At 58.9% G+C, this 57,671-nt stretch carries 53 protein-coding genes (2 of these 53 cut by a window edge); 23 read left to right on the top strand and 30 right to left on the bottom strand.

The features are described 5' to 3' along the window. The 6 genes from M2433_RS02190 to M2433_RS02215 form a co-directional block, all read right to left on the bottom strand. On the bottom strand, positions 1–742 hold the 5' portion of the coding sequence (locus tag M2433_RS02190) for a putative FMN-dependent luciferase-like monooxygenase (RefSeq protein ID WP_063956470.1). The gene continues 248 nt to the left of window position 1, outside the view; the window shows 742 of its 990 coding nt (coding positions 1–742); the start codon lies at positions 740–742; its stop codon lies off the left edge, out of view. After that, on the bottom strand, positions 739–2,346 hold the full coding sequence (locus M2433_RS02195) for a dipeptide ABC transporter ATP-binding protein (protein WP_429052544.1): 1,608 nt from the start codon (positions 2,344–2,346) through the stop codon (positions 739–741). Before M2433_RS02195 ends, M2433_RS02190 begins: the two co-directional genes overlap by 4 nt. Next, positions 2,343–3,194, bottom strand: coding sequence for an ABC transporter permease (locus M2433_RS02200; protein WP_047348423.1), 852 nt, complete (start codon positions 3,192–3,194; stop codon positions 2,343–2,345). Before M2433_RS02200 ends, M2433_RS02195 begins: the two co-directional genes overlap by 4 nt. Further along, positions 3,191–4,135 (bottom strand): ABC transporter permease, encoded by a 945-nt coding sequence (locus M2433_RS02205; protein ID WP_047348424.1) that lies wholly within the window; start codon positions 4,133–4,135, stop codon positions 3,191–3,193. The genes M2433_RS02200 and M2433_RS02205 overlap by 4 nt, the downstream gene beginning before the upstream one ends. A gap of 10 nt (positions 4,136–4,145) precedes the next feature. Beyond that, positions 4,146–5,765, bottom strand: coding sequence for a TIGR04028 family ABC transporter substrate-binding protein (locus M2433_RS02210; RefSeq protein WP_429052546.1), 1,620 nt, complete (start codon positions 5,763–5,765; stop codon positions 4,146–4,148). Between the two features lie 140 nt (positions 5,766–5,905). Beyond that, positions 5,906–7,108, bottom strand: coding sequence for an NAD(P)/FAD-dependent oxidoreductase (locus M2433_RS02215; protein WP_429052548.1), 1,203 nt, complete (start codon positions 7,106–7,108; stop codon positions 5,906–5,908). Between the two features lie 130 nt (positions 7,109–7,238). Between M2433_RS02215 and M2433_RS02220 the strand changes: the two genes are divergently transcribed. Then, positions 7,239–7,745, top strand: coding sequence for an RrF2 family transcriptional regulator (locus M2433_RS02220; RefSeq protein WP_047348427.1), 507 nt, complete (start codon positions 7,239–7,241; stop codon positions 7,743–7,745). A 43-nt stretch (positions 7,746–7,788) separates the two neighbouring features. Here M2433_RS02220 and adhP read toward each other — a convergent pair whose 3' ends face one another. From adhP to M2433_RS02260, 8 genes are all read right to left on the bottom strand, one after another. Then, on the bottom strand, positions 7,789–8,799 hold the full coding sequence (gene adhP, locus M2433_RS02225; protein ID WP_429052550.1) for an alcohol dehydrogenase AdhP: 1,011 nt from the start codon (positions 8,797–8,799) through the stop codon (positions 7,789–7,791). Positions 8,800–8,996: 197 nt separating this feature from the next. Next, positions 8,997–10,706, bottom strand: coding sequence for an ABC-F family ATP-binding cassette domain-containing protein (locus tag M2433_RS02230; protein WP_429052552.1), 1,710 nt, complete (start codon positions 10,704–10,706; stop codon positions 8,997–8,999). Between the two features lie 313 nt (positions 10,707–11,019). Next, a complete protein-coding gene (locus tag M2433_RS02235; RefSeq protein ID WP_028013237.1) occupies positions 11,020–11,499 on the bottom strand; it encodes an Hcp family type VI secretion system effector in 480 nt (159 codons plus the stop codon). A gap of 234 nt (positions 11,500–11,733) precedes the next feature. After that, entirely contained in the window at positions 11,734–12,426 is a 693-nt protein-coding gene (locus M2433_RS02240; protein WP_429052554.1) for a hypothetical protein, read from the bottom strand. A gap of 334 nt (positions 12,427–12,760) precedes the next feature. Then, entirely contained in the window at positions 12,761–14,458 is a 1,698-nt protein-coding gene (locus tag M2433_RS02245; protein ID WP_013096532.1) for an NAD-dependent malic enzyme, read from the bottom strand. 176 nt (positions 14,459–14,634) lie between these two features. After that, positions 14,635–14,772, bottom strand: a complete 138-nt coding sequence (gene sra, locus M2433_RS02250; RefSeq protein ID WP_008501714.1) for a stationary-phase-induced ribosome-associated protein — start codon at positions 14,770–14,772, stop codon at positions 14,635–14,637. A gap of 95 nt (positions 14,773–14,867) precedes the next feature. Next, positions 14,868–15,083: a biofilm-dependent modulation protein gene (gene bdm, locus M2433_RS02255; protein ID WP_429052557.1), complete on the bottom strand. Its 216-nt coding sequence runs from the start codon at positions 15,081–15,083 to the stop codon at positions 14,868–14,870. 232 nt (positions 15,084–15,315) lie between these two features. Beyond that, positions 15,316–16,167, bottom strand: coding sequence for a Vmh family MBL fold metallo-hydrolase (locus tag M2433_RS02260; RefSeq protein ID WP_429052559.1), 852 nt, complete (start codon positions 16,165–16,167; stop codon positions 15,316–15,318). 110 nt (positions 16,168–16,277) lie between these two features. On the opposite strand from M2433_RS02260, the gene M2433_RS02265 reads away from it, so the two are divergent. Further along, the gene (locus M2433_RS02265; protein ID WP_429052560.1) at positions 16,278–17,153 is read left to right on the top strand and encodes a LysR family transcriptional regulator; all 876 of its coding nucleotides are present in this window, start codon (positions 16,278–16,280) and stop codon (positions 17,151–17,153) included. Here the strand turns inward: M2433_RS02265 and M2433_RS02270 are convergent. Next, the gene (locus M2433_RS02270; RefSeq protein WP_429052561.1) at positions 17,141–18,121 is read right to left on the bottom strand and encodes a hypothetical protein; all 981 of its coding nucleotides are present in this window, start codon (positions 18,119–18,121) and stop codon (positions 17,141–17,143) included. The genes M2433_RS02265 and M2433_RS02270 overlap by 13 nt on opposite strands. 116 nt (positions 18,122–18,237) lie before the next feature. Here M2433_RS02270 and M2433_RS02275 point away from each other — a divergent pair, with 116 nt between their 5' ends. Beyond that, the gene (locus M2433_RS02275; RefSeq protein ID WP_429052562.1) at positions 18,238–18,666 is read left to right on the top strand and encodes an OsmC family protein; all 429 of its coding nucleotides are present in this window, start codon (positions 18,238–18,240) and stop codon (positions 18,664–18,666) included. Positions 18,667–18,689: 23 nt separating this feature from the next. Here M2433_RS02275 and M2433_RS02280 read toward each other — a convergent pair whose 3' ends face one another. Further along, positions 18,690–19,595, bottom strand: coding sequence for a LysR substrate-binding domain-containing protein (locus M2433_RS02280; RefSeq protein ID WP_429052565.1), 906 nt, complete (start codon positions 19,593–19,595; stop codon positions 18,690–18,692). A 133-nt stretch (positions 19,596–19,728) separates the two neighbouring features. On the opposite strand from M2433_RS02280, the gene M2433_RS02285 reads away from it, so the two are divergent. Then, positions 19,729–20,478, top strand: coding sequence for an SDR family NAD(P)-dependent oxidoreductase (locus M2433_RS02285; protein WP_429052567.1), 750 nt, complete (start codon positions 19,729–19,731; stop codon positions 20,476–20,478). On the opposite strand, the gene M2433_RS02290 is transcribed toward M2433_RS02285, so the two are convergent. From M2433_RS02290 to M2433_RS02320, 7 genes are read right to left on the bottom strand one after another with little or no spacing between them, the layout of a single operon-like run. Beyond that, positions 20,475–21,404, bottom strand: coding sequence for an oligopeptide/dipeptide ABC transporter ATP-binding protein (locus M2433_RS02290; RefSeq protein ID WP_429052569.1), 930 nt, complete (start codon positions 21,402–21,404; stop codon positions 20,475–20,477). The genes M2433_RS02285 and M2433_RS02290 overlap by 4 nt on opposite strands. After that, the gene (locus tag M2433_RS02295; protein WP_429052571.1) at positions 21,397–22,383 is read right to left on the bottom strand and encodes an ABC transporter ATP-binding protein; all 987 of its coding nucleotides are present in this window, start codon (positions 22,381–22,383) and stop codon (positions 21,397–21,399) included. The genes M2433_RS02290 and M2433_RS02295 overlap by 8 nt, the downstream gene beginning before the upstream one ends. After that, on the bottom strand, positions 22,383–23,276 hold the full coding sequence (ddpC, locus tag M2433_RS02300) for a D,D-dipeptide ABC transporter permease (protein WP_429052572.1): 894 nt from the start codon (positions 23,274–23,276) through the stop codon (positions 22,383–22,385). The genes M2433_RS02295 and ddpC overlap by 1 nt, the downstream gene beginning before the upstream one ends. After that, complete coding sequence (locus M2433_RS02305; protein WP_429052573.1) at positions 23,273–24,295, bottom strand: ABC transporter permease; 1,023 nt, start codon at positions 24,293–24,295, stop codon at positions 23,273–23,275. The genes ddpC and M2433_RS02305 overlap by 4 nt, the downstream gene beginning before the upstream one ends. Before the next feature lie 22 nt (positions 24,296–24,317). Then, a complete protein-coding gene (locus tag M2433_RS02310) occupies positions 24,318–25,850 on the bottom strand; it encodes an ABC transporter substrate-binding protein (protein ID WP_429052575.1) in 1,533 nt (510 codons plus the stop codon). Positions 25,851–25,865: 15 nt separating this feature from the next. Next, positions 25,866–26,441 (bottom strand): D-alanyl-D-alanine dipeptidase, encoded by a 576-nt coding sequence (ddpX, locus tag M2433_RS02315; RefSeq protein ID WP_063430058.1) that lies wholly within the window; start codon positions 26,439–26,441, stop codon positions 25,866–25,868. Between the two features lie 12 nt (positions 26,442–26,453). Continuing rightward, positions 26,454–27,308, bottom strand: a complete 855-nt coding sequence (locus M2433_RS02320; protein ID WP_429052578.1) for a MurR/RpiR family transcriptional regulator — start codon at positions 27,306–27,308, stop codon at positions 26,454–26,456. 267 nt (positions 27,309–27,575) lie between these two features. Between M2433_RS02320 and M2433_RS02325 the strand changes: the two genes are divergently transcribed. The 15 genes from M2433_RS02325 (at position 27,576) to dsbG (ending at position 44,289) form a co-directional block, all read left to right on the top strand. Next, positions 27,576–29,057 (top strand): alpha/beta hydrolase, encoded by a 1,482-nt coding sequence (locus tag M2433_RS02325; RefSeq protein ID WP_429052580.1) that lies wholly within the window; start codon positions 27,576–27,578, stop codon positions 29,055–29,057. Between the two features lie 95 nt (positions 29,058–29,152). Beyond that, on the top strand, positions 29,153–30,364 hold the full coding sequence (locus M2433_RS02330; protein ID WP_429052581.1) for a diguanylate phosphodiesterase: 1,212 nt from the start codon (positions 29,153–29,155) through the stop codon (positions 30,362–30,364). Positions 30,365–30,453: 89 nt separating this feature from the next. After that, positions 30,454–31,344: an aminoimidazole riboside kinase gene (locus M2433_RS02335; RefSeq protein ID WP_429052583.1), complete on the top strand. Its 891-nt coding sequence runs from the start codon at positions 30,454–30,456 to the stop codon at positions 31,342–31,344. Positions 31,345–31,517: 173 nt separating this feature from the next. Next, positions 31,518–33,035 carry a carbohydrate porin gene (locus M2433_RS02340; RefSeq protein WP_429052586.1) on the top strand — a complete coding sequence of 506 codons (1,518 nt, stop codon included), beginning with the start codon at positions 31,518–31,520 and terminating at the stop codon, positions 33,033–33,035. A 68-nt stretch (positions 33,036–33,103) separates the two neighbouring features. Next, complete coding sequence (locus M2433_RS02345; protein ID WP_429052587.1) at positions 33,104–34,474, top strand: sucrose-specific PTS transporter subunit IIBC; 1,371 nt, start codon at positions 33,104–33,106, stop codon at positions 34,472–34,474. After that, complete coding sequence (locus M2433_RS02350; RefSeq protein ID WP_429052588.1) at positions 34,474–35,880, top strand: sucrose-6-phosphate hydrolase; 1,407 nt, start codon at positions 34,474–34,476, stop codon at positions 35,878–35,880. The genes M2433_RS02345 and M2433_RS02350 overlap by 1 nt, the downstream gene beginning before the upstream one ends. Positions 35,881–35,908: 28 nt before the next feature. After that, the gene (locus M2433_RS02355) at positions 35,909–36,925 is read left to right on the top strand and encodes a LacI family DNA-binding transcriptional regulator (protein WP_047348449.1); all 1,017 of its coding nucleotides are present in this window, start codon (positions 35,909–35,911) and stop codon (positions 36,923–36,925) included. An 89-nt stretch (positions 36,926–37,014) separates the two neighbouring features. Then, the gene (locus tag M2433_RS02360) at positions 37,015–38,565 is read left to right on the top strand and encodes a methyl-accepting chemotaxis protein (RefSeq protein WP_429052589.1); all 1,551 of its coding nucleotides are present in this window, start codon (positions 37,015–37,017) and stop codon (positions 38,563–38,565) included. 120 nt (positions 38,566–38,685) lie between these two features. Further along, entirely contained in the window at positions 38,686–39,204 is a 519-nt protein-coding gene (locus M2433_RS02365) for an AAA family ATPase (RefSeq protein ID WP_429052590.1), read from the top strand. Positions 39,205–39,353: 149 nt separating this feature from the next. Continuing rightward, on the top strand, positions 39,354–39,773 hold the full coding sequence (locus M2433_RS02370; protein WP_429052593.1) for a hypothetical protein: 420 nt from the start codon (positions 39,354–39,356) through the stop codon (positions 39,771–39,773). Positions 39,774–39,778: 5 nt separating this feature from the next. Beyond that, a complete protein-coding gene (locus tag M2433_RS02375; protein ID WP_429053100.1) occupies positions 39,779–40,339 on the top strand; it encodes an RNA polymerase sigma factor in 561 nt (186 codons plus the stop codon). A gap of 87 nt (positions 40,340–40,426) precedes the next feature. Next, complete coding sequence (locus M2433_RS02380; RefSeq protein WP_429052595.1) at positions 40,427–40,798, top strand: hypothetical protein; 372 nt, start codon at positions 40,427–40,429, stop codon at positions 40,796–40,798. Between the two features lie 48 nt (positions 40,799–40,846). Further along, a complete protein-coding gene (locus M2433_RS02385) occupies positions 40,847–42,871 on the top strand; it encodes a protein-disulfide reductase DsbD domain-containing protein (protein WP_429052597.1) in 2,025 nt (674 codons plus the stop codon). A 7-nt stretch (positions 42,872–42,878) separates the two neighbouring features. Then, the gene (locus M2433_RS02390; RefSeq protein WP_429052600.1) at positions 42,879–43,490 is read left to right on the top strand and encodes a DsbA family protein; all 612 of its coding nucleotides are present in this window, start codon (positions 42,879–42,881) and stop codon (positions 43,488–43,490) included. A 40-nt stretch (positions 43,491–43,530) separates the two neighbouring features. Continuing rightward, a complete protein-coding gene (gene dsbG, locus M2433_RS02395) occupies positions 43,531–44,289 on the top strand; it encodes a thiol:disulfide interchange protein DsbG (protein WP_429052602.1) in 759 nt (252 codons plus the stop codon). A gap of 39 nt (positions 44,290–44,328) precedes the next feature. On the opposite strand, the gene M2433_RS02400 is transcribed toward dsbG, so the two are convergent. The 3 genes from M2433_RS02400 to M2433_RS02410 all read right to left on the bottom strand — a co-directional run bounded on the left by M2433_RS02400 (position 44,329) and on the right by M2433_RS02410 (position 47,535). Beyond that, the gene (locus tag M2433_RS02400; RefSeq protein ID WP_047348458.1) at positions 44,329–45,621 is read right to left on the bottom strand and encodes a glycoside hydrolase family 10 protein; all 1,293 of its coding nucleotides are present in this window, start codon (positions 45,619–45,621) and stop codon (positions 44,329–44,331) included. A 7-nt stretch (positions 45,622–45,628) separates the two neighbouring features. Continuing rightward, the gene (locus tag M2433_RS02405; RefSeq protein ID WP_429052604.1) at positions 45,629–45,916 is read right to left on the bottom strand and encodes a VF530 family DNA-binding protein; all 288 of its coding nucleotides are present in this window, start codon (positions 45,914–45,916) and stop codon (positions 45,629–45,631) included. A gap of 131 nt (positions 45,917–46,047) precedes the next feature. After that, positions 46,048–47,535 (bottom strand): UbiD family decarboxylase, encoded by a 1,488-nt coding sequence (locus tag M2433_RS02410; protein ID WP_429052606.1) that lies wholly within the window; start codon positions 47,533–47,535, stop codon positions 46,048–46,050. Between the two features lie 111 nt (positions 47,536–47,646). Between M2433_RS02410 and M2433_RS02415 the strand changes: the two genes are divergently transcribed. Further along, positions 47,647–48,531 carry a LysR substrate-binding domain-containing protein gene (locus tag M2433_RS02415; protein WP_429052608.1) on the top strand — a complete coding sequence of 295 codons (885 nt, stop codon included), beginning with the start codon at positions 47,647–47,649 and terminating at the stop codon, positions 48,529–48,531. Here M2433_RS02415 and M2433_RS02420 read toward each other — a convergent pair. The 4 genes from M2433_RS02420 to M2433_RS02435 form a co-directional block, all read right to left on the bottom strand. Further along, positions 48,522–49,433, bottom strand: a complete 912-nt coding sequence (locus tag M2433_RS02420) for a LysR family transcriptional regulator (RefSeq protein WP_429052609.1) — start codon at positions 49,431–49,433, stop codon at positions 48,522–48,524. The two genes, M2433_RS02415 and M2433_RS02420, sit on opposite strands and share 10 nt — an antisense overlap. A 1-nt stretch (position 49,434) precedes the next feature. Further along, a complete protein-coding gene (locus M2433_RS02425; RefSeq protein WP_429052611.1) occupies positions 49,435–50,421 on the bottom strand; it encodes an MBL fold metallo-hydrolase in 987 nt (328 codons plus the stop codon). A gap of 142 nt (positions 50,422–50,563) precedes the next feature. Continuing rightward, a complete protein-coding gene (locus M2433_RS02430) occupies positions 50,564–51,316 on the bottom strand; it encodes a 5'-nucleotidase, lipoprotein e(P4) family (RefSeq protein ID WP_429052614.1) in 753 nt (250 codons plus the stop codon). Positions 51,317–51,393: 77 nt separating this feature from the next. Continuing rightward, positions 51,394–51,921, bottom strand: coding sequence for a GNAT family N-acetyltransferase (locus M2433_RS02435; RefSeq protein ID WP_264437398.1), 528 nt, complete (start codon positions 51,919–51,921; stop codon positions 51,394–51,396). 132 nt (positions 51,922–52,053) lie between these two features. Between M2433_RS02435 and treZ the strand changes: the two genes are divergently transcribed. The 3 genes in view from treZ to glgX are tightly spaced (at most 15 nt apart) and all read left to right on the top strand, a layout consistent with a single transcriptional unit that may run on beyond the window. Then, entirely contained in the window at positions 52,054–53,841 is a 1,788-nt protein-coding gene (treZ, locus tag M2433_RS02440; protein ID WP_429052616.1) for a malto-oligosyltrehalose trehalohydrolase, read from the top strand. After that, positions 53,838–56,306 (top strand): malto-oligosyltrehalose synthase, encoded by a 2,469-nt coding sequence (treY, locus tag M2433_RS02445; RefSeq protein ID WP_429052617.1) that lies wholly within the window; start codon positions 53,838–53,840, stop codon positions 56,304–56,306. Before treZ ends, treY begins: the two co-directional genes overlap by 4 nt. Before the next feature lie 15 nt (positions 56,307–56,321). Beyond that, positions 56,322–57,671, top strand: the 5' portion of a protein-coding gene (glgX, locus tag M2433_RS02450) for a glycogen debranching protein GlgX (RefSeq protein ID WP_429052618.1). It continues 726 nt past the right edge of the window; only the first 1,350 of its 2,076 coding nucleotides appear in the window; it begins with the start codon at positions 56,322–56,324; its stop codon lies off the right edge, out of view.

Here is a 57,671-nt window from a genome sequence, read left to right on the forward strand (position 1 = left end):
TCAGGCCCGGCGTTGCCACCTTCAGCGCATAGTCATCGCTGTCGGCGACGAACGCGGTACGGGAGGTGAGAATGCGCGGCGCGATGCCCGCCGGCAGCGCCTCAAGGTAGGCATCCACAATCGGGTTCTGGATTTCATCGAGCGTGAGATCCGGCCGGTCCGCCGGGCGCGGCTGCGTGCGGGAGAGCATTAAGCCGTGTCCGGCCTGTGCCGCCCGCACTGCGCCGTCTACGGAGAAGGTGGCAATCCAGATGCGGTCCGCCAGCTGCGGTGCCGGCGGGTATAAATGGTTATCCGGATGGGCGAGCGAATCGCCGCGCCAGGCGCTCTGGAGCACGTGCAGGTTCTCGGCAAACGCGCTCGCGCGCGCCTCAAACGTCAGGCCGAACGGCAGGAATGAGGTGGGCGTGCCGCCTGACCCCAGCCCGACTTCAAGACGTCCTTCGGCGAGTAAATCAAGCACCGCGGCATCTTCCGCCACGCGCAGCGGGTTTTCCATCGGCAGGGTGATGATAGCCGTGCCCAGGCGGATGGTTTCGGTATGCGCGGCCGCGTGCGCCAGAAACAGCAGCGGCGACGGCAGCCCGCCTTCGCTTTCGTGGAAGTGGTGCTGCGCAATCCAGGCGCTGTCGAAACCGTGGCGTTCAGCGTGGCGGATCTGTTCTGTTGCCAGACGATAGCGCTCCTTCGGCGCAGCGTCGTCAAGCAGGCGGGTGAAAAACCCCAGGCGTTTTCGCGTCATGCGAACTCCTCCGTAGCGGGTGAAAAATGGGGAATGGCGTCAATCAGCTCGCGGGTATAGGCGTTCTGCGGCGATGCGAATAAGGTCCCGACGTCGCCGTGCTCGACCACCTGACCGCTGCGCAGCACCGTGACGCTGTGGGCGATCCGGCGAACTGTGGAGAGATCGTGCGTAATAAAGAGATAGGTTAACCCCAGCTGCTGCTGCAGCTGCTGAAGCAGAGCCAGGATCTGCGCCTGGACGGTGACGTCCAGCGCGGAGGTGGCTTCGTCCAGCACCAGAATGGTCGGCTCCAGGATCAGCGCCCGGGCGATGGCAACGCGCTGGCGCTGTCCGCCAGAAAGCTCCCGGGCGGTGCGGCTCAGGAGCTCGACGGGCAGGGCAACCCGCTGCGCGACCGTCTCCACCCGGACCTTACGCTCTGCTTTGCGCAGGCGGGAAAAGTTCTTCAGCGGCTCTTCGATAATGTCAAACAGCGTCTGACGCGGGTCGAGAGAGGCAAACGGGTTCTGGTAGACAAACTGGATCTTCTGGCGCAGCTGACGACGGGCCTCGCGGCTGAGCGTGGTGGCGTCGATATCGTCAATAATGACCTGCCCGCTGTCGGCCTGTTCAAAGCCCAGCAAAATACGGGCGAGGGTAGTTTTTCCGGAGCCGGATTCACCGACCAGCGCATGCGTGCTGCCGCGCCTGACGCTAAAAGTGACCTCATCCAGCGCCTGAAGGTGATGGCCTTTGCCCAGCGAGAACCGTTTGCTGATGGCGCGGGCGCGAATGGCCGGTGACGCGAGCGTCAGACCGCCCACCGGGGCGATGGTCAGGCGCTGGCCCTGGAGATCGCTCAGCAGCTGACGGGTGTAGGCGTGCTGCGGCGTGCGGACGATATCGGCGGTGTTTCCCTGCTCCTGAATTTCGCCATCGCGAAAAACCAGCAGCCTGTCCGCGCGCTCGGCGGCCAGCGCCAGATCGTGGGTAACAAACAGGACAGCGGTACCCGATTCCCGACGCAGGATATCCAGCAGGTCGAGAATACGTTTTTGCACCGTCACGTCCAGCGCGCTGGTGGGCTCATCGGCAATGATGACGTCCGGGAGCAGCGCCATCGCAATGGCAATCAGCACGCGCTGCTTCATGCCGCCGGAGAGCTGATGCGGGTACTGCTTCATGCGCTGCTCGGGGTGGTTCAGGCCGACCTTTGTCAGCAGGGCGAGCACCTGCTCGTCGCGCTGGTGAGCCGTGACCTTTTGGTGCAGCTGGATAATTTCGCCGACCTGCGCGCCGATGGTTTTTACCGGGTTGAGTGAATTACCCGGGTCCTGCGGAACCAGGCTAACTCGCGCGCCGCGAAGGGTATCGAGACGCTTAGCGGACCACTGGCTTATCTCCTCGCCGTTGAGAATGATTTTCCCCGCATCGCGCCGGGCGTTATCGGCCAGCAGACCGATGATCGCCTGCGCCGTGGTCGTTTTGCCGGAGCCGGACTCGCCGACAAACGCCAGCATTTCTCCTCGCCCGAGCGTGAAGCTGACGTTATGCACCACCTCTCGCCACTGGCGCGCGGTGCGGTAGCTGATGGTGAGGTTTTCTACCGAGAGTACGGTCATTTCAGGCCTCCGCTGAACTGTTGGCTGATACGGTTGGTTGCCAGCACCACGGCGATAACGGCCAGGCCGGGGAAGGTGGTTAACCACCAGGCGGTAGAGAGATAGTTACGGCCTTCGGCAATCAATAAGCCCCATTCCGGCACGGGCGGCGGGGTGCCGTAGCCGAGAAAGCTCAGCGTGGAGAGCGCCAGGATGGCCTGACCAAACTGCAGCGTGGCAAAGGCGAGCACGGCGGTTAAGGCGTTGGGCAGGATGTGTCGCCACAGCACCGCAAAGAACGTCCCGCCGCTGCCATACGCCGCTTCGACATAATCCGTATGGCGGATGCGCACCACTTCACCGCGCGCGAGGCGGGCGAAGCTGGCAATCGAGGCTACGCCCACGGCAATCGCGGCGTTAACGGTGCCAAAGCCGAGCAGAATAATCACCGTCAGCGAGAGCAGCAGAGACGGGATGGACAGCAGCACGTCGACGAAACGCATCAGCAGAGACTCGACGCGTCCGGCGAACGCCCCGGCAACCACTCCTAAACCGGTACCCACCAGCAGACCCATCGTGACGGCGGCCAGCGCCGCGCTCAGGGAGTGGGAGGCGCCATAAACGATACGCGCGTAAACATCGCGGCCAAGCTGATCGGTGCCGAGCCAGTGGCCGGCCTGCGGCGCCAGGCGCTGTGCGCCCGCGATGCCCTCAATCGGGCTGTAGTGGGTTAACAGGCCGGGCGCCACGGCGGCAAAAAGGGCAATAATAATCACCGCCCATGCCAGCCACAGTCCGGGCTGCCATTCGACACCCTGCCAGGTGGGGACGCGTTTTCGCGCGGCGGCTGCGTAATCGACAAGGCTCATGATGCACCTCCGGAAAGGGGTTGCAGACGGGGATCCAGCAGCGGCATCAGCAGATCCACCAGCAGATTGATCAGGACAAAACCGAGGGCGGAAATCATCACCACCGCCTGAAGCACGGCGATATCCTGGTTATTCACCGCCTGCTGGGTCAGTTGCCCGAGCCCGCTGCGGCCAAAAACGGTTTCCGTGATCAGCGCTCCGGCAATCAGCTCGCCCAGCAGCAGCCCGGCAATATTCAGCACCGGCAGCAGGGCGTTGCCCGTCACGTGACGCCACAGGACGGCGGTTTCACTCAGCCCTTTGGCCCGGGCAACAGCAACAAACGGCTGCGTCGCCACCTGGTCCAGGCTGCGCATAAGGATTTGCGCCAGCGGGGCGGAGATCGGGATGGCGACGGTCACGATCGGCAGGATCAGCCCCTGCAGCGGCGTCGGGTTAATTACCGGGATCAGCCGCAGCTGAAAAGAAAAAAGCTGGATCAGGGCAATGCCCAGCCAGAACGTCGGTAACGAGATAAACAGGACCGGCAGAGACTGGAGGGTATTGCTCAGCCAGCGCAGACCCGGCAGCCGCGACGCAAAGGCCAGCGCAAACGCCAGCAGGACCGCGAGTACAAACGCGGGCAGGGCGAGGCTCAGGGTATCCGGCAGGTTGCTGGCAATCAGCTCGCTGACCGGCACGCCAGCCTGTAACGAATAGCCGAAATCCCCGCGCAGCATCGCCAGCAGCGTGTGGCCGTACTGCTGCCACAGCGGGCTGTCCGCGCCGTAAGCCACGCGCATCTCCTCGATTTGCGCCGGGCTTAAGCCCAGATCCGGGTTCTGAAATTTAATCAGCACCGCGTCGCCCGGCAGCACCTGGAGCAACACGAACGAGAGGGTAAAGGCGGCCCACAGCACCAGTAGCCCGTGCCCAAAACGTTGAAGAAGTGCGTGGCGCATCGTCGGCTCCTTAGTGTTTCTCAATCCACACGCCGTAGAACGACGGGCGGCCTACCGCTTCAAAGCTCACGCCTTTCAGCCACGGGGCGCCGGCGAAGACCTGCGGCTCCTCGAAAATCGGAATGACGTAGGCGTTATCCAGCAGGTAACGCTGGGCATCGCCGCTCAACTGCAGGCGTTTTTGTGGATCGACCTCGGCGGAGATATCGACCAGCAGTGCGTTCAGCTTGTCGTCGCGGAAGTTTTTGACCTTGTCGCTGGAGCCGCCTTTCTGCAGCAGCGCGTCGCGGTTAGCGGGGTAGAACATGCTTTTCACCACGTCAGGATCGGCGCGGCCCACTTCGGAGACGGTTAGCGGCGTTTTCAGCGGGTCAAGGTTATCCAGCGTGCGGCTGCCAGCGTCGCCGGCTTTGACGCTCAGGGCAACGCCCACCTGACGCCACTGCTGGGCAACCAGCTGCAGCACCTCTTTGTTTTGCGGCTGCGGCAGCGATTCATACACCGTCAGCGCCAGCCGCTGCCCGTCTTTGGCGCGGATCCCGTCGCTGCCCGCTTTCCAGCCCGCCTCGTCCAGCAGCTGGTTAGCTTTTGCCGGGTCGAAGGTCAGTTTGTCGCTGAGGTCGACAAAGCCTGCGGCGGAATCGGCAATCACCGACTTCGCCTGCGGATAGTTGGCCGAGAAGAGGGTCTCGACCACCTGTTTGGCATTGGTGGCGTGCAGCAGCGCCTGACGAACGCGAATATCGGCGACCAGCGGGTTGTCCGGACGGAAGCTGATGCTGTCATTCACGCCGCGCGTCGGGGCGGCGTAGATCTTATAGCCCTGGTCCGTCGCCTGCTTTTCGTCATACGCCTGCACCTGACGGATAAAATCCGCCTGACCGGCCAGCAGGGCGCCGACGCGCACGCTGTCCTCCTGGGTTACGATAAACTTGATGCCGTCCAGATTGGCAGGACCCTGCTGCGCCAGATTTTTAGGTCCCCACCGGTAGTCTTTGCGGGCTTCGAGCGTCACTTCGCGGCCGAGCTTCTCGTCCTTCACCACAAACGGGCCGGAGCCAATGATATGGCGGGCGTCTCCCAGCTCTTCAAAGTTGCGTTTCAGCGTGCTGAGCGAGACCAGGCCAGAGCCAATCGTGGCGGTGCCCTGCAGGAATCCCGGCGACGGTTTTTTGAAGTAGAACTTCACGGTCAGCGGGTCGACCACTTCGCTGCGATCGTAGTTATTGATCACTTCTGACACCGGCAGTCGCTGCGCCTTATTGCCCAATCCGTAGGTATCAAAGTTTTTCGCTACGGCGTTGGCGTCCAGCGGCGTGCCGTCGGAGAAGGTGACTCCCGGGCGAATTTTAAAGGTGTATTCGGTTTTATCGGCGTTAGTGGTCCAGCTTTCTGCCACCCACGGTTCGACCTGCAGCGTCTTTGGGTTCTGCCAGGTCAGCTTGTCGGTGATCTGATTCAGGATGCCGCCGTTCGGGTAGAAGCCGCCGGCGGGCGGGTAGAGGTTAGTGTGCGCCTGCTGCTCCAGATAAATCAGCGTGCCGCCTTTGACCGGCGCATCGGCGGACCAGGCTGCGGTTGTCGTCAGAATCAGCGCCGTCAGCAGCGGCAGACGAAATGGGGTTTGCATGGTGAATTCCTTTGTTATCTTCTTGTTAGCGTCGGATTCATCATCGGGCGCGGGGGAAAACAAGGGAACAAAGGAATTAAGATAAGGATTGCCGGAAAATGGCTATAAAAGCGCCCCGTCAGGGAGGCGCAGGCTGGAAGTTAAACGAATGTCGCCAGCGGGTCTGCGGCGGCAAACGCAACCGCTTTATCGGCTGCCGGGGGGTAGATCAGCTCGTTAGTGATGGCAATCTTGATCTTCTTGGCTTCATCCCGCACTGATTTAACGGCCTGATCCCAGCCCTCTGTATAAACCGCACCCCAGCCCCCCAGGTCCAGGCAGGTTACGTAATTCACCTGACGATAAGGATAAGGTTCAATGTTCAGCAGGCTGGCCGCCGCGTTGTGTCCGGCAAATTTCCCTAGCTGGATCGCGTGCTGGCAGGTCATCAGTGCCGTATTGCCCGCATCGTCTGTTTTGGCGTGAGCCATATCGCCAGTAGCATAGACGTCCGGATGCGTCGGAACCTGTAACGTCTCTGCCACGACCAGGCGACCCTGGCTATCGCGTTCACCGTCAATCTGCAGGCTAAGAGGGTTGGCCTCTACGCCGGCGGTCCAGACGACGGACGCAGTAGCAATACGTTCACCATTTTTCAGCGTTACCCCGTGGGCATCAACGGCTTCAACTTCACTGTCTAATCGCCATTCAACGCCCAGCGCCTGGCTCGCCTCCGCAATGGTTTCACGTAGTGCTTCACTGTAGCGGCCGCCAATGACTGGCCCTCTTTCAACTACGACTATTTTAATCTCTGTATCATCCCCAAGACGGGAGCGCAGCCGGGCAGGCAACTCCGTTGCCAGCTCAATGCCGGTAAAGCCGCCTCCGCAGATTACCACGGTGTTGCGTTCAGGCGTTGAGGGGCGTAACACCAGCGAGTCCAGGTGACGCCTGAATGCCTGTGCAGTTTCCAACTGGTCGATATCGAAGGCGTAGTCAGCCAGGCCGGCAATCGGTGGGCGTTTGGTCTGGCTGCCCGTAGCGAGAATCAGCCGGTCGAAGGAAGCCGTAGCACGATCGCCATGCGACGTCCGGTATGAAACGGTTTTCTTCGCGGTATCAATCTGTTCTGCGTGTCCGGCGATGAACGTAATATCAAGCTCAGCAAACAGGTCTGTTAATGGGGCGACCAGCGTTGATACGTTCTCCTCATAGAAGCGTGGGCGAACACGCAGTTCAGGCTCGGGGGCCAGTACGGAAATTTTAAGGCTGTCTTTTTCCTGCTGCGCCGACAGGCGCGCGGCGCTGACCGCAGCCCACATACCAGAAAACCCGCAACCCACAATTAATATCTGCTTTTTCATACTCGATCCTTTTGAACGGCAGGCTGTATACCTGACATAACTACCACTATACTTGTCGGAGTTAACTGCGACAACTTCTTTCTGAGTTAAAAAACGTTATACTGCTGCGAACAATGATTCGGAGTGAACCATGGCGTTTTACAGTTCCGGTGTGGAATACGGCATTCACAGCCTGATGTGTATGGTGGATGCGAAGGGCAACGAGCGTGAGATGAGCGTCCGGGAGATGGCTGCCCTGCAGGGCGTGCCGTATGATTATCTTGGAAAAATTTTTACGCGCCTGTCGCGCGCCGGGCTGGTCATCAGTACGGAAGGCAAGGGCGGGGGCTTCAAGCTGGCGCGCCCGGCAGAGCTGATCAGCGTGCTGGATGTGGCGCATGCCATTGACGGCGAGAAAAATATGTTTGAATGTCGTGAAGTGCGCCAGCGGCTGGCCGTGTTTGATGAAACCCCTCCCGCCTGGGTATGCGACGGCCCGTGCGGAGTACGTTCAGTCATGGACAGTGCGCAGCAGCGGATGGAAGAGGAGCTCGCGCGTCATACTATTCTCGACCTGGCGCGCAAAATGTACCGAAAGGCGCCGGACACCTTCCAGATTGAGGTTCAGGAGTGGATTTCAGTTCGTCGTTCGTCGTAGTTATGAGCCGGGTAAGACATAGCCATTACCCGGCAAAAGGTGTTTACGAACGTAAGTCGATCACCATACGGCCACGGATCTGGCCCTGTTCCATCTCTTTAAAGATGGCATTGATGTCCTCGATCGGGCGCATCGTCACTTTCGGCACCACTTTACCTTCAGCGGCGAACTGGAACGCTTCCTGCAGGTCCTGGCGGGTGCCGACCAGCGAACCCACCACCTGAATGCCGTCCAGCACCAGGCGCGGAATGTCGAGGCTCATCGATTCTGGCGGCAGGCCAACCGCGACCACGCGGCCACCGGCACGCACGGCGTCTACCGCCGAGTTGAATGCCGCTTTTGCGACGGCGGTAACGACTGCGGCATGCGCGCCGCCGGTTTTTTCCTGCACAATTTTAGCGGCATCTTCGCTGCGGGAGTTGATGGTCAAATCCGCACCCATGCTTGCCGCCAGCTTCAGCTGTTCGTCGTTAACGTCAAGGGCGATGACTTTGGCGTTAAAAACGTTTTTGGCGTACTGCAGCGCGAGGTTGCCCAGCCCGCCCAGACCGTAAATCGCAATCCACTGGCCCGGTTTAATACCGGAAATTTTTACCGCTTTATAGGTGGTGACCCCGGCACAGGTGATGCTGCTGGCTGCAGCGGATTCCAGACCGTCCGGCACTTTTACCGCGTAATCCGCGGTGACGATGCACTCCTCCGCCATGCCGCCGTCAACGGAGTAGCCGGCGTTTTTCACATCGCGGCACAGGGTCTCGTTGCCGGTATTACAGTATTCACAGTGGCCACAGCCTTCAAAAAACCACGCCACGCTTGCGCGGTCGCCGACCTTCAGCGATTTCACGCCAGGGCCGACTTCTTTCACGATCCCAATCCCTTCATGGCCCAGGATAACCCCGGTTTTATCGCCGAAATCACCGTTCTTCACGTGGAGATCGGTATGGCATACGCCACAGCACTCCATCTTCAGCAGGGCTTCCCCGTGCTTGAGCGGGCGTAAGGTTTTTTCGGTAACGTTGACCTGGTGGTCCTGTGTGACAACAGCAGCCTTCATGTGTATCTCCTTGTTCATGATGAGAATCTGCATAGCAGGTGTAATACCCCTTAAGGATTAATACATTAGCCTGGTAATGCAAGGCTGCGGCAACATAATGTCATCATTTGATTCGATTTCAGATTAAGAATACGGCGATCCTCTAATAATTAAGGGGGGAAAATGCTGGCCCGGCGAGATGCTCGCCGGGCGCAGGCTTACAGCTGTGCTTCTATCTCCTCAATCTCCTTACGCCATTGCGCCTGCAGCTGCGGCTTTTGATGCTTCGGCTTGCGCGCCAGATCGTCTTCCAGCAGCGTTTCCAGCGCGACCAGCCGTTCAAGCAGATCGTCGTACGGCGAGGGCTGAACCGTCGCGGCGACAGCGGGCGCAGCGGATGTCATAAGCCCCGCGCTTTCACGCAGCCGCTCAAACACCGCTTCTGCATCGTGCCACTCGCTCAGCGCTCCCTCTTCAATCAGCCAGAAACGGTTGCAGCTTTGGCTGATTAACTGACGGTCATGGCTGACCAGCAGCACACCCCCTTCAAACTGCTGAAGGGTTTGCGCCAGCGCCTCTTTGCCTTCCATATCCAGGTGGTTGGTTGGCTCATCCAGCATCAGCAGGCTGTAGCGGGCAAGCGTCAGGCCAACGAACAGCAGGCGCGAACGTTCGCCGCCGCTGAGCGTGCTGACTTTTTGCCCGTGACGGGACCACGGGAACCCGGCGCTGATGAGCGCCATCTTCCTGTTTTGCGGGTCGGGCGCGAAGGGCTCCAGCGCGTCGAGCAGCGTGGCGTCATCCGGCAGCTGGTTCAGCGTCTGGTCGTAATAGCCCGGCGAGACGCGCGGATGGATTTTCAGCCCGCCGTCCGCCGGCTCATCGGCAAACTGTTGCCAGATAAGCCTCATCAACGACGATTTACCGCAGCCGTTACGACCGACAATCGCCACGCGATCGCCGCTTTTCAGCCGCGCCATTTCGATGGTAAACAGCGGCGGTAGCCCGGGCGCAGGCGGGACGTCGAGGTTTTCCATCTCCAGCAGACGGTCCGCCCGCAGCGCGTCACCGCGCAGGGTTAACGTCCACGGGCTGCCCGCCGTGAGCGCGGTCTGGCTCTCTTTGAGCCGTTCAACCTGTTTTTCCATCTGTTTGGCTTTGCGGGCCAGGTCTTCGTTGTCGTAAACCTTGCCCCAGGTCGCCAGACGTTTGGCGCTGGCCGTCACGCGGTCGATCTCCTTTTGCTCCGCCTTGTGGCGCTGCGCGTCGCTTTCATCTTTTGCTTCAAGCGCCTCGCGTGCCGCCGTGCAGGGAAGGGCAAAGTAGTGCAGCATCTTATCGCGCAGGATCCAGCTGCCGTTGGTGACGGCATCCAGCAGCTGCCTGTCGTGCGAGACCAGCACGAAGCTGCCTGACCAGTTCTGTAAAAAGTGCTCCAGCCAGAGCATGGTCGGCAGGTCCAGGTGGTTGCTGGGCTCATCAAGCAGGAGCAGGTCCGGCTCGTGAATCAGCGCCCGCGCCAGCAGCAGGCGGGTGTGCTGCCCGCCGCTGAGCGTGGCGGAGTGCAGCGACATATCCTGCGGCGTGAAACCCATGCCCGCCAGCAGCGTTTCGGCTTTCCAGCGCAGGCTGTCGCGTTCCGCTAAGGGCAGCTGGGCCAGGACGGCATCCAGCATGGTCAGCGGTAAAATCGCGTCCGGGAGGTGTTGCTCCACGCGCGCCATCAGGCAGTGCCCGGCCAGCGCTACTGTACCGGCAGCAGGGGAGTCAGTGCCGTCCAGCACCTTCAGCAGCGTACTTTTGCCGCAGCCGTTATCGCCCAGCAGACCAATGCGGTCGCCTTTTTTCAGCGTAAAGGAGAGCGAGTCGAAGAGCGTGCCAAACGCCGTATCAACGCGTAAAGATTGTGCAGTGAGTAAAGTGCTCATTGTTGCTTACCCAAGAGTTACAGGCATGTTTATGCCTCGTCAAACATCGCTGACGATAACTCAGTAAGCCCGAGAGAAGGGATTTCAGGGGTTGGTGTCTTCGCTCAAGCAGAAGTTATCGCAGCACGATACCGATAACGCTTGAGCTGGTGCGATCACCAAATGTATGTGAAACATTGAAAATTTCACGATACAGCATAATTGGCCTCCTTATATGTTATGAGGTTGTAGGTGACTATCACTATACAACGTTTTCCTGCATATACCAAACAGAGGGGCAGCATTGCTGCCAGTGCAAATGCCGCCTTCGTTATCATGCACAACAACGATCGTTCCATGAATCACGATAGATAATATTACCCTCCGTATATTTCCAGGTAATCGCTTCATAACGTAATTCGAGCGTTTCAAGATGTGTGCTGCTTATACCGTTAGGAGACAGGTAGGGTGCAACCGTTGTAAACTTGACGTTTTCCAGAATGATATTGAAATACTCGGCCTCAATACCTGATTCCAGAATACGGTACATTTTAATTGTGGCTTTCTTCATGGTTCGGCCTTCACAGACAGCGCGGTACAAAAGTGGTGTTGTTTGGTCAAACTCCTTCACTATTGTGATAGGGCGATGGACTCGCGTTCCTGTTAGTTTTCCCCAGCTTGGATCTACCGGGATAGTGACACCGTGAGAAAAGGATTTTAACTCGATAGACCCCAGGCGAAGTGGCATCATGCAGCTACCGATTACCGGAGAACCGTTCTCATCTTCAAGCCATAAGTGTGCGGGTGTAGACATACTATTTCCTTATAGATAAATTACGATAAAGCTAACGTTTGAGATTTACAATTTCATATAGCGATAAAATAACCATCACAAAAATGAAGAATATAGGAACAGGCCATATTGGCCCGTCAGGGAAAAGTTGGAAAAAGACAACTGCAAATAAAAGTGTCAATAGCGAAGGACCGTACATCGATATCAATGAAATGAATATCCGCCTGAGAAATCTTTTAATAAGATGCATCATGATTACTGAACCATCCTTGTTATGATATCTGCAATCTCACCATCCGATACCCATTGTGCTTTAAACGCTTCAGCCCGATCAAACAATGGCTCTATCAAGAAGTACAACATTTCCAGCTCGTTAGCGTATAGCGCTGAGTAGTACGCTGGATAAGTAATATGAAGGCGATGCGAACTATCTGCTGCTTTCTGAACAATGCCGTACAGGCCAATACCTCCAACAACCTGTCCCGCTCTTCGCCCAGCCAGTGCACTAAGTTCAAGGCTTAGATTCATACCCGCAGCAACAAATGATGCTGTTGCTAAAGCAAATCCGGCGTTTGTAAGTGAACTTGCGGCGATATGAATATTTACTGCCATTAGCAATTGTTTGATGTGCTCTAGTTGATCGGAGGTTTTGTGCCGGAATACTTCTTCAAAGTAGATTTCGAGCATTTCATACACAACATCTCTGTGCCATATAATATGATAAACACCTTTAGCAAATCGGATGTCTTCGGACTTTTGTTTCTGGCATACGTCTTGATATTCATCAGTAAAGCAGGAGGTATAATACAGCGCGCGCGTTGCACCTGCGCCGATCGTTTCAATCTGATTTGATACAGCTTTTCCTGCACCCGTTAATGCGTGGTCGAGTTTTAACGCAAGGATGTTATTCGCCTGCAAATAACTTATCACTTCATTTTTATAGTACATAACCGCTCCTTGCTTTCCTCGCAATTTTGCACGTCAATAGTACTCTTGATGTCTGCGCTTCCATCACCTTTCAACCAATAATATCCCGAGATTGTCATTTCAAAACGCCTATTATTAGTAATGCAAAGCGTTACTAAACTCTTAAAAAAATACGTTTGTTAGACAAAAAGTGTTATGCGAAATTTTTATATTTCAATGAGGTATGAATAGTTGTTGAAATATTTATTTTTTTAATAAGGGGAAGGGGAATACCGTAGCAGCGGCAAAGAAAATAAAGGGAGGAGGGTGTTCAAGTTCCCTCTCCCTTTTGAGGAGAGAGAACGGGCGGAGCGGATTAAATCGAGGTACGACGATAGCTGCGGTATTCAGGCATCCAGAAGTTATCGTCGATGGCCTGCTGCAGCGCGTCGGCAGAGGTTTTCACCGCCACGCCCTGCTGCTGCGCCATTTTACCGACCGCAAACGCGATAGCGCGCGACACCTTGTGAATGTCTTTCAGCTCTGGCAGCACAAGGCCTTCGCCGTCGTTGACCAGCGGCGAGTGTCCCGCCAGGGTCTCGCTCGCCGACATCAGCATTTCATCGGTGATGCGGGACGCGCCGGAGGCGATAACGCCCAGACCAATGCCCGGGAAGATATAGGAGTTGTTGCACTGTGCAATCGGATAGGTTTTATCCTTCCACACCACCGGATCGAACGGGCTGCCGGTGGCAACCAGCGCGTTGCCTTCGGTCCAGGCGATGATGTCCTGCGGCGTTGCTTCCACGCGTGAGGTCGGGTTGGAGAGCGGCATCACGATAGGGCGTTCGCAGTGCTTGTGCATCTCGCGAATAATCTCTTCGGTGAAGAGACCGGTTTGCCCGGAAACGCCGATCAGGATATCCGGCTTCACGTTGCGCACCACGTCCAGCAGGGAAAGGACTTCGTTGTCGGTATCCCAGTTTTTCAGGTTCTCGCGCTTTTGCACCAGTTTAGTCTGGAACGGCAGCAGGTTCGGCATGCCGTCGGTCAGCAGGCCGAAGCGGTCAACCATAAAGACGCGGGAGCGGGCCAGCTCTTCGCTCAGGCCTTCGCGCTGGGTCTGGGCAATAATCTGCTCGGCGATACCGCAGCCCGCGGAGCCTGCACCCAGGAAGACAATTTTCTGGTAGCTCAGCTGGCTGCCGGCCGCGCGGCTGGCGGCGATAAGCGTACCCACGGTCACGGCCGCGGTGCCCTGAATGTCGTCGTTAAAGGAGCAGATCTCATCGCGGTAGCGGTTCAGCAGCGGCATCGCGTTTTTCTGCGCGAAGTCTTCGAACTGCAGCAGCACGTCCGGCCAGCGGTGCTTCACGGCCTGGATGAAATCGTCAACAAACTGATAGTACTCGTCGTCGGTAATACGCGGATGACGCCAGCCCATATAGAGCGGGTCGTTAAGCAGCTGTTGGTTGTTGGTGCCGACATCCAGCACGACCGGCAGGGTATACGCCGGGCTGATGCCGCCGCAGGCGGTATAGAGGGAGAGTTTACCGATTGGAATACCCATCCCGCCAATGCCCTGGTCGCCAAGGCCGAGAATACGTTCGCCGTCGGTCACCACAATCACTTTGATATTATGGTTCGGCACGTTCTGCAGAATGTCGTCCATGTTGTGACGGTTCTGATAAGAGATGAATACCCCGCGGGAGCGACGGTAGATCTCGGAGAAACGCTCGCAGGCCGCACCCACCGTCGGGGTGTAGATCACCGGCATCATCTCTTCCAGATGGTTCTGCACCAGGCGATAGAAGAGGGTTTCATTGGTGTCCTGAATGTTACGCAGGTAGATGTGTTTGTCGATCTCAGTTTTGAAACCCTGATACTGGATCCACGCGCGCTCTGCCTGTTCTTCAATGGTCTCAACCACTTCTGGCAGTAAACCCAGCAGGTTAAAGCTGCTGCGCTCTTCCATGCTGAAGGCGCTGCCTTTATTAAGCAGGGGGAATTCGAGTAAAACCGGTCCGGCGTATGGGATGTATAAGGAACGATGTTTTTTCAGTTTGTTGTCCATGTCACTCACTCTTTTTATGAAGATCCGTCCCTGACACTGCTGTTTGTCATCTTTCTGGCCTGTGCGCTGGGGTGCGGTCAGGCGGTATTATAAAGGAGCTAAATATTAATTACCGCAACACATAAACAAAAACACCATCGGGATTACCGATGGTGTTCTGGATCTCAGTCTGGAACTTACTTGCCGGCGTGGCGCTTTCTGCCGGTGGCGTGAGTGACTTGCGTTTCATGGTCGCCTTCAATCACCACTTTACGCTGATTAGAAAGCTTGTAGTTCAGTCCCAGAATATGGCGTGCCTGACGGTTCGATTTCATGTTAACTCCTCAATCCTGTTGATAGTTTTAAGGACCAGTTTGCTTACGCAAACGAAATGTAACCCCTTAGGTTGCAGATCCAGCTTAGCAGGTTTTTACAAGGGTGCGTTTTGCCCGCTGACGACGTAGTTAATGGTCTGCTGGTAGATGTCACTGAGGATGTCATTATCCGTGGATTCCACCCATTTGGTGAGTTCCATCAAAATGTCATCTTGAGTCACAGCACCGTGCTCGGCGTGAAGTCCCTGCGCAATCGCGTTAACGAGTTCAGGTTGTGCTGCTGTGGTATTAGCCGGGTGATAAGTAAACATGCTGCCTCCGTGTCGTTGTCTGTTTAATGGTACGGCTCGCAAAAAATTTAATTCACAAACAGAATGGCAAATATTTTACCGGTTGTGGCTCAGATTCATCTTAGAAATAAAAATGGCATAAGTGCATGCTTTTATGTGCTTTTAGACGGGGAGGATATATCGACAAGTAACGGTGGGGATATTATGAGGGTGCTCCTGCTATCACCAATAAATAGCAGGAGCAGATGTTAAATTACCACTTCATTTCGCCGGTATTCACCTTAGCGCTTAATTCCAGCGAGCTCTCTTCCGCCAGGCCCGGATACTGTTTTTTCAGGGTGCTGATGACGCCTGCGGAATCTTTATGTGCGGATAAGGCCTTTTCAAAGCGCTGCAGATAGTCGCGGGTAAAATCAATCGCGCCAGCGCCCGCCGGCGGGGTGCCCAGATAGTGGCCCGGGATCACGCGTTCTGGCTTGTGCGCGGCCATAGCCTGCAGCGTGTCCTGCCACTGCTTACGGCTTTCCGGGGTCTGGGTGTCTGCCGTCCAGACGTGAATACCCCAGGCTACCCCGGTGCCGCCGAGGATCGTTTTCGCTGACGGGATCCACACATAGGCCGCGTAGCTGTCCGGCTGCTCAATATCGACCTTTTCCCCGTCAACCATAAACGTGGTGGAGGCAATGACCTGCGGAACAATCAGCTCCGTAGGGGCGCCGTCTTTCATCTGCGGGCCCCAGAAGGCGAGCTTGGCGTCTTTGGTCGCTTTAATATGGTCAACCACGTGCTGCGTGGCCACCACTTTGGCATTCGGGAAGGCTTTGACCAGCGGCTGCAGGCCAAAATAGAAATCCGGATCGCCGGAGGTGATCACAATCTTATTCAGGGTTTTACCGCTGCGGCGAATTTTCTCTACCAGCGCTTCGCCATCCTTCACGCTGAACTGCGCGTCAAACAGCACCGCTTCCTTCGGGCCGGAAACCAGCGTGGAGGAGACCGCGAAAATGCCTTTTTCCTGCGGATTGTAGGTATCAACGTTCAGCTGTGCGGCAAACGCGGCCGGCGTGATAAGGGTGGAAAGCAGGGCAAGGTGAGTGAGTTTCATGCTGTTGTCTCTGTTGTTCAGGAATGTCTCTATTGTACGGATATTCGCATTTGCCAGAATTCCTGAAACAAGACATGCTTAGTTTCATAAATTGAGCAAATGGAGCTTATATGGATCGCGTTATTGCCGCTCAGGTCTACAACCGGATATGCGAGCTGGGAAGCTTGAGCGCGGCGGCCCGCGCGCTGGGTATTTCCCGGCCGATGGTGAGCCGCTACCTTGAACAGATGGAGAAGTGGGCGGGCACGCGGCTGGTAAACCGCTCGACGCGCAAGCTGACGCTGACCGCAGCAGGCGAAAAGGTGCTGCAAAAAACGCGGACGCTCTCGCAGATCTCGCAGGAAATTGAGGGGCAGTCGGAGAAAGATCTTCCGTCAGGCACCCTGCGGGTGGCCTGCGCGCACTTTACCGCCATGCATATGATTGCGCCGGTGCTGCCCGGCCTGCTCGCGCGCTACCCGCAGTTGCGCGTTGAGCTTGACGTGAACAATCACCCGGTAAGCCTGGTGGGAGAGCGCATTGACGTCGCCGTGCGCATTACCGATAACCCCGAGCCCGGAATGATAGCCCGCAGGCTGGGAGAATGTCGCTCGGTGCTCTGCGCCTCGCCGGACTATCTGGCACAGCGCGGCACGCCCGCCGGCCCTGAAGAACTCGCGCAGCATAACTGCCTGCACTACAGCTTCTTCGCCGGGCAGTCCTGGCACTTCCTGACGCCGGAAGGGGAAAGCCTGAGCGTGGCGGTCAGCGGCAACCTGAGCGCCAGCATCTCTTCGCTGCTGATGGACGCGGCGATTAAGCACTGCGGCATCGCCATGCTGCCGGAGCGCGAAGCGCGCGCCGCGCTGGAGCAGGGGCTGCTGGTGCCGGTACTGGAGGCGCTGGAGCCGAAGCCGCTTGCCATCCATGGCATTTACCAGTCCCGGGAATATCAGCCTGCCGCGCTGCGGGTGTTCCTCGACGAGCTGGCCCGCTACCTGGCATGAAGGGGCGATGACTTTTCCTTTAGCCAGGGCGAAGCCGTGCTCCAGAAGATAATATCGGCCCCGAGATAGTTTTCCGCGAACCGATCGAATTCGGCTTTGGTGAAGGGTTTACCTGTCTGAGGATTCTTGTAGGTCAGGGTCGGCTCCTGAACCGCCATCGCGATGAGCGGCAGCGTCTGTTTATTGTTATTGAAGAAAGGATAGGCATTCTTCATGTGTGCCTTGCGGTTGGGAACAATGTCTGGCCCACCCAGGCCGACGCTGTTGGCGCTGGCATATGCAAAAAGGCGCCCCATGTAGTTGTGGTCATTATCCCATTCGCACGGCCAGAAGTTCACGTATTGCACCACGTGTGATTTCTGAAAAGCCTTTCGCGCAAAGGCCAGGTTTTCCATTTCTCCCGCAAAATAGCCGTCGCAGGTAAACCCGGCGGGCGGATTTTTTTCGTCGAGATCGATGGCGGTTTCAGGCAGGTTTACGCCATATACCTCGCCGTCAAAGCGTTTCGCAAGGGCCCCCAGCAGCGCCTGGTAGCGCTGGCGCACGGCGGGATCCCACTGACGCGCCACCCATCCTGAACCGACGGGCTTGCCTTCGCCGGGGTTATCGAACTGCGGTGCAATTCCGCCACCGTATTGCTTATCGTGCATCAGATAATCCGGAACGTACCGGGCGTCCGGCTCGAAGAAACGATCCTGAATCTGGATGAAGAGTTTTTTCCTGGCAGCCTTAAGGCGCGCCAGATCCCGTTCAATGCGCGAGAAGTCGTAGCGATCCTTCTCTGGCTCAAGCGCGCGCCAGTTGTAGACGATCTGCACGCCGCCGATGTCGCTTCGTGCAACGAGCGGAAGCGCGGCGTCGAGATCGCCGGAGCTGGTATAGATAAAGTTCTCCGGCGTTTTCGCCAGCGAAGACAACGATATAGCCAGCGTGGTTACCGCAACGGCCATCCTGATTTTTAGCGCCATTAGTTTATCCTTTTTTGTCGGTACAGCAGGTGTCAGTCCCGGAATTGTCTGTGTTCCAGGGTGGGGCAGATGCGTAGTCTATACTTAACCCTTTGTAAGCCAAAAGGAGAGCAAGAATGACTATTCATAAGCACGGTTCGGCACACTGGTCTGGCGACATTAAGCGCGGTAAGGGAACTGTTTCCACCGAGAGCGGCGTTCTTAATCAGCAGCCTTATGGTTTTAATACCCGCTTCGAGGGTGAAAAGGGAACCAACCCCGAAGAGCTGATTGGCGCGGCACACGCGGCCTGTTTCTCGATGGCGCTATCGCTGATGCTGGGCGAAGCGGGCTATACCGCCGATTCCATTGATACCACCGCGGATGTTTCACTGGATAAAACCGACGGCGGGTTCGCCATCACGAAGGTGGCTCTGAACAGTAAGGTGACCGTCCCGGGCATCGCCCCGCAGCAGTTCGATGGCATTATTCAGAAAGCGAAAGCGGGCTGCCCGGTCTCGCAGCTCCTGAAAGCCGAAATTACGCTGGAGTATAAGCTTAACTAAGCCCGAGCCGGGTTCGCGCCCGGCTATCCCTTCAGCGCGGCGGGGAACACCTCCGCCAGCCACGTAATAAATACCTTAAGACGGTGCGTTAAATGCCGGTTTTGCGGGTACACCACGTGAAACGGATAGGCGGCAGGGCGCCAGTTGCCCAGGATCGCCGTCAGCGTACCCGTCTGTAAATACGCGTTAGCCGAATACTCAAAGGTCTGCACAATCCCCAGCCCCGCCGCGGCCGCCGCCAGGTGGGCATTGCTTTCATTTATGCCGAGATAATGCGGAATGTTGATTTCCAGCGTCTCGCCGTTCTCTCTGAAGCGAAACGGAAATGGCCGCCCGGTGACGGGCGAGAGGTAGCTGATGAGCTTGTGGCCGTTGCACAGCTCCTGAGGATAGGCCGGAACGCCGTGATTTTTCAGGTAGCCCGGCGTCGCGCAGGTGACCATTTCGGCGTTGCCAATATGGCGGGCGATGAGGGTCGAGTCGTCCAGCGGGCCGCCGCGGATCACGCAGTCTACGTTACCGCCGATCAGGTCCACCGGACGATCGGCCACCCCAAGGTCGATGCGGATATCCGGATAGCGCTGCATGAAATCCGGCAGCAGGGGGATGAGCACGTCCCGGGCGGTGGAGCCGCCCACGTCAACCCGTAAACGCCCTTTTGGCGTCGCGCGGGACACGCGAAACGAGGTGTCGATATCTTCGATATCTATCAGGACCCTGAGCGCTTTTTCATAGTAATCCGCCCCTTCCGGCGTTGCGACAACCCGGCGAGTGGTGCGGTGCAGAAGGCGTATCTCCAGATGCGCCTCAAGCGATTTTACCAGCTTGCTCAGCGTGGCGATGGGCATGTTCAGCGAGTCCGCCGCGCGGGTAAAGCTGCCGGTTTCCACCACCCGCGTGAAGGCGCGCATCGCCATGAGCTGGTCCATGATGACCTCTGATTGTTTCTGTAGGTGAATAGTCATTTTCATTTTTGCCCATATTTCACTAATGCCGCAAGGGCTAAAGTCTGTTCAACGCGAGCGAAAGCGCGCAACGCAAACCCAACAAAAGGTAAATGACATGAACACGACTCTCTCAGGAAAAATTGCACTGGTCACCGGCGGCAGCACCGGTATTGGTCTTGCCACGGCGCATGAGCTGGCAGCACAGGGCGCGAAGGTGTATATCACCGGCCGTCGTCAGGCCGAGCTGGACGCCGCGGTAGCAGAGATTGCTTCTGGCGCAATGGGCATTCGCGCGGACGTCTCTAAGCTTGCCGATCTGGACGAGGTCTATGCCCGGATTGCCAAAGAAGAAGGCCGCCTTGATATTCTGTTCGCCAATGCGGGTGGCGGCGATATGCTGCCGCTGGGCGCGATCACCGAAGAGCAGTTTGACCGTATTTTCGGCACCAACGTCCGCGGGGTGCTGTTTACGGTGCAGAAGGCGCTGCCGCTGCTCTCCGCCGGGTCGTCGATCATTCTGACCGGCTCGACGGTCTCCGTTAAGGGGACGGCAAACTTTAGCGTATACAGCGCCAGCAAGGCCGCCGTGCGCAACTTTGCCCGCTCCTGGGCGCTGGATTTGCAGGGCCGCGGGATCCGCGTCAACGTGGTAAGCCCGGGCCCGATCAAAACCCCGGGGCTTGGCGACCTGGTGCCGGAAGAACACCGTCAGGGGCTGTACGACGCGCTGGCCGCTCAGGTACCGCTCGCGCGTTTAGGCGCGCCGGGTGAGGTGGGTAAAGCGGTGGCGTTTCTGGCCTCCGACGCGGCCAGCTTTATTAACGCCATCGAGCTGTTCGTAGACGGCGGGATGGCGCAAATCTAATCCAGACTGCGCCAGCAGCGAACGTCACGGCCCTCGCGAGAGGGCTGTAACGGCTGCGGGCGTTCACACCCCTGCGCTGCCATCGGGCAACGGTCGCGGAAAAAACAGCCTTCGGGCAGACGGCGGTTGCCGGGAAGCTCCGTTTTGCGCAAGGCCAGGTTTTCATCCAGCGGTTCACCGGTGCGGGGAACCGAATCGAGCAGCAGGCGGGTGTAGGGATGGCGCGGCTCACCCAGAACCTGGGCGGCACTGCCCAGCTCGACAATCTGCCCGAGGTACATCACCGCCACGCGGTCGCTCATGTGCCTGACCACCGAGACGTTATGCGAGATCAGCACGTAGGTCAGATTCCGCTGCTGCTGCAGCGTCACCAGCAGGTTGAGGATTTGCGCCTGCACGGAGATATCCAGCGCGCTGGTGGGTTCATCGAGCACGATAATATCGGGGTCGGACGAGAGCGCCCGGGCGATGGCGATGCGCTGGCGCTGCCCGCCGGAAAAGGCGTGCGGAAGCCGGTCGAGATATTCCGGGCGAATGCCGACCTGCTGCGCCAGGTTTTCAGCCAGCTGGCGGCGCTCCCGCTCGCGGCTGCGCTTTTGCACCCACACCGGCTCGGTGATAATGCGCCAGACCGGCAGACGCGGGTCGAGCGAGGAGAGCGGGTCCTGAAATACCATCTGCATGCCGCCCGCGTGGTGCGCCCGCTGGCATGCGCCGGTGCTGGGCTTAAGCATGCCCATCAGCAGTTGTGCCAGGGTGCTTTTCCCGCAGCCGGATTCCCCGACGATGCCGAGCGTTTCTCCCCGACGGATCTCCAGGTCGAGCCCGTTGAGGGCGTGGACCTGCTCCGTTACGCGGCCCAGCCAGTTTTTGCGCGCCGCAAAGTTCACGTGCACGCTATCCAGTTCCAGCAGTACGTCAGACATGGTGTTTCTCCCGTTGTGGATACCAGCAGGCGGCCTGTTGGCCCTCAGCGCCGTTGGGCTGCAGGCGCGGCGTTTCGCTGCATTTCGCCCCGGCGGCAAAGCAGCGCTCGCGAAAAGCGCATCCCTGCGGAAGCTGGCTGAGGTTGGGCACCGTGCCGGGGATGGCGGGAAGCAGGGCGCGCGGCTCGCCGTTTTCCGGCGCGCACTGCAGCAGGCCGATGGAGTAGGGATGCACGGGGCGGTGGATCAGCGTTTGCGTGTCACCGCTCTCTATCACGCTGCCGGCATACATCACGTACATTCTGTCGCAGAGCTGCGACACCACGGCCATATCGTGGCTGATAAACAGCACCGAGGTGCCGCTGGCCCGCGCCTTGTGCTTCAGCAGGCGCAGCACCTGCAGCTGGACGGTGACGTCCAGCGCGGTGGTCGGTTCGTCGGCGACGATCAGCTCCGGCTCGCAGGAGAAGGCAAGGGCGATCATCACCCGCTGGCGCATGCCGCCGGAGAGTTCGAACGGATAGCGTTCCATCACCGCCTTCGCGTCCGGGATTTGCATCTCTTCCAGCAGGGTTATCGCCTTTTCCTGCGCCTCACGCCGCGACAGCGGCTGATGCTGGCGGATCACCTCCATCATCTGTTTGCCGATCCGCCGCGTCGGGTTGAGTGCGGTCATGGGCTCCTGAAAAATCATCGCCACTCTGGCACCGCGCCACTGGCGAAGCTGTTTCTCGGAGGCCGTCAGGACATTTTCGCCAAGTAATGTCACCTGACCATGATGAATGCGGTAGCTCTCCTCCGGCAGCAGCCGCATGGCGAGCATGGCGGTCACGGACTTGCCCGATCCCGACTCGCCCACCACGCCGACGATTTCGCCCCTTTCGATCTCCAGCGAAACGTGGTTCAGCGCGTGAACCTCGCCGCGAAAAATCGGGAAGCTCAGGTGCAGGTCTTCAATGCGTAATACCGGTTCGGTCATCACTGTTTTCCTCCCGATTTCGGGTCCAGCAGATCGCGGATGCCATCGCCAAACAGGTTAAAGCCCACGGCAGTAATCAAAATCGCCGCACCGGGAAACGCGCAGTACCACCACTGGTCCAGCACGTAGTTACGGCCAACGGCCACCATCGCGCCCCATTCGGCGGTGGGCTGCTGCGCGCCCAGGCCAATAAACCCGAGCGTGGCGGCCATCAGAATGGCGCTGCCGATGTCCAGCGAAGCCTGCACAATCAGCGGCGGCAGGGCGTTGCGCAGGATATGCCAGCGGATCAAATGCCAGCGGGATGCGCCGAACGTGCGGGCGGCCTGAACGTAGGTAAACTGACGCACCACCAGGGTTTGCCCGCGCGCCAGGCGGACGTAGAACGGAATGCGGACAATCGCAATCGCCAGCATGGCGTTAAACAGGCTCGGCCCGAGCGCGGCGGCCAGCGCCATGGTCAGCACCAGGGAGGGAATAGAGAGCATAATGTCCATCACCCGCATGATGATGGCGTCGCCGCGCCCGCCCAGCACGCCGGACAAACAGCCCAGCAGCGAGCCGATGCCGCCCGCAATCACCACCACCGCCAGCCCGGCGGTAATCGACTGCTGGCTGCCGGCCAGCACGCGGCTGAACAGGTCGCGTCCCACCTCATCGGTGCCAAACCAGTGCTGCGCGGACGGCGCCTGCAGGCGGGCGGTCAAATCCAGCGCGTTCGGGTCATGCGGCACGATCCACGGCGAGGCCACCATCAGGAAGAGCATCGCCATCATAATGACGCCGCCGACGAGGGTGAGCGGGCTTTGACGCAGCAGCCAGAACAGCTTTGCCCAGTTGATGCGTTGTCTGGCGGTTTTAACAGCCACGGGCGTTTCCTGAGTTAACATCATTCGGCACCTCCGCGCCCGATTCGCGGGTCAATCCACAGGTAAAGCAGATCGACCACCAGATTAACCAGCACGTAGGCCAGCGAAACGACGACGGCAAAGCCCATCACGGCGGGGAAATCGAGCGCCTGAATGGACGTCACCACCCAGGCGCCCATGCCCGGCCAGGCAAAGACGGTTTCGGTCAGCACGGCGCCGTACAGCAGATCGCCCAGCGCCAGCCCGAGCACGGTAATCGACGGGATCATCGCATTCGGCAGGGCGTAGCGCAGGACGATGTACCAGCCGGGCAGGCCGCTGGCGCGGGCCGTGCGGATGTAATCCTCGCTAAGCTGCTCCAGCATCGCGGAACGGACCTGCCGCGCCACAATGCCCAGATGCACAAACGCCAGCGTCAGTGAGGGTAAAATCAGGTGCTGAAGCGCATTGAAAAAGACCTCGCCGTTGCCTTCCAGCAGCGCATCCAGCAGATAAAAGCCGGTGACGCGCGTCGGCGGGTCGAGCCAGTCGTCCAGCCTGCCGCCGCCGGGCAGAAGCTGCAGATGCCCGTAGAACAACACGATGACGCCCAGGCCCAGCCAGAAGGCGGGGGTGGAGATGCCGGTCATCGCCATCAGCCGCACCAGGTGATCCAGCCAGCGGTTGCGGTACACCGCCGACAAAATCCCCAGCGGTACGCCGATGGCCAGCGCCAGCAGCAGAGAACAAAAGGCCAGCTCCAGCGTGGCGGGGAAAAAGGCCTTCAGATCTTCGGCCACCGGACGTCCGGTACGAATGGACGTGCCTAAATCACCGTGGGCCAGGGCGTCCACGTAGCGGCCAAACTGAACATACAGCGGCCGATCCAGCCCCAGCTGCTGGCGGATGTTCTGCACGATTTCGTCGCTGGCGCGGTCGCCGGCCAGCAGACGGGCCGGATCGCCGGGGATCAGGTGCGAAATAATAAAGGTGATGATACAGACACCGGCCACCACCAGGAGTAACCCCCAGCAGCGCTGGCGCACGATGCTCCAGAACGTCATACATTTTCCCCCGGCGAAACCGTTATTTGCTCATGGTGGCGATGTTGAATACCTGCTCGAGCATCGGATTAAAGGTGAAGCCTTTGACCTCTTTGTTCATCGCCAGCTGATAGTTCTTCTGGAACAGATAAACGTAGGCCGCCTCGTCAATCACCACCTTTTGCGCCTGCTGGTAATCTTTGGTGCGCTCTGCCTGGTCCGTGGTTTTCAGCGCGGCCTGCAGCAGCGAGTCGACCTCTTTGTTCTCATAGAACGAACGGTTGCCCGGCAGCCCTTTTTTGTCTGATTCAAACCAGTAGTTCATGAACATATACGGGTCGGCAAAGTCCGGGCTCCAGTTGCCGATGGCGATGTCGTAATCGCCTTTGCCGACGCGGTCGCGCATGGTGGCGTTCGCCAGTTTCTCCAGCTTGACGTTAATGCCGATCTTGCCAAGGCTGGCCTGGGTCGAGAGGGCGATAGGCTCCCAGTTCGGATCGTTGTCCGAATAGAGGAAGGTCAGGCTGGCGGGCTTGTCTTTGACCTTCTCCAGGGCTGCTTTGGCTTTGGCCTCGTCAAAGCTGTACTGCATGGCCGTGGCGTCAAAGCCCCACATGCCTTCCGGGATCGGGCCGCGCATCTGCTTGCCGTTGCCGCTCAGAATGCCCTTCACCATGCCCTGGTAGTCCGTCGCCCAGGAGACGGCCCGGCGTAAATCCACCTGGTTGAGCGGGGCTTTGCCGTTGTTGAGGTAGAGGTAAGTCACGCGCAGCGAGGGGTATTCCGCGACGGCCACTTTCCCTTCCTGCTTCAGGGCCGCGAGCTGATCGACCGGCAGGGAGTCGGCAATGTCCAGGTCACCGCGGGAAAGCTGCAGCCGGCGGGAGGCGCTTTCACCGATAATTTTCACCGAGACGCGCTTAAAGTGCGGCTTCTCGCCCGGCCAGTGGGGGTTTGGCACCAGAATCAGCTGCTGGCCTTTCTGCCAGCTTTTTAGCATAAACGGCCCGGAGCCGGCGGTATTTTGCGCCAGATACCCGCGCGCGTCGTCCGCGGCATTGGCCTTTAGCACCGCCGGGTTAATGATGGACGCTCCGTCATTCGCAAGGGTGTACAGGAAGGGCGCGAACGGCTGGCTGAGGGTGAATTTCACCGTGTGGTCATCAACGGCGTCAACTTTCAGGTCTTTCGGGAAGGCTTCGGACGGCCCCTGGCTGAGCTTGAGCAGGCGTTCAAAGGAGAGTTTTACCGCTTCTGCGGTGACCGGCGTGCCGTCGGAGAATTTCGCGTTATCCGAGAGGGTAAACGTCCACTCCTTCTGGTCGTCGGACGCCTTCCAGCCCGTCGACAGATCGCCTTCTACCTCGGTGGAGCCCGGCTTGTATTTGACCAGACGCTGGTAGGACGGATAAGTAACGGTCCAGTCGTTGTTATCGATGGTGATGGCCGGATCGAGCGTTTGCGGGTCGGCGGCTTTACCGATCGCCAGCATTTCTTTCGGGACGGCAGCCAGCGCCAGCGGGGCGCTCAGGACCAGCGTGGCGGCAATTACGGTCGAGAGAAGCGATGTTTTCATGGCAGTGCTCCAGGTTCAAAGAGGGGTGTGCGTCAGTGGAAAACAGGCAAAACGGTCATCAAGCAGCGGATAGCCGGCGGCGTTCGGCAGTTCGAAGTGCCACCATTCGCTGGCGATCCCGACAAAACCGCCGCCGAACATGATGGCGTTCAGCAGCAGACGGTTGCGCTGGGCGTGCGGCGGCACGGAGGGGTGATACGGATGCGAGCGGTCGTGCATTTCGTCAAAACCGGCCCCCATATCCAGCACGACGTTATCTTCGTCCATTAGCGTGACGTCGATGGCCGTGCCGCGGCTGTGGTTGGAGCCAATCGCCACGTCGACCACATATTCCGGGTTCGGGCAGGCATCCCACAGCTGGGCCTGCGCCTGCTGGGGGCGATAGGCGTCGTAGACCACCAGCTTCAGCCCGGCCAGCGCGGCAATGCTGATGGCTTTTGCCAGCGCGGTGGCAGCGTCGGTATGCAGCAGGCACAGCGCCTCCTGGTAGATCGGGCGGCCGGTGATGTTGTCGGCGGTGGCGTACTTCAGATCGATATGCAGCGTGGGAAACGTCTTCGCCACATCAATCAGTTCACTCTCTTCGGGCATAGCTCCGCTCCTTTAGCGTTCGAATTGTCCAAATTCTTGTTGTAATTGTCGGTTGATCGCCAGGCGCGCCGGAAGCGCGTCACCCAGCGCTTCCACCACGCCCGACAGCAGCAGGTTGAACAGACAGCTCACGGGGGCAAGTGAATCCCAGAAATGACCGGTATCGGTTTTCACCTGCAGTAAATCCAGCGGGTAATCCCGCGCCCACGGGCACCAGATGTCGGTGATCAGGGCCAGCGGAATGCCTTTCTCGCTCGCGACCCGGCAGTACTGGCGCGCCATTGCGGAGTAGGTGCGGGTATCGGTCAGCACGACGTAGGGATGCGAAAACCCTGAGTTAAGGGACTCAACCCAGCTCCCGGATGCACCTTCTGAATAGCTCACGCGCGGGCGGAGGTACTCGAGGTGGCTGAAGAAGGCGTTGGCAATCCCGCGCGTGGACTGGATCCCCAGCACAAACACCGCGTCCGCGTGGGCCAGGTTGTGTACCACCTGACGGAAGGCGTCCGTTTGCGCCAGCTGATAAACCTGCGTGATGGCGTCCACCTCCAGCGACAGGGCGTGCTGAAGGCGGTTGGGCAGGGGGCGCTGCTGCTGCCAGGAGTCCAGCCGCTCGTTCATGCCCCAGGGCTGATACGGGTCGCGCAGGCTTTTTTTGGCATCCTCCAGGTTGCGATACCCGAGCTTGCGCAGGAAGCGTCCGACGGTGATCCCGCTGGTCCCGCTCGCCAGACCCACGCTCTCCGCCGTTTCAAACGGGATTTGCGCGGCGTGCGCCAGCAGCCAGCTCGCAACCCGCTTTTCGCTGGGCGTGAGCTGGCTGAAGGTCGCTTCGATACGGCTCAACATCTCGGGTTTCGTCGTCATACCGCCTCGCTGTTAACAGGCTGTCAATGGCCGGATTAGTGTTACCAGGTTAACAATGCATGACGCGTGCCATCTTCACAGGAGGGGGAAAAACCCGCTGCGCCGTAAATTTCATGCAATATTTGCTTAACCGATGATCAACATTTGTGCAGCGTAGTTCACTTTTGGTGCACCGGCCGAAGCGGCAGGTATGAATTTGGTGAATACGTCAGCCTGTTCACATTTTTGATAAGATAGAAGCACTGTGAACATTAAAAGGATCCCGGCATGGCGAATTGGCCCTGGCGAGTCAGCGCGCGCCTGATGGCGCTTGCAAAGAAAATGGCGATGATTGTGGGGATCGTGCTGATCGTCCTGCTGGCGGTGCGAGTCTATCTCTCGCAGCAGGGGCCGGAACTGCACCTGTGGCATACCTGGCGGGCCGATGAGATGTCCGTCCGCGAGCTCGACAAGGCCGATTTTGCCGGATACATCACCCGGGAAAACGCCATTTTCGCCGATCTGGATAAGGCGGTGACGGCGAAAACTGAGCGCGAAGAACGTACGCCGCTAAACCGTTATTATCGCCAGAGCCTGGTGTGGCCCGGCCAGTTTTCACCTGATGCCAACCGCTCATTTGTGCTGATGCCTGCCGGAAAGCCGCGCGGCGCGGTAGTGCTGCTGCACGGATTGACGGACTCGCCATACAGCGTCAGGCGTCTTGCCCTGAACTACCAGCAGCACGGCTTTGTGGCCGTCGTCCCGCGCCTGCCCGGACACGGCACCGCGCCCGGCGCGCTGACCGGCGTTGACTGGGAGATGTGGCAGGCGGCAACGCGCCTTGCCGTGCGGGAAGTCACGCGTCTGGCGGGGGAGAATGTGCCGCTGCATCTGGTGGGCTACTCCAACGGCGGCGCGCTGGCGATGAAATATGCCCTCGATGCGCTGGACGCGCCTGCGCTGCGTAAACCGCAGCAGGTCATCCTGCTCTCCCCGATGATCGGCGTGACGGCCTTTGCGCGGTTCGCCGGATTTGCCGGGCTACCGGCGCTGTTGCCGGCATTTGCCAAAGCGGCGTGGCTGAATATCGCCCCGGAATATAACCCATATAAATACAATTCTTTCCCGGTGAACGCCGCCCGCCAGTCGTGGCTGCTGACGAAAGCCCTACAGGAGCAAATTGGCAGCGCGGCGCGGGAGCAGCGCCTGGGGCAGCTCCCGCCGGTGCTGGCGTTCCAGTCGGTAATGGATTCCACGGTCAGTACCCGCGCGGTGGTGACCGGTCTGTTTGACCAGCTTCCGGCAAACGGCAGCGAGCTGGTGGTGTTTGACATCAACCAGGCGGCGAGCTTCCGCCCGCTGTTCAAGCCGTCGTCGTGGACGGCAACCTCGGCGCTGCTGCCGGTGATGCAGAGGCGTTACAGTGTCACGGTTATCACCAATGCGGACGAACGCAGTTTCTCGACTGTCGCGAAAACAACGCCGGCAGGCAGCTCCCGCGAAACGGTCGTGCCGCTCGCGCAGTCCTGGCCGCAGGATGTCTATTCGCTGTCGCATGTTGCCGTGCCGTTCCCGCCGGATGACGATCTCTATGGCCGCGAGCCAGGCGTGAAAAACCGCTACGGCATCAGTCTGGGGACGATTGCGCTGTGGGGAGAGACGTCCGTGCTAAGCGTTGGGAAAGAGGCGCTTATGCGGGTCACCTCGAACCCGTTCTACGATTATATGCAGGAGAGGATCGACAGCCGGATCGGGGACGGGGAAAAGTAACGTTCCCTTGTGGCGTGAATATGTTAGGTCGCATTGATTAAGTATGTTAAATAGTAGCTTCAAGGCACCGCTCTTTCTCATCGGAACCCATTTTTGTGCTGACTACTCTGATCTACCGAAGCCAGTTGAATTTATCCCAGCCGTCTACAGAACTGCGGGAGCTGGTGGAGCGCGCCAGGGGCCGCAACGTAAAGCTGAATATTACCGGTGTACTCCTCTCTAAAGGGAGCGACATCCTGCAAATTCTTGAAGGATCGGAAGAGAGCGTGGTCAGCCTGTTCCATACCATCCGTGAGGACAAGCGGCACGGTGGGGTGGTTGAACTGCTGCGGGACTATGGCCCGCGCAGGCGCTTCGAAAACGTCGGTATGCTGCTGTTCGATCTGCAAACGCAGTCCCCGAAAGAGGTGCTGCAGTCGGTTCTGCACTACAGTAAGCTGGACAGCTATCTGACCTCCGACGATCGGGTGTTCAAATTCATTCAGACGTTTATCATGGGCAAGCGTGCGTCTCCGTCAGGATCGCGCTACGTCCCGGAAAAATGGACGCTCTCTCCCGAAGCGCTACCCTTTGGTGAGAGCCTGGGCCTGATTGCCGGTCAGTCCTGTCAGTTTGCGCTCCAGCCCATTGTCGAGCCCTCGGAAGGGAAGATCAGCTCCCTCGAGGCCCTCATCCGCGGCAACGACGGCGGCAGCCCGGAGCACTTCTTCAGCACCCTCGACCCGGAAAAAATCTACGAAGTCGATCTCCAGACGAAAGCGTATGCCTTTGCGCTGGCGGAAAAGCTGGGCATTGGCAGCCATAAAATTGCGGTCAACCTGCTGCCCATGTCGCTGGTGAACGTCCCCAACGCCGTGGAGTTCCTGGTCAGCGAGATTAAAAAACATGGACTGCAGCCGGAGCAGGTGGTGATTGAAGTCACCGAAAACGAGATGATCTCCGGCTTCAACCAGTTTAATAGCGCCATCAAGCAGCTTCGCGGTGAGGGCGTTGGCCTGGCGATCGATGATTTTGGTTCCGGCTATGCCGGTCTTTCTCTGCTGACTCGCTTTCAGCCGGACAAGATTAAAATCGACCGGGAAATTGTCAGCGACATCCACCTCAGCGGCGTGAAGCAGGCGATTGTGCGCTCCATCATCAGCTGTTGCTCCGACCTTGAAATTACCCTGGTGGCCGAAGGCATTGAGAAAATAGAGGAGTGGTGCTGGCTCGAATCTGCCGGTATCCGCCGCTTCCAGGGCTTTCTGTTTGCCCGCCCGCAGCTTGACGGCGTTGGTGATATTTACTGGCCGCATCTGGTGCGTTAAGTCATTTTTCCGTCCCCGTTATTTCCCCTTTGCCCTGCCTGTGCTTAAATAGCTAAATCGGTTTAACATAGTTTAGCTGCGAGGAGCACATGAAGAAAATCTGGGTACTGGGCGATGCGGTGGTGGATCTGCTGCCCGATGGAGAAGGCAGATTGCTGCAGTGTCCCGGTGGGGCACCGGCAAACGTTGCGGTCGGCATTGCCCGGCTGGGCGGCCAGAGCGCCTTTATCGGCAGGGTTGGCGACGATCCCTTCGGGCGTTTTATGTATAAGACGCTAGCGGATGAGCGGGTCGACGTACGGCAGATGCGCCTTGACCCGGCGCACCGCACCTCGACGGTGGTGGTCGATCTCGACGACCACGGCGAGCGCTCGTTTACGTTCATGGTGCGCCCGAGCGCCGATCTGTTTCTGGAACCCGACGACCTGCCGTCGTTCAGCGCCGGGGAGTGGCTGCACGTCTGTTCCATCGCGTTAAGCGCTGAGCCGAGCCGCTCGGCGACCTTTCAGGCGATGAAGGCCATTCGGGAGGCGGGCGGCTACGTCAGCTTCGACCCCAATATTCGCCCGGACCTCTGGCCGGACGAGAACGCGCTGCGCCGCAGCCTGGAGCAGGCCCTGCAAAGCGCCGACGTGGTGAAACTCTCCGTCGAGGAGCTGGCGTTTTTAACGGCAATTGAGCAGGTGAACGCCGGCCTGGAGGCGCTGATGCAGCGCTGCCCGGCGCGTCTGGTACTGGTCACCCAGGGCAAGGAGGGCGTTATCGCCTGGCATGAGGGCAGCGTAAAACACTATCCAGCAACCCCCGTTCAGTGCGTCGATACGACCGGCGCGGGAGATGCCTTCGTGGCGGGCCTGCTCTACGGCCTGGCCGCCGGTCAGGATTTAACGCCGGTTATCGCCTTAGCCCAGCGCTGCGGCGCGTTAGCCACGACCGCCAAAGGGGCAATGACCGCATTGCCCTGGCAGCACGATCTGTAATTCCTCCCTTCACTGGCCGCCATCCGGCGGCCTGAATTGTCGCCTCGATCACACTTACTAAATCGGTTTAGCAAAAAAGATTGCCGATCCAAAATTCACCGGTTTAGTATCAGCAACCTAAACCGGTTTAGCAATTTAGCACGTTTAATGACTTCTTTTAGGGATGCGACAAAATGTATAAAAAACGCAGACTTGCCGTGATGATAGGCATGCTGGCCGGTAGTACCTCTGTTTTTGCCCAGACGGATATGTCCACTATTGAAGCGCGTCTTGCCACGATGGAGCAGCGCCTGCAGGACGCGGAAACGCGTGCGCAGGTGGCTGAGAAGCGCGCCACGGCGGCAGAACAAAAAACGCAGCAGCTGGTTGCCGCTCAGCAGCAGGCGCAAACGACAACCCAGGAGGTGGCGCAGCGCACCACCGCGCTGGAGAAGAAGGCGGATCAAAGCAGCGGGTTTGAGTTCCACGGCTACGCCCGCTCTGGCCTGCTGATGAATGACGCGGCCTCCAGCAGCAAAAGCGGTCCCTACCTGACGCCAGCCGGCGAAACCGGCGGTGCGGTAGGGCGTCTGGGTAACGAAGCCGATACCTACGTTGAGCTGAACCTGGAGCACAAGCAAACCCTGGACAACGGGGCGACCACCCGCTTCAAAGCGATGCTGGCCGACGGTCAGAGAACCTATAACGACTGGTCAGCCGACACCAGCGATCTCAACATTCGTCAGGCCTTCGCGGAGCTCGGCAACCTGCCTGATTTTACCGGCGCGCTGAAGGGCAGCACCTTCTGGGCGGGTAAGCGCTTTGACCGCGACAACTTTGACATTCACTGGTTAGACTCCGACGTGGTGTTCCTGGCCGGTACCGGCGGCGGCGTCTACGACGTGAAATGGAACGATTCGCTGCGCAGCAACTTCTCCCTCTATGGCCGCAACTTCGGCAGCGTGGAGCAGACCGACAATAACGTTCAGAACTATATCCTCACCATGAACCACTTCGCCGGCCCGTTCCAGCTGATGGTGAGCGGCCTGCGGGCGAAAGATAACGACGACCGCAAAGACGCCAACGGCGATCTCATTAAAACGGATGCCGCCAATACCGGCGTTCATGCGCTGGTGGGCCTGCATAATGAGAGTTTCTACGGCCTGCGGGAAGGGTCCGCCAAAACGGCGCTGCTGTATGGCCACGGGCTGGGCGCGGAGGTGAAAAGCATCGGCTCCGACGGCGCCTTGCTATCTGAAGCGGATACCTGGCGCTTTGCAAGTTACGGTGTCACGCCAGTTGGCGGGGGCTGGAGCGTTGCGCCTGCCGTCCTGGCGCAAAGCAGTAAAGATCGCTACGTCAAGGGCGATAGCTATGAGTGGGTAACGCTCAACACCCGCCTGATTAAAGAGGTCACCCAGAATTTCGCCCTGGCGTTTGAGGGTAGCTATCAGTACATGGATTTAAATCCGGAAGGCTATAAGGACCGGAACGCCGTCAACGGCAGTTTCTACAAGCTGACCTTTGCTCCCACGCTAAAAGCGAGCAAGATTGGCGACTTCTTTAGCCGTCCTGAGCTGCGCCTGTTTGCCACCTGGATGGACTGGAGCAGCAAACTGGATAATTACGCCAGCGATGATGCCTTTGGCAGCAGCGGTTTCAACGCCGGCGGGGAATGGAACTTTGGGGTCCAGATGGAAACCTGGTTTTAACCCATCCCGCTCCCGCCCGGCGGGAGCGGTTCAAACATCATAAAAAATGAAGTCAGGCAGAGGTATCTATGGATTTTGATAATATCGCCCGCGCGCTTATTCCGCTGCTCGGTGGCAAAGAGAACATCGCCAGCGCGGCGCACTGCGCTACGCGTCTTCGTCTGGTGCTGGTCGATGACGCGCTGGCCGATCAGCAGGCTATTGGCAAGATCGACGGTGTAAAAGGCTGCTTCCGTAACGCCGGGCAGATGCAGGTGATTTTTGGTACGGGCGTGGTCAACAAGGTTTACGCCGCGTTTATTCAGGCGGCGGGGATTAGCGAATCCAGTAAATCTGAGGCCGCGGACCTGGCGGCGCGCAAGCTAAACCCGTTCCAGCGCATTGCCCGTCTGCTCTCCAACATCTTTGTGCCGATCATTCCCGCGATTGTGGCGTCCGGTCTGCTGATGGGCCTGCTCGGCATGGTGAAAACCTACGGCTGGGTCAATGCGGATAACGCTATCTACATCATGCTGGACATGTGCAGCTCCGCGGCGTTTATCATTCTGCCTATTCTGATCGGCTTTACCGCCGCGCGCGAGTTTGGCGGTAACCCGTATCTCGGCGCGACGCTGGGCGGCATTCTGACCCACCCGGCGCTGACCAACGCCTGGGGCGTGGCGTCGGGTTTCCATACCATGAACTTCTTCGGCCTTGAGGTGGCGATGATTGGCTATCAGGGCACGGTGTTCCCGGTTCTGCTGGCCGTCTGGTTTATGAGCATCGTGGAGAAAAACCTGCGCCGCGTGATTCCGGACGCCTTAGACCTGATCCTGACGCCGTTCCTTACCGTCGTGATCTCCGGGTTTATCGCCTTGCTGATTATCGGCCCGGCGGGGCGCGCCCTGGGGGATGGTATCTCCTTTATTCTCAGCACCCTTATCGCCCACGCGGGCTGGCTCGCGGGATTGCTGTTTGGCGGACTTTACTCGGTGATTGTGATCACCGGCATTCACCACAGCTTCCACGCCATTGAGGCCGGGCTGCTGGGGAATCCGTCGATTGGCGTAAACTTCCTGCTGCCTATCTGGGCCATGGCGAACGTGGCGCAGGGCGGGGCCTGTCTGGCGGTGTGGTTCAAAACCAAAGATGCCAAAATCAAAGCCATTACTCTGCCGTCGGCGTTTTCTGCGATGCTGGGCATCACCGAAGCGGCCATTTTTGGTATCAACCTGCGCTTTGTTAAGCCGTTTATCGCCGCGCTGATTGGCGGCGCGGTGGGCGGGGCCTGGGTGGTATCGGTGCATGTCTACATGACCGCCGTCGGGCTGACCGCGATTCCGGGCATGGCCATCGTGCAGGCCAGCTCGCTGCTCAACTATATTATCGGCATGGTGATTGCTTTCGGCGTGGCGTTTACCGTCTCACTGCTGCTGAAATATAAAACGGACGCTGAATAATGACGTTACCTTCCCGCTGGCCTGCGATCCTGCAGGCCGTTATGCAAGGCCAGCCGCGGGCGCTCGCGGACAGCCATTATCCGCAATGGCACCCCGCGCCGGCGACGGGGCTGATGAACGATCCGAACGGGTTTATCTGGTTTGCCGGCCGCTACCACCTGTTCTATCAGTGGAACCCGCTGGGCTGCGAGCATCGCTTTAAGTGCTGGGGGCACTGGAGCTCTGCGGACCTGGTGCACTGGCAGCATGAGCCGATGGCGCTGCTGCCCGATGAAGACTATGACCGCAACGGCTGCTACTCCGGTAGCGCCGTGGATAACGAGGGTGTTCTGACCCTGTGCTATACCGGCAACGTTAAGTTCGATGACGGCAGCCGCACCGCCTGGCAGTGCCTGGCCGTGGAACAGCCGGATGGGACCTTTTCGAAGCTGGGGCCGGTGCTGGCACTGCCGGAAGGCTACACCGGCCACGTGCGCGACCCGAAGGTGTGGCAGCACGACGGGATGTGGTACATGGTGCTCGGCGCGCAGGATGTGCAAAAGCGCGGCAAGGTGCTGCTGTTTAAGTCAGCCGATCTGCACGCCTGGACGTCCTGCGGGGAAATCGCCGGTCACGGCGTCAACGGCCTGACGGATGCGGGGTACATGTGGGAGTGTCCGGACCTGTTTGCGCTCGACGGGACGCACGTCCTGATTTGCTGCCCGCAGGGGCTGGCGCGCGAGCCGCATCGCTACCTTAACACCTATCCGGCTGCCTGGATGAGTGGGGCGTTTGACTATGCGGGTGCCAAATTCGATCACGGCGAGCTGCACGAGCTGGACGCGGGTTTTGAGTTTTACGCCCCGCAAACGACGCTGGCGGAAGACGGTCGCCGCATTCTGATTGGCTGGATGGGCGTTCCGGACGGGGAAGAGATGCTTCAACCCACGCGGGCGCACGGCTGGATGCACCAGATGACCTGTCCGCGCGAATTACGGTACCGTGACGGCAGGCTCTGGCAGACCCCGGTGCGCGAGCTGGCGGCGCTGCGTGAAGAAGAGCAGCACTGGCAGGGGCACGCCAGCGCTGCACCGGAACTGGACGCCACACGCCTGGAGTTTGAGATGAGCGCATCGCACGCGAGCGTCGATTTTGCCGGCGCGCTGCGTCTCACCGTCGATGAACAGGGCGTGCGCCTGGCACGCGCGAGCCTGAAAACCGGCGAAACGCTGACCCGCTACTGGCAGGGCGACGTCCGTCATTTGCGCGTCCTGTGCGACCGCTCCAGCGTTGAAATATTCATCAATCACGGTGAAGGGGTGATGAGCAGCCGCTATTTTCCTGACCATCCGGCCCGGGTGCGATTCGAAGGTGCGTCCGACATCACATTACGCTACTGGTCGCTGCGCGCCTGCATGATAGAATGAGGGTTTTGGCAGCCGGATCTAAGTCGTTGTGAGAAAAACAAAACGCGTCACCATTAAAGACATCGCGGAGCTGGCGGGTGTGTCAAAAGCCACCGCCAGCCTGGTACTGAACGGGCGCAGCAAAGAGCTACGCGTGGCGGAAGAGACGCGCGAGCGCGTGCTGGCGATTGCGAAAGAGCACCATTACCAGCCCAGCATTCACGCCCGGTCGCTGCGCGATAACCGCAGCCATACCATTGGTCTGGTGGTTCCGGAGATCACCAACTACGGCTTTGCCGTCTTTTCTCACGAGCTGGAAACGCTGTGCCGCGAGGCGGGCGTTCAGCTGCTGATCTCCTGCAGCGATGAAAACCCGGGGCAGGAGACGGTGGTGGTGAACAACATGGTGGCGCGCCAGGTGGACGGGCTGATTGTGGCCTCCAGCATGCTCAACGATGCGGACTACCACAAGCTGAGCGAGCAGCTGCCCGTTGTCCTTTTCGACCGCCACATCAACGACAGCGCGCTGCCGCTGGTCATCACCGATTCCATTACCCCGACGGCGGCACTGGTGGCCGACATTGCGCGCCTTCATCCCGATGAGTTCTACTTCCTCGGCGGGCAGCCCCGCTTATCCCCGACGCGCGACCGCCTGGAAGGGTTCAAACAAGGGCTTCGCGACGCTGGCGTAGCGTTGCGCCCGGAGTGGATCATTCACGGCAACTATCACCCGAGCTCCGGTTACGAGATGTTTGCCGAGCTCTGCGCCCGCCTGGGGCGTCCGCCAAAAGCGCTGTTCGCCGCCGCCTGCGGGCTGCTGGAAGGGGTGCTGCGCTACATGGGCCAACACAACCTGTTGCAAAGCGATATCAGGTTAGCCAGTTTTGACGATCACTATCTCTACGATTCGCTGACGATCCCCGTGGATACCATCCGCCAGGATAACCGCCAGCTGGCGTGGCACTGCTTTGATTTGATTAGCAAATTGATTGAGGGCGAGACACCGGAACCGCTGCAGCGGAAGCTGGATGCCACCCTGCAGCGACGCTATAAGCCAGCGGTATAGGCCGGTTCGATACATCAATAACTTTAATTAATTTAAGTTTTGGAAGCGCCGATAACCATAAGGAATAATTTTCCTTGAGGTATTGGTTTATGTCGTTGAAAAAGTCGTCCCTGGTTGTCCTGTTCGCGCTGCTTTTCTTCTTTGTTGTCAGCACCGTTACCAGCGTTGGCCTCATCATTAAAAGTAATAATTCCCTGGATAACGTGAACAAAGAGATCCAGGTTGTGCTGTCCATTATTGACCCCATCAACCACAGCCGTACGCTGCGCGTGCGGGTGATGGAGTATGTGAAGATGGTGGAAGCAGGCAATTCGGCAGACGAGTCTGCGAAGCTTGCCGCAGTAAAAGAGGCGCTGACCAAAGCGGACCATGCCTTTGCGGCCTTTATGGCGTCGCCGCGTCTGGCGGATGAAGCCCCGCTGGTGAGTGCCTATCAGGATGCCTGGCAAAACTACCGCAACCAGGGGCTGGCGCCGCTGATCGATGCCGCCGCGGCGCACGACGTCACCAAATTTAACGCGCTGATCCCGGAAGTATCCCGCCTCGACCGCCAGTACGAGATCGTTCTCGACCAGGTGCTTTCCGTCCACCAGAAATACGCCAAAACCCTGAACGAGGATGCGAGCAGTAACTTCATCTCCGGCCTGGTGATTATTGCCGCTATCGCCTGCCTGTTTGTGGTGGTGATTATCGCCGTCAGCCTGCTGATGAAGCGCTTTGTCTTTGCGCCGGTAAACCTGGCGCGCGAGCACTGCAGCCAGATTGCGGCAGGCAAGCTGGACATTCCGGTGCCGGTGAAGGGGAGCGCACATAACGAAATCGATCATCTGATGAGCTCGATGGAGCAGATGCGTCAGGCGCTGCTTGCGACCATCGCCCAGGTGCGCGATGCGAGCCACACCGTGACGCACGCGGCCCAGGAGATTGCCTCCGGGAATATCGACCTGGCTTCACGTACCGAGCAGCAGGCTTCCGCATTAACCCAGACGGCGGCCAGCATGGAAGAGCTGAGCGCGACGGTGGCGAACAATACCGATAATGTGTATCAGGCCGGGAAACTGGTGCAGGACGCGGTGAAAAATGCCCACACCGGTGAAGCGGTGACCCGCGAAGTCATCGACACGATGAATACCATCGCGGCGAACTCGAAGCGCATCGAAGACATTACCAGCGTGATCAACAGCATTGCCTTCCAGACCAACATCCTGGCGCTGAACGCGGCGGTTGAAGCGGCGCGCGCCGGCACGCAGGGCCGCGGCTTTGCGGTCGTGGCCAGCGAAGTGCGCACCCTGGCGCAGAAAAGCGCGGTGGCGGCTAAAGACATCGAGAGCCTGATTGCCCAGTCGGTTTCCAGCGTGAAAAACGGTGCGGAGCTGGTCAGCCGTTCAGGTGAGGTGATTGACTCGATTATTTCGTCGGTGAACAAAGTGAATACGCTGATGGAGCAGATCTCCGTTGCCTCTGAAGAGCAGAGCCGCGGGATCAGCCAGGTCGGGCAGGCGGTGACTGAGATGGATGGCGTGACCCAGCAGAACGCCGCGCTGGTACAGCAGTCCGCTGCGGCAGCGGCCTCGCTGGAAGAGCAGGCGCAGCAGCTTTCGCGGAGTATTTCGAGTTTTAGTTTGCCGGTGCAGGCTTGATTGACGGTGGGAGGCTCCTGAGGGGGCCTTTTTTGTCTGCGACGCAGCCATTTCTGTATAATTCTGGACGTCTCTCTAAAGGAAGCACAACTTAAATATTGACTAGCGCCAGGGGAAATTATGTTAATTATTTTTAGTGGGTTACCCGGCAGTGGTAAAAGTACTGTTGCAAAAATAGTCACTCAAAGGCTGGGGGCTCTATATCTGCGGGTTGATACCGTTGAGCAGGCCATTCGTTCAGTCTCTGAACCAGGTCACAAAATTGGACCGGAGGGATATTTTGTCATCTATGGTTTAGCGAGTGAGAATCTAAAGCTGGGCTCTACCGTAGTGACCGATTCAGTTAATGATATTAATCTTGTGCGGGATACTTTCCGCAATATTGCTCTGGCGCTGAATGTCCCTTTCCTGGAAGTTGAAATTGTCTGTTCAGACGAAAAAGAACATCGCTTTCGCGTGGAGAACAGAGTTTCTGATATTTCAGGACACATCCTTCCTGGCTGGGAACAGGTACAAACCCGTGAATATGAACCCTGGGAGAGAGAACATCTCACGCTGGACATAGCCCTATTCTCAGCAGAAGAGTGTGCAGATAAGATCCTGGCAATAAGGAATACGATCGCTCTAAACCGGCCTTAAACGATGAACAAGCGTCAGCAATTGCTTTCAAGGGGTGTGTGAAAACACGCATCCCACAAAATTTTTTATTCACCCCAGCAATATTTCCCTCCCTCATCCGTCTACCTCATCACAAGCCATAATCAGTTACTGTAAACGAGGTAAACACCATGAGAGATTTTGAAATGCACGGCAGAGGTCACGGGCGCGGATTTGGTCGCCACCGCATGGGCAAGGGTTTAGTCATCGGCGCGGTGATTTTCATCGTGCTCGGCCTGCTGGTAATGACCCTGTGGAACGCCTTGCTCCCGGCCATCCTCGGCGTTAAGGCCATTGGATTCTGGCAGGCGCTGGGCATTCTGGTGCTGAGCCGCATTCTGTTTGGCGGGTTAGGTTTCCGCCCCGGGATGTTTGGCGCGCACCGCCGGATGCACGAGCGCTGGATGAACATGACGCCCGAACAGCGCGAGGCGTTTATTCAGCAGCGTCGCGAAGGGTTCGGTCGCCACGGTCGCGGCCACTGCGGCTGGCACGGTCATCGTGACGATAAACGCGACGACGCCACGCCAAAATCGCCGGAAGCAGAGTGAGCGAAATGAAAGCCGTGGAGGCGGGCGGATCCATCCTGATGTCGGCGCTCAATGCCTGCCGCGCCCGGCTGAAAGCCTTCATTCGCGGGCGGACGTCCGTCCGCGATGATGCCGACGACATTTTGCAGGAAGTGACGTATCAACTGATGAAAGTGGAGCAGCCGGTCGAAAACGTCGCCGCCTGGCTGTTCCGCGCGGCGCGTAACGAGATGACCGACCGGGCGCGTAAAAAGCGCGAGGTGTCGCTCTCCGGCTATTTTACGGGCGAAGACGAAGAGGGTTTTCCCGAAGACGAGCTGGCCGAAACCCTGTTCGGCGTACCGCACACGCCGGAAGAGGAGTACCTCAAAACGCTGCTGTGGGAAGAGCTGGGACAGGCACTGTCTGAACTGCCGCCGCCGCAGCGCGAGGTGTTTGAGAAGACCGAACTCCATGGCTACAGCATTAAAATGCTGGCAGAGGAGACCGGCGCCAGCGAACAGGCGCTGTTATCCCGCAAGCACAAGGCGGTACTGTTTCTGCGCACGCGGCTGCGGGACGTCTATGACACACTAACGGGCGAATAGCGGTGACAGACAAAACCTTACACTTCCGGCACTTGTAGATTCATCACTATCGTTTATGATCGGGGCGTCTTGTTACTCTGGAATGTTATGCGCAACCGTCAGCTCCTCGGAAAATGGCTTTTGATCGTCACCTGTCTCGCGATGGCAATTTGCCTCGTGCAGAAGGCGGTGTATCTCAACCATTTTTTACAGGGACTGGATCCGCAGATTTCTCTGGTAGCAGATGCCCCGGCTCAAACAAGTAGCACTGAACAGTCCGGCCCGTCGCCCTGTCAGCTGGGCGCACACTCGCTGCTTTGCGCGCAGCCGCTGTTCTTCGACGGTGCGCTACCGGCCATTATTATCTTCTTCGCGCTGCTGCAGCTCTTTACGCAAGGGCGGGCATTTGCTCCCGCAGAACGGCCCGTTCAGGCTCCGCCTCCCCGAATACACCTGAAAAACTGCGTTTTCCGTGAATGAAAATCATCGTCACCGCACGATAATTTTTCACTGTTCACGGAGTAAAACATGGTTAACCTCTTCAGGGGATTCGTCTTCCTGTGGCTGTCCTGCATCGGCATTGCCCATGCGGCGGACACGGGCTGGCTGGTTTCCCCCCAAAACGATCACGCCCGCATCCGCTTTCAGGCGGAGAGGGAGCAAACGCACATTAAAGGCCTGCTCACCGTTGAGCTAAAGCCCGGCTGGAAAACCTACTGGCGATCGCCGGGCGAGGGCGGCGTGGCGCCGAAAATCAGCTGGCCGGAAGGCGTAACGGATAGCTGGTCATGGCCGGTCCCGTCGCGCTTCGATATCTCCGGCATGACCACGCAGGGCTATCACGATAAGGTGCAAATCCCGATTACGCTCGACGGAGTGAAGGGCGACGCGCTCGACGGGACGCTCACGCTCTCCACCTGCAGTAACGTCTGCCTGCTAACGGATTACCCGCTGCACCTCGATTTTACCCAGCCGGTGGATAGCGGTTTCCGTAGCGAATTCGAGCAAGCAATGCGCGCCGTGCCGGGCACGTCGGGCGTTGCTGCCGATTTGTCCGCCTGGCTCTCTGACGGCAGCCTGGTGGTGACGGGAACGACGGACGGGCAATGGGACAATCCGGGGATCTACTTTGACCCGCTGGAGGGCGATATTCTGCCCGGCGAGCCGGTCATTACCCACGAGGGCAACCGGCTTCGGGTAACGGTGCCCGTTACCGATGAATGGGGCGATAAGCCCGCCTCCCTGGAGGGCAAAGCGCTGTCGTTCGTGCTGACCAACGGCAACCGGGCGCAGCAAACCTCACTCACCGTTGGGGCAACGCCCGACGCACCCTCTGCGCCTGGCGGGATCGGCAAAATGGTGCTCTTTGCGCTATTGGGCGGGCTGATCCTGAACCTGATGCCCTGCGTACTGCCGGTGATGGGCATGAAGCTAAACAGCATCCTGCACGCGGGTTCGGACTGCCGCGCCATCAGGCTGCGCTTTCTGGCCACCAGCGCCGGGATCGTGACCTCCTTTATGCTGCTGGCCGCGATGGTCACCGCGCTGAAGCTGGCCGGCGCGTCGCTGGGGTGGGGCATTCAGTTTCAGAACCCGTGGTTTATTGGCCTGATGGTCGCCGTCACCTTCCTGTTTGCGCTGAACCTGTTTGGAACGTTTGAGATGCTGCTGCCCTCAGCCGCCGCAGGACGGCTGGCAGCGGCAGGGGGTACGGGGATTGGCGGTAGCTTCTGCGAAGGGATGTTCGCCACGCTGCTTGCTACGCCGTGCTCCGCGCCGTTCCTTGGTACCGCGGTCGCCTTTGCCCTTGGCGCGCCGCTGCACGCCCTGTGGCTTATCTTCCTGATGCTCGGCCTGGGCATGAGCCTGCCGTGGCTGTTTGTGGCCCTGGTGCCGAAAACGGCCCTGCTGCTGCCTAAACCCGGGCGCTGGATGAACACCCTAAAAATCGTGCTCGGCCTGATGATGCTGGCCTCCAGCTTCTGGCTGGCGTCGCTGCTGAGCCCGCATCTGGGCGAGGCAATCGCTCAGGTCGTGATGCTGGTTCTGGTCGCCGTCGCGCTGGCGCTGTTCGCGATGAAGCGGCAAGCATCCTCGCCGCTGTTCTGGCTTGTCGTCATCGCGCTGTCGGCGTTCGGCGGGTATCAGGTGCGCGGGCTGCTTAACGCGCCGCCTGACGCGCCGGCGCAAACTACCGCGCAGACCATCCCGTGGCAGCCGCTCAGCGAGGAGGCCATCGGGCAGGCGCTGGCGCAGGGGAAACGGGTGTTCGTGGATATCTCTGCCGACTGGTGCGTGACCTGTAAGGTGAACGAGCATCGGGTGCTCAATCAGCCGGACATCATTGCCGCGCTGCGCCAGCAGGACGTGGTGGCCCTGCGCGGAGACTGGAGCCAGCCTTCTGCAATGATTGCGGATTTTCTGGCGAAGCGAAACCGCTACGCCATTCCGTTTAACGCGGTTTATGGCCCCGGGCTGCCTGATGGCGAAATCCTCTCGCCGCTGCTGGACAAGCGCACCCTGGTCACCACCCTGAACAACGCAAAAGGCTAACCGTATTATGAAAAAATTCCTTATTACGCTTCTGCTCCTGCTGGCCCCGGTTCAGGTGTTCGCGGTCGGGCCGCTGACGCCGGACCAGGAACAGCGTGCGCAGAAGATGGTGTATGATTTTCTGTTTAACGATCCTAACTCCCCGCGCATCGGCGCGAAAAACCCCAGGCTGACCCTGGTGGTGTTCACCGACTACAACTGTCCGTACTGTAAAAAATTCGATCCGTACCTGGAGAAGATTGTCGAAAAACACCCGGACGTGGCGGTGGTCTTCAAGTTTTTACCTTTCCGCTCGGAAAGTTCGCTGACCGCGGCGCGGGATGCGTTAACGCTCTGGCGTCAGGATCCCGGGCAGTTTATGAAGCTGAACCATACCCTGATGGCGAAGAAGGGCTACCACGATGACGCCAGCATTCAGGAGGCGCAGAAGCGGGCGGGCGTGAGCGTCTCGGCGCCGGATGACGAGAGCCTGCTGACGATCAGGCGCAGCATGATCGTTGCGGAAAAAATGGGGATCCAGGGAACGCCCGCCACGCTTATCGGCGAGGGATTGCTTCCCGGCTGGGTGCCTTTTGAGCAGTTCGATGAAATGGTCAGCGACGCACTGAAAAACCGCTAACCTGAAGGGGGCGTAATGCCCCCACAAACCGGAGAGGGAAATGAAAAAATTACTGTTACTTTCGGCGCTGGCGACGTCAGGGCTGGTACAGGCCGCTGAAGCCATACCGGACGTGGTGAAGCACTTCAGCGAGCAGCAGAACATTAAAATCATCAAGAAGCTGGATGCGCCCGGCGGTGCGCCAGCCTGGCTGGGGCAGTATCAGGACATGGGCGTCACGCTGTTTTTAACGCCGGACGGTAAGCACGTCATCTCAGGCTATCTGTACGATGATAAGGGGAAAAACCTCAGCGAAGGGATTTTCCAGAAAGAGATTTACGCCCCGATGGGACGCGAAATGTGGAAGACGCTCAACGCGGCGCATCCCCTGAAGGAAGGGGCGGATAACGCTCCGCGTAAAGTCTTCGTCTTCGCCGATCCGTTCTGCCCGTACTGCAAGCAGTTCTGGTCCGAGGCGCAGCCGTGGGTGAAGGCCGGTAAGGTTCAGCTCAACACGCTGCTGGTGGCGTTTCTCAACCCCAACAGCGGACGTAACGCCGCCGCAATCCTGAATGCGAAGGATCCGGTCTCTGCCTGGCGCGAATACGAGCTTTCCGGTGGGAAAAAGCTACCGAAGCCAGGGGGTGAGGCTTCCCGCGAAACGGTAGCGATACTGCAGAAGCACCAGGCGCTGATGGACAGCCTGGGCGCTAACGCCACGCCGGCCATTTATTACATGAATGCGGAAAATGAGCTGCAGCAGGTGGTCGGTATGCCGGATGCGCAGCAGCTTGAGGCGATGTTCGGGCCGAAGCCGTAAAAAAACGGGCAGAAACGGGGCGTTTCTGCCTGATGTTCACTAGCTGCCCCAGCGTCCTTTCAGGTAGTTCACCGCCTGCTGCGTCTGAGGCTGGTTCAGGTAATCTTCCCGGAAGAGGATGGTGCCGTTGACGTTGGGCAGCGAATCGTTGAGATCGAGCTGTTTTTTCAGCTCCGGCACGCCGCCCTGAACCGTCCAGTCCGGCTCATTTTTCGACGGCTCGCCCACCTTGTAGAACGCAATGCCGATATACAGGCGTGTGTGGGTCGGCTTCACCACGTCGGCCCACCATTTGGTCAGCACGTCGTAGCGCGCGGCATCCCGCGAGAAGGGCCAGTAAATCTGCGGAGCGATGTAGTCCAGCAGACCCTGCTGCACCCACTGACGCGTGTCGGCGTAGGATTCATCATAGGCCGCGGCGCCGCGGGTGTCGGATCCTGCCGGGTCAAACGAGCGGTTACGCCACACCCCAGCCGGGCTGACGCCGAACTCCACGTCGGGCTTTGTCTGTTTAATCGCCCGGGAAACCTGGACGATCAGCTGCTGCGTGTTGTGCCTTCGCCAGTCGGCTTTTGAGGCAAATCCCTGGCCATACTGCCGCCAGGTCTGCGCGTCATTGAGCGCTGAACCGGGCGTTTCGGTATAGAAGTAATCGTCAAACTGCACGCCGTCTATCGGGTAGTTCGCCACCACTTCGGTCACCACCCGGGTGATCCAGTCGCGAACTTCCGGAATGCCCGGGTCGAGCACAAAGCGGTCGCCGGAGACGCGCACCCACTCCGGGTGCTGGACATAGACGCTGGACGGGGTCTGGTATGACGTCCGGTTCAGGGCGGCGATGGTTGACGGCTTCGTGTTGGTCGACACGCGGTACGGGTTGAACCAGGCATGCACCTTCATGCCGCGCTTGTGCGCTTCATCGAGCATAAACTGCAGCGGGTCGTATCCCGGATACTCGCCGATGTTGCCCGTCAGCATATCCGACCACGGTAAAATCTTTGATGACCAGAGCGCCGTGCTGTCCGGCTTCACCTGGAAAAATACCGTATTAATGCCGAGGTGCTTCAGGTTGTCGAGCTTGCTGGTCAGCGCCTGCTTTTGCATCGCGATGCGCTGGTCAGCGCTGCGGCCGTTCACCGAGGCCACCGGCGGCCAGTCGAGGCGAGAGACGGTCGCCAGCCAGATCCCGCGCATCGGCTCGTTTGCCTGCTGCGTCGGTTTACTCACTGTGGGAAGGGGGGTAACCAGTGACTTTGGCGGTTTTGAGGAGCAGCTCACAAGTAAAAGCGCGCAGCCAGCCAGCGCACCAATCCGTTTTACGTGTCGCGTCATTTGCGTATTAGCTCTTTGTAATCCGACTGTTGGCCCAGGGATTAAAGGCGGGCGCCTCCTGTTCAGTACTCAACTCATCGTCGAGAGAGTCCAGATACAGGGCTTCAACCTCCGCGCGCGCCCACGGGGTACGGCGCAGAAATTTCAGGCTCGATTTAACGCTGGGATCTTTTCTGAAACAGTTAATTTTGATTCGGTCACCCAGCTCGCTCCAGCCATATTTCGCCACCAGGGCGTTGACCATCATCTCCAGCGTTACGCCATGCAAAGGATCTTTGGAAATATGTGCAGTCATAGGCGTCCGGATGTCTCGATTTTCAGGGGAATGGGTTAAACGCTGAAAGGGTACAAGAAAGCAGGGGAAGCGGCAATTTTAGCGTGAGGTTTCTTCACCCCCGGAGAGGTGAAGAAAAAAGAAAAGTGCGTTTATTTTTTGTCGCTGAACAGCTCTGGCGCCCACGGACGTGGGTCAACCTCCATAAACGGCGCCCGTTCGAAGCGATCCTTCAGCGCCCACGGCACCGTGCAGTCGAAGATGGTCTTGCAGGAAATCCCATTGCCGCGAATTGAGGTGCTGTAATCCGGCGACTGCGACGGATCCAGCTGGTGGCCGCGGATCCCCGGGATGTTGGTGATGCTCACATCTCCCTGCATGCGGGTGGTCATCGCCCACAGGATATCGTCGCTGTCGAAAATATCCACGTCTTCGTCGACCAGAATAATGTTTTTCAGCTCCGAATAGGTGGCTAAGGCGATGAGCGCCGCCTGGCCCTGGCGTCCTTCGTCAGACTGCTGGCGTTTTTTCACCTGCAAAATACCGAGGAACTTGCCGCCGCCCGCGGTATGCGCATAGACGTTTTGCAGGAAACCCGGAATGGCCTCCTCAACGGCATTGCGGATGCTGGCCTCCGTCGGCAAACCGGCCAGCGTGGTATGTTCTTCCCCCGGGCCCACCAGCGTTTGCAGGATAGCGTGATTTCGCATGGTCACGGCCTTCACTTTGATCACCGGCAGAGACGGGTTCGCCTCGCCGCAGTAGCCCGGGAACTCCGGCATCGCGTGCCCGGTGTTGGTGTGCTGATCTTCCCTGACGCGCACGCCCGGCAGCAGTTCGCCTTCAATGATGATTTCCGCCCGCGCGATGGCTTTCTCTTTTACCGCCACGCCCTGCACCAGCTCTACCGGCTGCTGGCGCAGCGCCCCGGCGACGCCCAGCTCGTTGTAGCCAAACGGCGTGGTGGGGGCCTCAAAGCACGCGCCGATATAGATGGCCGGATCGAGCCCCATGTTGATCGTCACCGGCAGCGGTTTTCCGGCCTCTTCCGCCTTTTTGCGAAAGACTTCGATATGGCGACCGGCGGCAAGGAACATCGAAAGCTCGTCGCGTTCCTGAACGCAGAGGCGATGGATGGTGACGTCCGTCAGCGAGCTATCTTCCGGATCGCTTGCCAGCACCAGCCCCAGACAGAAGAACGGGCCGGCATCAATTGGCGTGTTTGTCGGCGCCGGAAGCAGCTTGCGCAGATCGAAGTCAGGATCGTCAGCGTAGAAGACCTGCTCCTGACACGGGGCCTGCGCCGCCGGAACAACAACCGGTGCAACCGGTTTTTTCACCGCCTGGCCGACGTGCTTTGCCAGCTCAGAGGGCTCGCAGCCTAGCAGAAGCGCCGCGCGCTCGCGGCTGGCGTGCATGCCCACCAGGATGCGGGAGCCCGGATAGCCCTTCACGCTGTTGAACATCATCGCCGGGCCCGTGCGGGTCGGGTGTTTTACCGTACCGCCCGCGCCGATGTGGCGATAAACCCCCGCCAGCTCCGCGTTAGGATCGACCGGATAATCGGTTTCGATATACTGCCCTTCGTGGCGCTGCAGCAGGGCGATGGCGCGTCTGAGATCGTTAATTGGATTTTCCATATTTTCCTCCCTCGGTTGAATACCTCCATTCTTATGGCAATGACCAATAGCATCAATTGCATCATTACTGCTAAATTGATAAGTAAATTAATATCAAAAGGGAGGCGTCTCGTGCAGTTTCGTCAGATGCGTAACTTCATCGTCGTGGCCGAAGAGCTCCACATGCACCGGGCCGCAGAGCGCCTGAACATGGCGCAGCCGGCGCTGAGCCAGCAGATAAAAGCCCTGGAGGAACGTTTAGGCGTTACGCTTTTTAGCCGGGCGAACCGCCGCTTAACCCTGACGCCCGCGGGCGACGCGTTTCTGGTGAAAGCCAGGCTTGCCATCTCGTTAACCGAACAGGCGGTTCTGGACGCCAGGCAAACGGCAAGGGGCGAGCAGGGGGTGTTAAACCTCGGGTGCGTGTCCAGCGCGATGTTCGACGGCAGGCTGCCCGCCGCGCTGCGCCAGATGCACAGCCGCTGGCCGGCCATCACCATGTCGCTGATGACGGGAAACGTGCAGACGCTCTACGCCGCCGTGCAGAGCAACCAGCTGGACGTGGCCATTATCCGGGCGCCGCTGCCGTCGCTGCCTGACGATCTGCAAAGCCGCCCGTTCGCCTCGGAGAAAACGGTACTGGCGCTGTATCGCCAGCATCCTCTTGCTGGTTCCTCCGCGCTGACGCTCTCGTCGGTAAAAGACGAAAAGTGGATCTCCCTGCGCGACCCGGAGGGGATGGGGCTGGAACAGTACTTTTATGACGCCTGCAGCGGGGCAGGTTTTCAGCCGGACGTCGTGCAAAACGCAACCGACGTGCCCACGGTGATAAGCCTGGTCTCGGCGGGGTTTGGGCTGGCGCTGCTGCCCGCCTCGGCAAAGGCGGTGAGCGTCGAGAATGTGGTTTACGTGGACATCCTCGACCGGCTGCGGGAGAGCGAGCTGACGCTGGTTTGCCACCGGATTATTCGCTCAGAAGTGCTTAAAAAGTTTCTGGTTACCCTCGATCACACCTGACGTCCGGCGGCCTGCAGCAGCTGCTCGCGCAGCCAGGTATTCGCCGGGTCCTGGCTATTTTTCGGGTGCCAGTACATGTTGATGGTAATCGGCTGGAGCGGCAGCGGCGGCGCGAAGAGATCCAGCGTGCTGGCAAACTGTTTCAGCATCCGCTCCGGCAGGGTGCACACCAGGTCGGTACCGGCAACCAGCGCAGGCGCCACGGCGTAGCTCTGCGTGGACATGGCGACGTGCCGCTGGTGGCCCAGCCCGGCGAGGGTTTGATCGACAAAGCCGGTAAAAGGATCCCCCGCCGAAGACACCACCAGATGAGAAAGGGCGCAGTAGCTTTCCAGATCTAACGGTACTGTCCCGCGCGGATGGCCTTTTCGCTGCGCGGTGGCAAACGCGTCGTCGATGAGTTTGCGCCTCACCCAGCCGTCATGGGCGCCCGCGCTCACGCCAATGTAGATATCCACATCCCCATTTTCCAGCTGCTGCGGCAGTTCGGCCATCTGAGGCAGGGCGAAGCGCAGGCGAACGCCGGGGGCTGCGATGCTCACCTGGTTAAGCAGCCCGGTGCCCAGCATCAGCGCCGGGTTTTCATGCAGCGCGATAACAAAGGTCCGGCTGCTGGTTTGCGCCTCGAACGCGGTGGGGGCAAACATCGCGCTGATGCCGCGCAACACGCTCTCCACCTGCGGCTTGAGCGCTTCCGCTCTCGGCGTGGGTAACACCCCGCGTCCATGTGGGGAGGGAATAAACAGCGGTTCGCCAAAGAGTGAACGCAGGCGCGCGAGACGGGCGGATATCGCAGGCTGGCTGATGCCCAGCCGCGCGGCCGCATGGGTGATGTTCCTGTCCTGAAGCAGGGCGTCCAGGGTCAGGATCAGGTCTATGTCCATCTCAGTGACCCGCGTCATCTTATTTCGCGCCACTGGCGTCCCGGTTGGTATAGGTTACCGGGACCCAGGCATAGCCGCCGCTCTCACCTTTGGTCACGTAGCCGATACCCGGGAATGGCAGATGGGGCGCGGCCACCAGATCTTTATTTTTCACAAAGTCCGCAAACGCGTGCTGGCGCACGTCTGCCGCTTTGTTCTGATCTTCATCGTAGGTAATGGTTACGTCAGGCTGCGGGAACTGCACCGCCGCGGCGTGAATAATGTCGCCCACGAAGGTGATCTTCTCGCCTTTGCTTTCCAGGGTATAAAACGCTGAACCCGGCGTATGGCCTGGATGAACCGTGCCGGTAATGCCCGGAAGCAGTTCAGAGGTACCGCTGAACGGCACGACCTTGCCGGCGTCCAGATAGGGCTTTAAGGTCTTCTGCGCGACGGTAAAGTAGTTTTTGCCGTAGCCGGTTTTTTTCTGGTTGTCGTCGTTAAAGAAAAAGTCGATGTCCGGTTTGCCCACGAAAACGCGCGCGTTGCTGAACACCGCCTTGCCGTCTTTCACCAGGCCGCCAGAATGGTCGGAGTGGGCGTGAGTCAGCAGGACTTCAGTAATGTCCTGCGGCTTGATTCCCTGCGTGGCGAGGCTTTCAATCAGGCGTCCGCCGTTGCCGGGCCCAAAAAGCTGGCCTGAGCCGGTATCCACCAGAATTTTATGTCCGGGCATCGCAATCAGGAAGGCGTTGATGGACACTTCGGGCGGGTTGGTCTGGAAATTTTTCGCCAGCAGTGCATCAATGTTTTGCGGCGTAGTCCGGCGCAGCAGCTTGTGCAGATCCTGCGCGACGCTCCCGTCGGTAAACGAGGTGACAAGCACATCGCCGACCTGAACGCTGTATCCGCCCGCCGGTTGTTTAACGACGTGCTGGGGCGTCTGTGCCGACGCCTGCAGCGCAGGATAGAACAGCAGTGAACTGGAAATTAGCGTGGACAGGGCAAGTTTTTTCACGGTAAGCATACGAGTCTCCTTTGAAAGCGCTCATCTTACTTCTCCGTAAAATTATAAGAACCTGCCTAATAATGATAGGACCTATAAACGGGATGGATAGTAAACCGAAGGGTCGGTAAGGCGGGCGATGCCTTTCCCGGCCAGTAAGATATTATTTTTTCAGGGGGGCGTTCCAGCTGTCCAGCGTGGCTTTCGACCAGGCGCCATAAGCGGCGTTAGGCAGCACAATCCAGTCATCGCCGAAGTGCGCTTTGCTGGCCTCAACCAGCTCGCGCTGCTGCTCGCTCGGCTTTTTGTTTTTAAACTGCACGGCGAAATCCGGCAGGCTGTCGCCAAACAGCATGACGATCTGCTGCTTTTTGAGGATGCTCTGGCGACGCTCTTCCTTGCTGACCGTATCCAGAAGCACGCTTTCGTCAGAGACCTGCGGAAGGCCGAGGGCGTTGAGCGTCTTGAGCGTGTCGGCTTTGTTTTCCTGCATGCGATCCGAGACATAGTAGATGCGGACCTTGCTTTGATTAACGTGGTCAAGAAACGCTTTCGCCCCCGGGATTAGTCCAGGTTTTCCCTGTTTCTCCCAGTCGCTCCAGGTGTCCCATTTTGTATAGTCGTGACACTGCTCCGCGTCACGTACCAGCAGAGGGGTGTTGTCCAGTACCGTTTCATCCAGATCCATCACGACGGCGTAATTTTCGGGCGTTTTCAGATCCTTTAACTTTTCGTTAAAACGCTCGGTGGCAAACCGATAGGTTTGCAGCTGAAGGGCCATAATCTCTGCCGATTTCTGCTGATAGCGCAGCGCCATTTCGTACGCTTTGGGTTCACACAGGTCGCGTTCAGCGGCCGTCGCCGCTGTACTTAAAACAGGTAATGCCAGCAGTAAAGCCTTTGCCATAAAATTCACGCTTCTTTCCTCAACGCCTTGTTCAAAATCCGCAAAGAGTAGTGAAGTTCAATGACAGAAATATGAAGGCCGCGTCGCTAGGCCAGCATGTAATACCAGAACAGCGCGACCTCGTCTTTTTCCGGCAAGGCGTTGTACAGATAACGATCGTATCCGCCCAGGGTAAAGCCGTAATGGCGGTAGAAAAGACAGGCAGACACGTTCACGTTTTGCGTCTCAAGCCGTAACCCGGCGGCATTGACGCTGCGGGCCCAGACGTGGGCGGCGGCCATCAATTTTTGCGCGGCGCCGGTTCTGCGTTTTGTGCGCTCAACGGCAATATAATCCACTGAAATAAATTTATTCCAGCCCATTGAAGCGGTAATAAATCCGGCTATTTCACCGTCGTCCGTTTCCGCAATAAGAAAGATAGCGTCCGGATTGACGCAATGGTTTTCAAGGGTTTGGATGTCAAGCTCATAGGTTTTCGTCCACGGCTCGGCGACCGCTTCAATATGCAAATCACAGTGGATAAACGGCTCTCGGGCAATGTGGCTAATGGTGAAAGAAAAGTCACAGCATTCAAGACGGACGAGGTCAGTATTTAATCCTTTTCGAATCTGCATAGTATTCCCGGTAGTGAGTTATTTCATAAAGAATAGACGAAGCGGTTAAATTCGCTGGGCTAACACACTTTTAATCCTGAACTAAGCTTGTACTTCATTCCGCGTAAAATGTGGGTCATTCGAGGACAATGAATGGAATTCAGGACATTTCAAAAGCAGTGGGGTACTGAGTTTATTTCCGATGACGTAGTCCGTTTTCGCGTCTGGGCAGAAGGACAGAAAAAACTTACGCTTCGTCTGGCCAGTGCCGACGTGCCGATGACGGCAGTCGGCGCTGGCTGGTTCCAGGCAGACGTACCCGGCGTCGCGCACGGCGCAGAGTATCAGTTTGTTTTGCCGGACGGCATGACGGTGCCCGATCCCGCGTCGCGCGCTCAAAAGGGGGATGTTAACGGGCCTTCCGTGGTTATCGACCCCCGACGCTACCCGCCCGCCAACCGGGACTGGGCCGGGCGTCCGTGGGAAGAGACGGTCATTTACGAACTACACATCGGCACCTTCACCCCGGAGGGCACTTTCCGGGCGGCCATCGACAAGCTGCCTTATCTGGCAGAGCTCGGGATCACCCAGCTTGAAGTGATGCCCGTCTCCCAGTTTGGCGGTTCACGCGGCTGGGGGTATGACGGCGTATTGCTGTATGCCCCGCACGCCGCCTACGGCACGCCGGAGGATTTCCACGCGTTTATTGACGCCGCGCACGGCCTTGGGCTTTCCGTGGTGCTGGATATCGTGCTTAACCACTTCGGCCCGGAAGGAAACTATCTGCCGCTGCTGTCGCCGGCGTTTTTCGATGCGGATCGCACCACGCCCTGGGGCAACGGCATCGCCTATGAGGCGGAGCCGGTCAGGCAGTATATTACCGACGCGCCGCTTTACTGGCTGACGGAATATCGTCTGGATGGCCTGCGCTTTGATGCCATCGACCAGATTAAAGATACCTCGGATACGCACGTTCTTCAGGAGATAGCCGAAAAGATCCGCGCGGCGATCCCGCACCGACACGTGCACCTGACCACGGAAGACAGCCGCAACGTGATTTTCCTGCACCCGCGGGATGAACAGGGCAACACGCCGCTGTTCACCGCCGAGTGGAACGACGACTTTCATAATGCTGCCCACGTATTTGCCACCGGCGAGACCCACGCTTACTACCAGGATTTTGCCTTTGAACCGGAGAAAAAATTCGCCCGGGCGCTGGCCGAAGGGTTTGTCTACCAGGGCGAGGTGTCTTTACAAACCGGTGAATCCCGCGGGGTAGAGTGCCACACGCAGCCGCCGCAGTTCTTCGTCGATTTTATTCAAAACCACGATCAGACCGGGAATCGCGCCCAGGGCGAGCGGCTTATCACCCTGGCGGGTGCCGACAGGACGCGGGTGCTGCTTGCGGCGCTGCTGCTTTCCCCCCACATCCCGCTGCTGTTTATGGGCGAGGAGTTTGGCGAAACGCATCCGTTCCTGTTCTTCACCGATTTTCACGGCGATCTGGCAAAGGCTGTGCGGGAAGGGCGCGCGAAGGAATTTACCGGCCACGCCGGGCACGATGAGGCCGTACCCGACCCGAACGACGTGAACACGTTCAACCGCTCAAAACTCGACTGGAACAAAGTCGCCACCGACGAGGGCAAAACGTGGCTGCGCTACACGCGCCATCTGCTGACGCTGCGCCATCGCTATATTGTTCCGCTTCTGCATCAGGGCGGCGTCGTTAAGGGCCAGGTGCTCAGCACCGCGCCCGGCATGGTGGCGGTGAGCTGGCGCTTCCCGTCGGGAACGCTCTCTCTGGCGCTCAATATCGCAGCGAAGCCCGTCGCGCTGCCCGCTCTCGCGGGGGAGACGCGCTTTGCCTGGCCGGAGAATCACGACGTTTTACCCCCGAACGGTATTGTCGTTCGCTTTGCTGATGGAGAAGCATCGTTATGATCCCTTCCGCTACGTACCGTATTCAGTTTCGTAATGGCATGACCTTTGACCGCGTCGTCGCGCTGGTGCCGTATCTGAAGGATCTCGGCATCAGCCACCTCTACGCCTCACCGGTGTTTACCGCTACAACGGATTCAACCCACGGCTATGACGTGACCAACCCGAATGAAATTGACCCCGCCATCGGTGGACGAGCGGGGTTTGACCGCATGGCCGCGGCGCTCAGACAGGCCGGCATGGGGCTGATTCTGGATATCGTTCCGAACCATATGTCCACCTCGCTGGAAAACGCCTGGTGGCGGGACGTGATTGAGCACGGCAGGCAAAGCCGCTACGCCCGCTATTTCGATATCGACTGGTCACGGCCGCTCACGCTGCCGTTTCTCGGCGACACCTTTGAGGCGGAGCTGGAGAAGGGGGGCATCACGCTAAAACGTGACGCTGTCACTAATAAGGCCGCGCTGGTTTACTATGACGCCGAGTATCCGCTCAACCCCGGCACGTACAGCGAGGAGAAGAGCATTGCCGAGCTGCACGACGCGCAAAGCTGGCGCCTGATGTCCTGGCGGGAAGCGCCGAAGCAGCTGTCGTGGCGGCGCTTTTTTGAAATAACAGGGCTGGTCGGCGTTCGGGTAGAAGATGACGCGGTCTTCGACGATACGCACCGTCTCATTCTTGAGCTGGTCCACGCGGGCGTGGTGGACGGTCTGCGAATCGACCACGTCGACGGCCTGGCCGATCCGCTGGGCTATCTGCAGCGTCTGAGGCAGGAAGCCGGACCCGACTGCTACATTACGGTCGAAAAAATTCTCGCGAAGGGAGAACAGCTGCCCGCAGACTGGCCGATCTCCGGCACCACCGGCTACGAGTTTATCGCCTCGCTGGCGGAGGTGCTGGTCGACGACGCTAACCTGCCGCGCCTGGAGAAAATCCACGACGAGACGCTGGGGAGCGCGGTCGATCGCCACGCCGAGCTGCGCGATGCCAAAGGCCTGATGACCGATCGTAATTTTGAGGGCGAATTCACCACGCTGTTAACGATTGCGGCCGATCTGGCCCAGCGCAATGGCGTTGCGCTGCCGCGCGACGAGATCCGCCACGCGCTGCGCGAGCTGCTTATCGCCTTTCCGGTGTACCGCACCTACGGCACCCCCGAGGGCTTAACCCCGCCGGACGTGGCGCTGCTCAACCGCGTGGTCGCCAGCGTGGAGACCTCCGAAGCGGCGCTGAGCCTGATTGTGCGCATTCTTACCGACGATCTGCCGGACGCGTGCCGCGAGTCCGCCGCGCTTTTCAGAACCCGCTTCCAGCAGCTTACCGGGCCGCTGATGGCGAAGTCGGTGGAGGACACGCTGTTCTTTCGCCACAACCTGGAGCTGGCGCTTAATGAAGTGGGCGCCGACCCGACGCCGCGCGCGTTCTCGTTATCCCGCTTTCACCAGGAGATGCGCATTCGCCTTGCCCGCCAGCCCGATGCGCTGCTGGGCACCTCCACGCACGATACCAAGCGCGGGGAAGACGCCCGGGCGCGTCTTTACACCCTGACGGAAGCCCCGGAACAGTGGGGGGAAAACCTGGCCCGCTGGCGGAAGATGAACCAGACACAGGTGCGTTTTCTCAACGACGGTACCGCGCCGAACGCCGCCGATACCTGGATGATCTATCAGGCGCTGGCGGGCGTCTGGCCCGCCACGCTGTCGCCGGACGACGCCGACGGATTGACATCACTGGAAGAACGTTTCCTTGGCTTCCTCGAGAAAGCGCTGCGCGAGGCGAAACAGCGCACCGACTGGATCGACAGCAACGAGAGCTATGAGAGCGTGGTGCTGAGCTACGCGCGGCACCTGCTTTCCCCGGACAACACCCTGTTCCTGCATGATTTCAGCGAGGCGATGCAGCCCTTTATCCGGGCCGGGCTGATGAACAGCCTCAGCCAGACGGTGATCAAGCTGACGGCTCCCGGCGTGCCGGATATCTATCAGGGCAGCGAGGCGCTTAACTTTAGCCTTGTCGACCCGGATAACCGCCGGGAGCCGGACTTTCCGGCCCTGGTGCAAAACCTCAGCGCAGCGGATGCCGGCGTGTTTGACGACCCGGCCTGCTGGCGGGACGGGCGGGTAAAACAGTTCGTTACCGCCACGCTGCTGCGGCTACGTCCGCACTACGCGGCGCTTTTCCGCTATGGCGACTGGCTGCCGCTTAAGGTCACCGGCGAGCGTGAAGAGAATCTGATTGTTTACGCGCGCGTTAAAGGCGACGAGGCGCTGATTGTTGCCGTACCGCGTCTGGTGTTTGACGTCAGCGGTAACGACAAACTGTGGGTGAATACCAGGGTCGCGATACCGGAAGAACTGGCCGGGAAGCGCTATCGGGATCTGTTCAGCGGTGAAAGCCGTATTCTGCAAGAGACGCTGGAGTTAACGCCAGAAAAGGGATGTGTATTGGTTCTGCTTACCTGCGAATAATCGTGGAGAACGAAAATGGCAAAGGATACAACGTTTGAAATTCGGGCCGGTCACGGCCAGCAGTTGGGTGCAAATTACGACGGGAAGGGGGTGAACTTTGCGCTGTTCTCCGCTCACGCCGAGCGGGTGGAGCTCTGCCTGTTTGACCCGTCCGGGAAAACGGAAATCGCCAGGCTGGAACTCCCGGAATATACTCATGAGGTCTGGCACGGCTACGTGCCCGATCTGAAGCCCGGCGCGCTGTACGGCTATCGCGTCTACGGCCCCTACGACCCGGAAAACGGCCATCGCTTCAACCCGCATAAGCTGCTTATTGACCCCTACGCCCGCGAACTGGTGGGCGATATCGACTGGAACGACGCCCATTTCGGCTATGAACTGGGGCATGACGAGTTAGATTTGAGCTTTGACACGCGCGACAGCGCGCCGTTTACGCCGAAATGCCGGGTCATCGACCCCAATGCCTTTGACTGGCAGGACACAAACCGGCCAAACGTTCCCTGGCCGCACGCCGTCGTCTATGAAAGCCATGTGAAAGGCTTTACCCAGCTTAATCCGGCGATACCGCCTGAACTGCGCGGCACGTTTGAGGGGATGGGGCATAAAGCCTCGGTGGATTACATCAAGAGCCTGGGCATTACCTCGGTGGAGCTGCTGCCGGTTCACTGGTTCCCGGACGACCAGCACCTGCTCGACCGCGGCCTGAAGAATTTCTGGGGCTATAACACGCTGGGCTTTTTTGCCCCGGCGTCGCGCTACTATGGCCCGGCGGGGATCCAGGGCTTTCGCGATATGGTGCGCGCGTACCATGATGCGGGCATCGAGGTGATTCTGGACGTGGTCTATAACCACACGGCGGAAGGAAACGAACTTGGCCCCACGCTCTCGTTTAAGGGGATCGATAACTACAGCTATTACCGCACGCTGCCCGACCAGCACCGGTACTACATCAACGACACCGGCACGGGAAACACGGTTAATACCTCCCACCCGCGCGTGCTGCAGATGGTGATGGACTCCCTGCGCTACTGGGCGGAATCGATGCACATCGACGGTTTTCGCTTCGACCTTGGGACGATCCTGGGCCGCGAGCCCGAAGGGTTTGACCCGCGCGGCGGTTTCTTCGACGCGATGACCCAGGATCCGGTGCTATCCCGTCTGAAGCTGATTGGTGAACCCTGGGATATCGGCCCCGGTGGGTATCAGGTGGGCGGTTTCCCACCGGGCTGGGGCGAGTGGAACGATAAATATCGCGACACCGTGCGCGAGTACTGGAAGGGGGACAACGTCTCCACGGACTTTGCCGCGCGGCTACTTGGCTCAGGCGACCTGTACGATCTGCGCGGTCGTCGTCCGTGGGCCAGC

This window comes from Enterobacter sp. AC1 (genome assembly GCF_050434705.1).
Taxonomy (GTDB): Bacteria; Pseudomonadota; Gammaproteobacteria; order Enterobacterales; family Enterobacteriaceae; genus Enterobacter; species Enterobacter cloacae_L.

Coding starts and splice junctions, on each gene's coding strand:
- adhP (WP_429052550.1), bottom strand. CDS start 8,799: ATGAAGGCTGCTGTTGTCACACAGGACCACCAGGTCAACGTTACCGAA.
- bdm (WP_429052557.1), bottom strand. CDS start 15,083: ATGTTTACTTATCACCCGGCTAATACCACAGCAGCACAACCTGAACTC.
- ddpX (WP_063430058.1), bottom strand. CDS start 26,441: ATGCCCGAAGAGAGTGAACTGATTGATGTGGCGAAGACGTTTCCCACG.
- M2433_RS02385 (WP_429052597.1), top strand. CDS start 40,847: ATGGTTAACCTCTTCAGGGGATTCGTCTTCCTGTGGCTGTCCTGCATC.
- M2433_RS02245 (WP_013096532.1), bottom strand. CDS start 14,458: ATGGACAACAAACTGAAAAAACATCGTTCCTTATACATCCCATACGCC.
- M2433_RS02220 (WP_047348427.1), top strand. CDS start 7,239: ATGGCGTTTTACAGTTCCGGTGTGGAATACGGCATTCACAGCCTGATG.
- M2433_RS02360 (WP_429052589.1), top strand. CDS start 37,015: ATGTCGTTGAAAAAGTCGTCCCTGGTTGTCCTGTTCGCGCTGCTTTTC.
- treZ (WP_429052616.1), top strand. CDS start 52,054: ATGGAATTCAGGACATTTCAAAAGCAGTGGGGTACTGAGTTTATTTCC.
- M2433_RS02205 (WP_047348424.1), bottom strand. CDS start 4,135: ATGCGCCACGCACTTCTTCAACGTTTTGGGCACGGGCTACTGGTGCTG.
- M2433_RS02365 (WP_429052590.1), top strand. CDS start 38,686: ATGTTAATTATTTTTAGTGGGTTACCCGGCAGTGGTAAAAGTACTGTT.
- M2433_RS02435 (WP_264437398.1), bottom strand. CDS start 51,921: ATGCAGATTCGAAAAGGATTAAATACTGACCTCGTCCGTCTTGAATGC.
- M2433_RS02405 (WP_429052604.1), bottom strand. CDS start 45,916: ATGACTGCACATATTTCCAAAGATCCTTTGCATGGCGTAACGCTGGAG.
- M2433_RS02270 (WP_429052561.1), bottom strand. CDS start 18,121: ATGGCGCTAAAAATCAGGATGGCCGTTGCGGTAACCACGCTGGCTATA.
- sra (WP_008501714.1), bottom strand. CDS start 14,772: ATGAAATCGAACCGTCAGGCACGCCATATTCTGGGACTGAACTACAAG.
- M2433_RS02325 (WP_429052580.1), top strand. CDS start 27,576: ATGGCGAATTGGCCCTGGCGAGTCAGCGCGCGCCTGATGGCGCTTGCA.
- M2433_RS02280 (WP_429052565.1), bottom strand. CDS start 19,595: ATGGACCAGCTCATGGCGATGCGCGCCTTCACGCGGGTGGTGGAAACC.
- dsbG (WP_429052602.1), top strand. CDS start 43,531: ATGAAAAAATTACTGTTACTTTCGGCGCTGGCGACGTCAGGGCTGGTA.
- M2433_RS02350 (WP_429052588.1), top strand. CDS start 34,474: ATGACGTTACCTTCCCGCTGGCCTGCGATCCTGCAGGCCGTTATGCAA.
- ddpC (WP_429052572.1), bottom strand. CDS start 23,276: ATGATGTTAACTCAGGAAACGCCCGTGGCTGTTAAAACCGCCAGACAA.
- M2433_RS02370 (WP_429052593.1), top strand. CDS start 39,354: ATGAGAGATTTTGAAATGCACGGCAGAGGTCACGGGCGCGGATTTGGT.
- M2433_RS02295 (WP_429052571.1), bottom strand. CDS start 22,383: ATGACCGAACCGGTATTACGCATTGAAGACCTGCACCTGAGCTTCCCG.
- M2433_RS02335 (WP_429052583.1), top strand. CDS start 30,454: ATGAAGAAAATCTGGGTACTGGGCGATGCGGTGGTGGATCTGCTGCCC.
- M2433_RS02410 (WP_429052606.1), bottom strand. CDS start 47,535: ATGGAAAATCCAATTAACGATCTCAGACGCGCCATCGCCCTGCTGCAG.
- M2433_RS02240 (WP_429052554.1), bottom strand. CDS start 12,426: ATGTACTATAAAAATGAAGTGATAAGTTATTTGCAGGCGAATAACATC.
- M2433_RS02195 (WP_429052544.1), bottom strand. CDS start 2,346: ATGACCGTACTCTCGGTAGAAAACCTCACCATCAGCTACCGCACCGCG.
- M2433_RS02200 (WP_047348423.1), bottom strand. CDS start 3,194: ATGAGCCTTGTCGATTACGCAGCCGCCGCGCGAAAACGCGTCCCCACC.
- M2433_RS02345 (WP_429052587.1), top strand. CDS start 33,104: ATGGATTTTGATAATATCGCCCGCGCGCTTATTCCGCTGCTCGGTGGC.
- M2433_RS02260 (WP_429052559.1), bottom strand. CDS start 16,167: ATGAAACTCACTCACCTTGCCCTGCTTTCCACCCTTATCACGCCGGCC.
- M2433_RS02390 (WP_429052600.1), top strand. CDS start 42,879: ATGAAAAAATTCCTTATTACGCTTCTGCTCCTGCTGGCCCCGGTTCAG.
- M2433_RS02215 (WP_429052548.1), bottom strand. CDS start 7,108: ATGAAAAAGCAGATATTAATTGTGGGTTGCGGGTTTTCTGGTATGTGG.
- M2433_RS02265 (WP_429052560.1), top strand. CDS start 16,278: ATGGATCGCGTTATTGCCGCTCAGGTCTACAACCGGATATGCGAGCTG.
- M2433_RS02290 (WP_429052569.1), bottom strand. CDS start 21,404: ATGTCTGACGTACTGCTGGAACTGGATAGCGTGCACGTGAACTTTGCG.
- M2433_RS02310 (WP_429052575.1), bottom strand. CDS start 25,850: ATGAAAACATCGCTTCTCTCGACCGTAATTGCCGCCACGCTGGTCCTG.
- M2433_RS02420 (WP_429052609.1), bottom strand. CDS start 49,433: ATGACGCGGGTCACTGAGATGGACATAGACCTGATCCTGACCCTGGAC.
- M2433_RS02400 (WP_047348458.1), bottom strand. CDS start 45,621: ATGACGCGACACGTAAAACGGATTGGTGCGCTGGCTGGCTGCGCGCTT.
- M2433_RS02230 (WP_429052552.1), bottom strand. CDS start 10,706: ATGAGCACTTTACTCACTGCACAATCTTTACGCGTTGATACGGCGTTT.
- M2433_RS02425 (WP_429052611.1), bottom strand. CDS start 50,421: ATGCTTACCGTGAAAAAACTTGCCCTGTCCACGCTAATTTCCAGTTCA.
- treY (WP_429052617.1), top strand. CDS start 53,838: ATGATCCCTTCCGCTACGTACCGTATTCAGTTTCGTAATGGCATGACC.
- M2433_RS02235 (WP_028013237.1), bottom strand. CDS start 11,499: ATGTCTACACCCGCACACTTATGGCTTGAAGATGAGAACGGTTCTCCG.
- M2433_RS02320 (WP_429052578.1), bottom strand. CDS start 27,308: ATGACGACGAAACCCGAGATGTTGAGCCGTATCGAAGCGACCTTCAGC.
- M2433_RS02340 (WP_429052586.1), top strand. CDS start 31,518: ATGTATAAAAAACGCAGACTTGCCGTGATGATAGGCATGCTGGCCGGT.
- M2433_RS02375 (WP_429053100.1), top strand. CDS start 39,779: ATGAAAGCCGTGGAGGCGGGCGGATCCATCCTGATGTCGGCGCTCAAT.
- M2433_RS02380 (WP_429052595.1), top strand. CDS start 40,427: ATGCGCAACCGTCAGCTCCTCGGAAAATGGCTTTTGATCGTCACCTGT.
- M2433_RS02210 (WP_429052546.1), bottom strand. CDS start 5,765: ATGCAAACCCCATTTCGTCTGCCGCTGCTGACGGCGCTGATTCTGACG.
- M2433_RS02275 (WP_429052562.1), top strand. CDS start 18,238: ATGACTATTCATAAGCACGGTTCGGCACACTGGTCTGGCGACATTAAG.
- M2433_RS02285 (WP_429052567.1), top strand. CDS start 19,729: ATGAACACGACTCTCTCAGGAAAAATTGCACTGGTCACCGGCGGCAGC.
- M2433_RS02305 (WP_429052573.1), bottom strand. CDS start 24,295: ATGACGTTCTGGAGCATCGTGCGCCAGCGCTGCTGGGGGTTACTCCTG.